Here is a 57671-nt window from a genome sequence, read left to right as displayed (position 1 = left end):
TCATCTCTTTAAACAAATCCGTTTGAAAGCGAATGGCGTCATTAAAAAACCAGCTGTTTAAGGTTTTGGCCGCATTATCACTTTTATACTGCTCAATCGTCAACATTCGACGAAACTTGGCAGCCTGTGGATCTTTCAGAAAAAACAGAAAAACGGCTTCACAGGCTTTTTTAAGCCAGATCAGATCATTGCGGCCATATTCCCGGGCGACACTTTCAATTTCTCCCTGGGGCAACCGGTAAAATGTCACGGTTTCTTCAAACTTCTGATTCATCCACTCCAGCAAGGTATCATAAATGGCCTGTTTACTGTCAAAATGCTTGTAAAGTGAGCTGTCTTTAATTCCCACCGCATGGGCGATTTCTTTGACTGTCACGCTCTGATATCCTTTTACGGCAAACAGATTCAGTGCTTCCTCCAATATTATTTCCCTGGTATTACGTTTTGTCATCACGTCTCCTTAATCATTCTGCAAAATAAAAGCTAGCGTTCATTAGCCATATTATAGCTAATGAACGCTAGCCTGTCAAGTTGTGTTTCGAAAATTTATTTTGATTAGGATATCTGCATCGTCTATTCCTGCCAGGATCGCTACTTAAAACCCATGGTTAATTTCAGGTATAATAAATGATTGATGTCCATTTTTTTGCATATTGACACCTGTATACTTCCTTAATATAATTCTATCATAATAAGAAGGCAGGTACTATTGTGTGAAAAATATTGTAATCGGGTGTAGCGTAATTCGCAAAGAAATCGAGAAATATTATGAAAACTCCGCAGATTTTGAGTTTGATTGGTTAGAAGATCATCTTCATAACATACCTGAAACACTTCATAAAAAAGTCCAGTCTGCCATTGATGCACATCGTGACGCTGATATTATTTATCTTTTGTATGGCCATTGCGGGCAAGCATTATGTGGTATTCAAGCACGTCAATGTCCCATTGTTATTCCTAAAGTTGAAGACTGTATTGAAGTTTTACTCTATCATAATCCAGAAGTTAACGAAATGCGACGCACTTCCTATTTTATTTCGCAGGGCTGGCTATGGGGTAATGAAAACCTTGGCTATGAATATGACCGAATAAAAGAAAAGCACGGAGAAAAACGTGCTTTACGTGTAGTAAAAGCCATGTACAAAAACTATCGTTATCTATTGTATGTCAATACTGGAATTGAAGAAAATCGTGTTCGCCATGATTGTTCTAACGTTGCTGAACGTTTAGGTTTACAACTACGAGAAACTCATGGTGATATCCATCTGCTCTTAAATATGTTAGATGGTGTAATTGATGATAGTTATCTAATTATCCCGCCGGAAGGTTATATTACAGTAGATATGTTTCGAAAATAAATCAATATTGTTATAAACGGGAGCGTTTCAAGTTTCGTGTATTTGCTAAAATTGATATAGAATAGACAATTTAATTAAGGGGCAAGGCCATTAAAAATGACTCTTTGGGGAGTGTTTCAAGTTTTGTGTATTTGCGAAAATTGATGTAGAATAGAGAATTTAATTAAGGGGCAAGGGCATTAAAATGACGCTTGCCCCTTACCTGTATTATAATCCGAATTGATTGCATGTCAATAAAAAGCAAGTCTGGATCTTACTCCAAAATGCCCTGATGTGATTATTGGTGATTAATCCAGCCGCTCAGAAAAAAAGATTTCCAACTGGGAGTGAATCTGGCCCCAATCTTTTCTTCGACCGGTCCACTTTTGGGTGATATCCATGGTGGCCAGATACAGCATTTTAAAGAGACCATCTCGGATTGAAATATTGTTTTTCTTTTCGTCACTTTCCTGAGCTGCCGGGTGAATCCCTCAATGGAATCGGTCGTATATATCCTCAATGGAATCGGTCGTATATATAATGATACATATTAGCCGCAACCACTTATGGGAAATACTATTACGTCGCAAGCGGCAAAGATCAAGAGATCTTATTTTAGCAGTGCTGCTCTACAATCACTTCGTAGTCTCTCTCACCGAGCAAGCGCCATTCTCTCAATCGATCCCTTACCCCTTCATTCTTTTCATTGCACTACTTCCATTTTTGAAAATACACAAAACTTGAGACGATTCAATATTTTAAACACTTCCTAAAAATTCAACTGGTGATTATTCTTTTTAAATAGGCTGCAATAATATCGCCAAAATGCTTCATTTCTCTGGTAAAGATAAAATCTTTGCCATAAATAAGCTTCTCGGCTTTCAGGTCTTTTTCATCACCTGTAAAAATACCCAACACCATTATCCCTCTTTGCCGGGCAATTCTGACTTCTTTGGCTGTATCATCGATACCAATCCCTCCAGAATAGGAAATTGCACCGCGAAATTCTTTACCACTATTCCTGGTTGGCAAATGAATGTCATTTGGTTTTCCATCACTTAAGACAATTAAAATCTTATTCTCCTCAGCCCGTGTATAAAGAGTATTACAAACACTCTTTATCGCAAGACCATCTCGATTGCATCCCTCACAGCTATATTCGAAAATATTTTCAGTCTGTTTTAAATCATCATCATAATCGCGGTACCGTTTAAGGATCGTATAATCAAAAAAACTGTAAAATCCATTAACGCGACAAGGAATTCCAGCGCCAACAATTGCCCGTACAATAATATACGCCTGGATTGCTACTGTTGCTTGTTTGAAAAACTGAGAATGACTACTATCAATCATCAAATCAACAACATACTTCCCATTATCATTGCTTTCCATTTTTTTAAATAGTCTTGTTGCCGGAACACGGCCCAACCGCCACAGCTTTTGGGCATTAATTCTCCCTGAATCACTGGAAATAGGGTATATTGATTGTTCTGCTCTTAACGTTTGTATCAATGTTTTTTTTAATCGATTTATTGTTGCTTCATAAATCTGTTGTTTCTTTTCATAAGCAGACCGGTTCTGTTCCAAACATTTTTGGGCCCGTTTTAACTGCATTTGGTTATTATTTTTACTACGTATTAACCCCTCTGTGAAATGAAGCTGGCAATCTCGATGAGGCCCTTTACATAATCGACTTTCGATTCTTCTGACAAGCACTCCTTTAAGATAGGATTCCCCACAATTCAATTCAGCTTGACGATTCAGAGCCTCAACAAATTCATTATCCTCGCTTCTGTATTCTGTCTGTCGTTCTCCGCTCATTGTCTTTTCAAGTTCTGCTACTTTACTGGATTCTTTATTTAACAACTCTGAATTTAAAACACTTTCAGATAAATTTTTTGTTTTAACCAACGGTCGGGGATGACTCTCTAAAATACTTTGCATATCAAATTGAACATGGTCATTTATCCTAAAAAATCTGATATATACTTCATCTATTTCTTCGATTAAATTTTGAAGTTCGTTTGTTTTGGCTATACTGATTAGTTCCAATGCTAATTCACGCATGATCGGTCTTACGCTTACACTGATGCCCGCAAGAACTGAAAACATTGAAAACTCGATTTCATCGGTTAAACAATCAGAAACCGGTGACTTTAGTTTATCAATAATCTCTAAACAGGCTTTTTTTTGTATATCGGGAATTCCTGGTCTCTCCACTGTTAACAAATTAATCGCCATTGCATCAATTGCTGGCAAAAGAATTGCCTGCAGCTTTTCTCTGGAAAACCCTGAACAACTCCGCCACTCAATGTATTGGTTGATTAGATGCCAGTCCACATACTTTCGACGGGCACCTGAGATGATTCCAAAATATAGCGCATTAAATTTTGAGCGATTTGCCTTTTCATTTTCGGGCATTTCGTCCTCATAATTGCCACAGATGGTCCACATCAAATTATTAACGCGATTGTCAAATTCAAAATCTTCGGTTTCCCTGCAATATTTAGCTATGACTCGTCCCTCCTTGCAAATGGAATATGAGTAGCCTCAAAAGCCTTTTAATAAAATACCAAAATTCCATTCTTAAAATTAAAAATATCAAGTCAAAACATATAACATCCTTGGATCTCCTGGCTCATAAGCTTTTCTTTCATAATTTCCATACAGCTTATTTACAATAACGTCTGCTTGATCACAGATTTTTTCAAAGGATTCAGTGGTATAGTTTTGTAATTCAATTGTCATTATCTGATCATCAAATATTGTATTATTTCGTTGATCATTTTTTTGAAAACGATACGTTACTTCAGTAATACAATCGCTTCGATGTAACTGTCCATGAAGTCTTGTTAAGACGATCCAAGGTTCTATTTCTTTTGACCAATCCACGACAAATTTTCCATCCGGAATTTCATAATCATAATAATCTGGGCGTAATGCTATATCTGTTAATGGTTTAATTTTCGCACCAAAGGGAAATAAGTCAATGATGATTTTTCCACCATAATTCAAGTGCTTGTGCATGTTTTTCAATGCTTTTATAGCATTTTCATAGCCAGTTATTAACTGAAAAGCCTCTCTGGGAACAACAATCAAATCAAATTTATCCTCAAAATCAAAAAAGCACATATCTGCAACTATCGCAGTAATATAATCCTTTTTTCGATGATTCTTTAGTCGCTCTGTAAATTGCTCTACCATCTCCGGTTCGATATCAGCAGCCGTTACTAAATGATTCGCATTAGCTATTTCAAATGCAATTCGCCCTGTACCACACGGAATCTCCATAATTTTATTAGTATTTTCATTAATCATGGATTTTATAAATGGGACATCTACTGTATCGACCAATTCAAATTGATAAAATTCACTTCGATCTTTATAACCTATTACTTTTTTCATTCTATTTCCTCATACTTTCTCAGTCAAAAATTCTTTTATACTCGTTTTTGTTAAATTTACATCTTCTTTTAATACATTTTTTTTTACAAAGACTACAGTTAACATAGTCTTTGTCTCCATTATAAAGAATGCTTGAGACGGTATTTAATGGTTTCATGAAATAGTCGTTTTTTAATATAACACCGATTTCACATGCATTATTTATCATTTCAAATAGAAAATAATTGTTTTCAACCGGCCAGTCCGGAAGGGAACCTGGACATAATTCAGCGATATCATTGTAACCAAAGTTATCAGAAATGTACTTTTTAATTTCATTTCGTGTTTCAATTAAAATTGCATATTTTATAATATCAACAATTGATGCTGGATATTTTCCTATTAAAACATCTAGTTCATCCCCTGCTGTAACAATGCTTAAAAACACTTTTTCCAAATGACATAATTTATCAAATAGTAATTTGCTTGTAAAAGCTTGCCCCATCAATGTAATGCATCCTTGTTCCACTTTTTCAACGTTACACCATTTTAAAATAGCCCGCGGTCTTATTATTTCTCCAGTATTCTCAATTATTTCAACAATTAAATCAAAAGTTTTTGAATCAGTTTTAAATCCTTTAAAAACTTCCATTTTGTCTATATTATATGATATCTTGACTGGATTCAATACGATTCTTTCCATATAAAACCACCTCCTCTTTGTTCTGATCAGATTTTATTAATATACAAATCAAAACAGTTAGTATAGACATCACAAGCATTAATTGATAGGCTAATGAAAAACTTCCAGTCATTTTTTTTATGTACCCGCCAGCATAATTACCTATCATCGAACCTACTCCTAATGACAAGTTTAGCAGCCCAAATAATTTTGCAGTTTTTTCTGGTGGTAAGACTCTAGTTACATATGTTGGGTGTAATCCAAAGATGCCATTGTAAGTTAATCCAAAAATAGCACAAGCAAATAGCGCCGCTGCTGCATTATGGACAAACACTACGGTCGCAATTGATAGAATCGAAATACTGTATGAGATAATCATTGCCCGTTTGGCTGTGTATTTGTCGGCTAAAACCCCTGCAACAAAACCACTAAAAATACCAATAAAGCCAAAAATACTCCATGCAATTCCTGATATTTGTTCATTTAAGCCCAAGTCTTCTTGCATTAAAGGTACGATGTAACTTTGGAATGGAATCAAATAGAGCCCAGATAGGATCAATAATCCAACTAATAAAACATAGTGTTTGAGATAATTCCCCGACTTATCATTCCTTAACACCAATTTTGCCGTTTTATATTCATTTTTTTGATTGGCTTTTTCTATCTGTAAATCGGGTGTGCTCTTTAATTTGTAGATCCAATAAACACCAATCGCCCCGAGAATCAGACTGATAATTCCAAATACAAACCAAACGGTTTGCCAGGTATCATTAGTCAGTATATAAGGAATCAAGAAACCATTTAGAATTAGTCCAAAAGATGTCCCACTTGAAATGATGCCAAGACTTTTTCCACGATTATCTTCTTGGATGTTCTTAGCCACAAACTCTACCATCGGTATCCATGATGTTGCCGCAAATATACCCTGAAGGGTTACAATAACTAGCAAGAGCCATGGATTATTAACGAATGCTAGCACAAAAACACTGAGCCCACATAAAATTACTGACGAAGATATCAAGAATCTAATACTTAAATAACCACACAAAATACCACCAAGTAAAGAAAATAGAAGGTAAGCACCTTGGTGGCAGGCATTTATTAACCCAATAAATTCATAGTCAATGTTTAAGCTACTGACGATATCCGGAGTAATCATCGAAAAAATATAACGTCCAAAAGCAAATGTTATGGTGATAAATCCAGTTAAACATATAACATATATTAATTCTCTTGTTCTATTCGACATGGTGTCCACCTACTCTTTCTTTCATACATCGCCATATGTCTGATTAATTCAGGATGCTCAAATTTTCCATTTCTACAAATTAATCCGGTTTCTAGCATACTTTTGTTTTCGATAACCCCATATAACTTTTTTGCATGTTCAATTAGAATTGGCATAACCAACTTTTCAGTTGATTCACTTGAGGTTATTGCGGACGCAGCGCAAATATTATCTATTTTGCAATGAAGAACACCAAATTTTTCAAAAACAGGTTCTTCGAGACTCGTATTCTGATCGAATGTTTGAATGTAGCCCGAACCATAACCTGCGGTTACATCTATGATAACGGATCCCTTTTTCATTGATTTTACCATTTTTTCTGTTATAATAGGTTCCGTATCGAATGTTGAAATAAGAATTGCGCCAATTACCAAATCTGCATCCTTAATTTCTTTAGCTAATTTTTCTGATGTGTTTACGTAACATTCGACTTCTGGTGACACAGTAGCCTGAAACTTACGTAGTTTAATCATGTTACGTCCAAAAACAACGACTTTTGCACCTAGTGAACTTGCAGTACGAACTGCAACATTGCCAGCGTCGCCATATCCAATAATCACAATTTTACATTGACTAGCACCAGGAATATTTGCTAGAAGTTTGCCACATCCCCCTTTATGTGCTAATAAATAATAAGCGCCAAAAAAAACTGCAAGTTTGCCAGCAACTTCTGCTGGAGCTATTGAAATAGGACTCATATGATCTGGAGTTGTTACAAATTCATATGCATATGCCGTCATCCCACTGTTCACAAGTGCCATTGACAAAGCATAATCACCTTCGGCGTGCAGAAAAGAAGCAAAATGCAATTCTGGTCGAAAATATTTATAATCTTCTTTTTCTGGCGCCTTATATTTTACAACAAAATCGGAAATTGTCCACGATTGTTCATGATTGACCATTTTTGCACCTGCTGCCTTATACGCCTTATCTTCAAGTCCGATTCCTTGACCTATACCTTTTTCAGCATATACAGTAAAACCTTCTTTTAGATAATCTTTAACCCTTTCAGGTGTTAAAATGGTTCGATATTCGTCAATGCAATTCTCTTTTACAAAGGATATAGATTTCATTTCTTTGCCTCTTTCATACTTTTGATGTTAGAATAATCTTTCTAAACTCACATTTGAAATTACTACAAAACTCACAATCGTGGTCTTTCTCTGCAATAGCAATATTTTTATCTGCTCCGTAAACATACCCCATCGTTTTTAGTGGTTTGTATACATAACCTTCGGTTAACCCAATCCCTATATTTAACTCGTTATCAGTAATCACTTTAAGAATGGTTGCCTGATTCTGTATTGGAATAACATAATCATCCGGACAATACCGTTCAGTTAAAGAGAATTTCCTTTTAATGTATATTTCTTCGCGAATAATATGATAAAAGTCATCTGAAGCATTGAATAAAAGTTGATCCGCTATTTGATCAATCATCATCCCTTTCAAAAAATTCTTTTGCTCAAAATAACTTGTACTAAAACAACTAATTTCAGCGCCCAGAGTAATCACAACATAAACGAGATGGCTGACTTCACTCAACCCTTTATGAATACGACCTCTATTAGTTGCTTTTTTTAGAACAAAAGACCCTTTAGCGATTGAATAACTCGGTATTTCTTGTTCTAGCTGCTCATACACCCTTTCAAACTCGTCATAGTGATTAGAATCTTTCGAAATATGCATTCGCTTAAAAACAGTATTTTTATCAAAACGTAATGGTATTTCATAAACCATAATCGACCTTCTTTCTTTGTACTCACCAATTTTCACTTATTATCTTTTCACAATTCAAATTTTTGGGAATATATCACTTGAGTCCCATGTAACAGGTATTCGTGTCCGAACTACATCCATTACAATTTCTTTTTCGTACTGATCAAAAGTTTTTCCAACTATTCCCATATTAATTGCATTTAAGGGTTTAAGTCCACGCCTAATCGTCTTTAGGCATGCAATTATTCCTCTTAAATCAACAGATTTTGTTGATATTTCAGAATTAATTGCTTTTTCTTGCAAATCCATAAATACACCAACAAACTGTGTTAATAAATCAGTGTTCGCATCCGGAAAATTCATATTGAGAATTTTTTGCAGCGTTTCTTTTCGAATTTGCGGAATCTGGATAGTCATAAATCGTGATACTAAAGCCTCATTTAAGTCTTTCGTTCCGGCATAGTCATAATTCATAGTTCCTATAAAACGTGTTGCCCTATGAAGATGTATTTTGTCATATCCAGGAACATCAATTACTTTTCGATAGTCTAATGCTGAATGTAGAACAACCATAGCATCATTTTTAGCCATATTAATCTCATCAAAAATTCCAAACCCTCCATTAGTTCCACATTCATAAACGGAACCTCTTCGCAACTTTACCTCATTTTCAATAAAGGTATCCGCGCCAATTAAACTAGCGCTGTCTGTGTTTACATGAAAAGAAGTATTCCATTGAGGTCTTCCAAATAATTGACAAATATTATCAGCCAGAACATTTTTACCAGAAGCTTTTTGACCAATCAATAGAATATTTTCACCTTCTAAAATTGCTGTGATACACATTTCCCAAATGTCTTTCCCTATAAATATTTCATTTGTCGTAGGAATACGATCTTTTAATTCTTCACTTAATATATGTTCTTTCTTAAAAAACAATACATCATCTAAAAGATTTTTTCGTATCCCTTGTTCAAGGAGATTTAGATTTATATCAAGTACCTTCATAAGTACTCCTCTCGATTCCAGTTCAATACATACAGATAATTTTATTAATCATAAATACTATTTGGCAATATGTTTGGTAAACCTATATCATGATTTTGTAAACCTCGTTGTGTTTCTGAAATAACATTTTTTTCTGGATGTAACTTCTGAATAAACGTATTGATAATTACTCTAGGGTCACATAGTGTGCCACATGTAAAAGCATCAATAAAAAGTGCATTGTGCTCCGGGTAAGTGTGTACTGATACATGTGATTCACTGAGCAATGCCAACAAAGTAACACCGTTAGGTTTAAATTTTTTTGTCATTATTCCTAAACATTTTGCTTTTGACTCTTCAATTCCCCGAGTCAAAATCTCTTCAAGTTGATCAATGCTGTCTAGATTTTCATATGAAACACCATATAGCTCGCCAAAAACATGAGTTCCAGTAAATGAAAACTCTTCAAAATTCACTAATTGCATATTTACTTCCATCACATAACCTCTCTCACTTTCTAAATTAGTGATTAAAATACAATATAAAAGATATTATATTTTTCGCTTATGCATAATTTACTAAGCAATAATTATGCCAATTTATCAACCTATATCATGGCAATTATTTTATCAACATACACAATTCAATACTACAATACTATATTTTTCATCTATTTTTACAAATACTTGCTATGTTTGTTTATCTTCATCAGATCATTTCACAACAGACCGCAAAATTAATTTCCATGCAAAAAATAATAACAATATTATTTTTCCCGATTTAAAGGCATTTTTTGAATCATCCAAATATTATTTTGCACTTAGATAGAGCATTCTAGTATGTAAATTGATTTTTTAAAAGTATTTGATCTATATCCATAACAGCATATAACATAATATCGTAAATTTACGAAAATATTACTTTTTAACTTAAAATTTATAAAACCCAATAGTACTAAAATCATCGTGTTTAAGACGCACAATTATAAAATAAATATATATTATTGAAACGTGAATAAGGAATTAAATTACTATTACTCAACTCAAGATAATATAATAGTCCATTTTTTATTATTTATAAACTTAAAACTATTTTTCTTTTTCAATTACTAAATAAGGGCGCAGAAATCACGAAAACAAAATGCATAAAGCTTGTCATTTCTACGTCTTTTAAAAAAAGTCTGCTGGATAGATGGTTTCTTCATGACCACTGGATTCTCATTATCCTTCGTCCAAACTACAAAGGCGATTAACACCTTAACGAATCCAAAATCTCTCCCAAAGTTTTCCCCGAACCGTGATTATTTTACTTGAGTTTACGTTCCCACCCTCAATGACGACATTTTAATGCAGCAGCACATTAAAAGGCCGAATAGATTTATTATTTAGACTCTACTTCAGTGATGTTGTTTTTTTAACATCATCTTACAATCCTTGTTACCAAGATTCCATCATCCGTTCATCTGCTACAGCCGTCGCTTCCAGGGTTCTGATACTTTTTAACCGGGCCACCACCAGCCCGGCGACAGCCAAGCCGATTCCGGTGATGATGATTAGCAGGGCATTCCCTCTGCCTACCCCATAACCGATAACCTGGCCAATGCTGATGGCCAGCTCGGTATTTCCCTGCATAAATGGTTCAAAGATCCCATCGGCTAAAATTCCCACCGCCAAAAATGAGAGAATATAACCCATCTGAGTAATCAGACCAATCAGACCAAAGGCTCGTCCCTGAACTGAATTGTCCAGGTTGGTGCGAATCAGCACCTCCGCGCCAATCTGGATGGCTGGCATAAAGACAAACATCATAAATCCAAACCCAGCGATCAACATCAGATTTTCGCTGATCCCGATCAGAGCAAAGAAAACACCACATCCAAACAATCCGATTGACAGCATCCGCAGATAAGATTTTGGTTGCTTGATCATGCTGATGCCAATGCTTCCAACCATCATTCCCATGGCAATGACAGTGCTCAGAATTCCCAGCTCCCGTTCACCAGCAATGGCCAGAATCAGTGGCTTGCTAAGCATCTGCACAAATCCCAGACAGAAGGTGGCAATTGTTATGACGATAATCATCGTGACGTTTCCCTTTTTTCTACGAACAGCAATGATACCAGCGCTCATTTCACTAAAAAACCCCGAACCGGTCACTGCGCTTTTTTTGCTGACCAACCCTTTTCTGACCAATGCGATAATCAGAACCGTCGTGAAAAAAGTCACCATATCGAGTATGATCAGGGTGCTTACCGTTGTCACTTGCAGCAATAAACCGGCAAGGACTGGAGAAATCAACAACTTGGCACTGCCAGCCAGCTGCACCATACCACCAGCCCGGACAAAGTCTTCTTCCGGCAAGAGATCGGTAATCGTGGCCTTAAAAGCCGGTTCAGTCAGAGCTGAGAAAATTGAGCTGATCCCCACGCCAATACAGATTACCATCAGAGAGGGCTGAGGACTTATCACCGCTGCCAGGCAAATCAGTAGCGCCAATCCAGATAGTAACTCACCCAAAATCATCATCAACCGCCGATCATAACGATCCGCCAATACCCCACCCGCTGGGGCAAGCAGGATCGCTGGTAAAAAGGCGCAACTGGCAATAATACCGGTTGCCCCCACTGATCCGGTTAGTTTTAAAATATAGATTGCCAGACCAAAATCAGTCAAGCCACTGCCGATGCTGGAGATGAATGATCCGGCCACCAGGATCATAAATTTTCTCATTGCGGGTTTATGCCTTGTTGTTTCTTTAATTGTCTTTTGTTGTTTCATTGCGGTTCCTCCTATTTTCTTTATTCGATTATTACTGCTAACCCCATATATCGACCATCGGTCGATATATGGGTAAAAAAATTTACAAATGTCGCCCGGTTTTAATTAGGCAAACATTTGTAAAAAGTCCTCCAGTTCCCCTGCTCTGGTTCCCAGCATTCTCTCCATATTGGCTAGAAATCCCTGGATCTTTTTCGGATAGTCTGCCATTTCCCAGTCCATAATATTACAGTCAAACAACATATGGCCCAATAGCAAAATCGACTCAATCGCTTCGCGGGGATAATCCAAGTGAAAAAGATCCGTGGCGATTCCTTCTGCTACTGCTACTTCCAACAATGGTGTCATCCGCTTAAGCATAGCTTTAGTGTATAGCTGTTCCAGCTTGGCATTCTCCACCTTGTGCATTTCGTCTCTGATCTCCTCTGATCCTTCAAACTCCGGAGATTGGGCCATAATCGCCATCATAATCCGCTTGATCAGCGGCACCGATTGATCGTTTAACATTCGTTCTGCCCGCTTGGCACCTTCATCGACAATATCCAGAATGATAGCCGCCAGCACCGCTTCCTTGGAAGCAAAATAATAATAAAAGGTGCCTTTGGCAATATCCACAATTTTTAAAATATCATTCACTGAGGTCTTTTCATAGCCCTTGGTGACAAAAAGATCCCTGGCCACCATCAGGATTTCCCGCTTACGAACCTCGCCTTCTTTTACTGTTTTCATTGAACCTCCCATTTGCCGACCGATAGTCGATATTAGTATCGTAAAGCAATTACTATCTGTTGTCAAGTATTTTTAAAACACACCGAAATGCCGTCATGGCATTTATCTAATAAATTAATCCCCTTACCTCCCTTGCAATATTTGATTTATCCATTATAATATTAAATAGAGTTAATATCTAAATATAAATGAATGTGAGAAGCAAATGAATAATCCAAAAAATGCCGCTAAAGAAATAGTTTCCCGGCAAAAATACCTGGGTGATCGGGGTTTATTGATCTTCCTGGTTTTTCTAAGCGCTTTTGCCCCGCTATCTACCGATCTATATCTGCCAGCGCTACCGACCATGACTGCCTATTTCAATGTTCCCGAATATCTGACAAATCTGACCCTGATTCTGTTCTTTATCTTTTTTAGCGCCGGTATTCTGGTTTGGGGGCCGCTCAGTGATAAATATGGCCGCCGCCCGATTCTACTGGTCGGAATCACTGGCTATGCCATTGCCAGCCTACTCTGTGCTGTTTCCGGCAGCATTTATCAGCTGATTTTTTTCCGGGTTTTGCAGGCCATCGGCGGCGGTTCTGCCAGTGCTGTGGCCACTGCCATTGTCAAAGATGTCTACCATGAACGACAGCGAGAGAAAACTCTGGCCTTGGTTCAATCGATGGTCATTATTGTCCCGGCTGTTGCCCCAGTTATCGGGGCTCTGTTACTGACCTTCACCTCCTGGCGGGGGGTCTTTATCATCCAGGCTCTACTGGGACTCATTATCCTCTTGGGTTCCATCATTTTTCAGGAATCAATCGCACATCGGGGATCCGGAAATATTCTCCATACTTTGGGGCGACTGGGGGTCGTTCTTAAAAACCCGGGTTTTACTTCCCTGCTGATTATTTTTTCCCTTTCCAGCATCTCCGGATTGGCCTTTATTTCATCATCTTCTTATATTTATCAAAATGATTTTGGAACCAGCAGCCAGGTTTACAGTTACTTTTTTGCCTTTAACGCCCTGGCGATGCTGTTGGGACCCTTGATTTATATCAAACTATCCAACCATTTCAAGCGCTTTTCGATCATTAATCTCTGTTTTGGCATTACCATCTTAAGCGGTCTGGCGATTATTCTGTTCGGTCAGAGCAACCCCTTTATCTTTGCCCTGGCTTTATTTCCCGCTACATTGGCCGGTAGTTGCTCCCGTCCCCCCAGTGCCTACCTGATGCTGGATCAACAGCCTGAGGATGCCGGTTCAGCCTCTTCACTGATGGGTTCTTTTGCCACCATCATGGGCAGCTTGGGGATGATTATCATTTCCTTTAACATGGATCATTTGATTCCCGTTATCGGCGGGCTCAACATTATTCTGGGCTTGCTTTCCGGCGGATTATGGCTGGCCGTGACTAAAACACCACTGCTTCGTAAAATCAGAGAGGCCTGATTGCTGTAAATTCTTTTGAATGAATAAAACTGCCTGATCCGCAAAACGTCGGGTCAGGCAGTTTTATTTTATGCGCCAATCAGTTTGCTGATTTGTGCTAATTTTTCATTAATATTTTTGTCCTGCTGCTGTTTGGGTTCTAAAAAATCAAAATTGCCAAGAATTTGATTGCCGGCGAGATGGGTCTTCATTTTCTCAAAACACTTGTCTGCACCACCGCCACGATGGGTGGCGATCAGAACAATCTTCTTTCCCGTGATATCATAATCTCTGAAAAAAGTATTCAGTGGCGGTGCCAGGGTATCGGCCCAAATCGGCGTGCCAATAATGACCGTCTCATACTTTGACAGATCGATGGCCGGATTGATAAGTTCCGGACACTCCCCAAATTTGGCGCCTTTCCCCCCAACCACATACTTGCTGATCTTCCCGGTGGGATACTCTTTCTGGGGTTTCAGTCGATGAAGATCAACCTCCGCATTTTTTCCAATTTGCTGAGCGATAAAATCCATATTCCCTTCCAGTGAATAATAAATAACAGCGGTTTTCATTTTTTTGCCCCTTTCATTTTTTAATCATTGTTTCATTCTTCCAATAAACTTTGGGTGACTTTCTTTTGTAATGCCTGAATTTCATTTTGCAATTCCGGATCGATTATCGCAAACTCAAACGTCGGCCGACCCAGATAAAACCCCTGAGCATAATCAATGCCCATCGCAATAACCGTGGCCAGATCATTTGAGGCTTCAATACCTTCGGCCACCACCTTGACGCCCTTGTTATGACAAAAATTGACCAGATTAGCAACCAAATTCTGTTTGTCCGCATTGTTGTTAATCCCCTGAATCATCTCCATATCAATCTTTATAATATCCGGCAACAGCGATAAAATCCGGATCTCATTGGAATAACCGCTACCAAAATCATCCAGAGCAATCGCCATCCCATTGTTTTTGATATAGTGTATTTTTTCAGATAAGAGCTCGATGTTGCGGCTATCTTCCTCGGTAATCTCGATGACAACCTGTTTGAAATGTTGACGATATTGCGTTTCAACAAACAGGTGATCTTCATCATTCAAACGCTGGCTGGGAATGCTGTTGATAAATATTTTGCGTTCTTCAAGTTCTTCGGTATGCTCGTCAAGGGTCTGAAACGCCATCAATATGATCATTCGTTCCAGTTGTGCCAGTTTTGACTGAGCCGCCGCTACGGCCAGAATCTCCCTGGGATTTTTGAAATTGTCAAGCAGCGGCCGCATCAATGCCTCATAACCCATAATTTCGCCACTTTTTAAATCGACGATGGGCTGAAAGGCAAAGCGTATCCGCCGCTCATCAAGCAAGCGATTGATGGCCTCGCGGTTTTCCAGCAGGTAGGACATCTGCTGATAATACTCCCGATTGAATTCAAACAAACGACCTTTTTCCTTGTGTTTGGCCTCATACATGGCAAAATCCGACCGTTTCAGTAAATCCAGAACGTTGCTGGCATCCTGTGGATACCAGGCCACCCCCGCCGAAAAACGAATCTGATTCTCATTACCATCCGGTGTGTTCAATAAAAAAGACTTCCCGTAAGGATAAAGGTTTTGAATTATCTGACGGAGCTCGTCCTGATTGCCGCAATCATGGAGGTAAATGGCAAACTCATCACCGGAAATCCGGGAAATAATGCCGTCATACTGTTCAAAATAGCGGAAAATTTCACTGGCCCGGATAATCAGACGATCCCCTACATCATGGCCAAAGGTGTCGTTAATATATTTGAGATTGTCCAGATCAATAAAAATCATCGCCCCAATTTCATTGGGTTTTTCTGCTATTCTCCTCGTCGCTTCCCGTTTCAAGGCGGTGTTGCTAAATAACCCTGTCAATGCATCATAATCCAGCTCATTGGTTAACCGTCGTTTTTCTTCAATGTCGTCGGTGACATCCTGGATCACCCCGACCAGCCCATTGGGCGACTTAGCTTCGAGAATCCGCAGCCACATCTGTTTTTCGGTATAGGCATCGTAATACTCATAGATATTTTCCTGCCCTGCCACCGGTTTTTTGGTCACCTGCTGATAGTAGCGGGACCAGTCATCCTGAGATACCACACTACCGGGATCCAGATGGAGCAGCCAATAGACAAAATCGGTGAGGATCACCTGGTTGTTTTCCAGCACTTCGTAACCGCCAATCGGCAACAAACTCAATTCCAGTATTTTAGAGGTGGTTTTAGAGACATTCATCAAGCGCTGGTTTAACAATTGCACGGCTGTCGTCAGGTCATCAACCTCCCGCATTCCCGTGGGTTTGAAATAAATCTCATCGTAGGGCGACAGTTCCCGGACGTATTTTGACAACCGCGAGATCTTCCGGGTAAAAAAGTAAACCAGTACAAAAACGGCCCCAAAAGCCAGGACGGTGGTCAGCAAAATGCTGTAAATCAGCTTCTCCCGCACGGATACCGAATTTTCCCGCAAAACATCTTTCGGCACCAGACAGGCCAGGGTCCAGTTCTGATCGGCAAAAGGAGAATTATCACTATATACTTTCAGTTTCTGAACGGAAGCAACCATTGTCCCCAGTGCCCCCAGCCGGGTTTCAAAAATCCCCTTATCCTGTCCTTTTGTAAGCTTCAATTGCTCGCCACTTTTTAAATAGGTTTCTGCCAAAACCCCACTGGGAATAAACCAGTCCAGATTCAGGGTCTGATCGATCATTTGGGTGATCACATAAAAACTGTTGTGATAAAGGAGGTCGGAATCCGGCAGATAATGCTGGCTAAAATAAGGCATATCAATTTCGATTCCCATCACTCCATAACCATTCCCATCTTCATCCAGAAGTGGCAAGGTATAGGTAACAACCTGCTGATTGTCTTTTAGCAGATCCCGGGGCGGCGCCCAATAACCATACCGCTCCATTTCAGCATTTTTAAACTGACTGCTGGCCCAGATTGGTTTCTCATAAAAATCGAAGACTCCGGCTGAATTTTCCCGACGCAGATCCAGATTCCAGCGGATGCTGGTAGCCATGGTGTATTGTTTGGATACCGCAATTGGGCCAATTTCCAGTAAATAGTTAGACGTCGCACCATTATCCGGAGTGCTGTTGCGAATATATACCGCCGAATGCGCCGCTGAATCGTCTTTATTCGAATTTGAACCATTCAAAACAAAGAAGGCCCCGGTCACCTGGTTTTCTTTCAGGATTGTTACCAGTGACTGACTTGCCAGCAAAGCCGTTTCATTATATGCCAAATCATTGAGATACAAATCAGCAGGAGTACTGCCCTGCTGCTGAGCTAACAAAATTAAGGCGGCATTGAGTTGTTCGGTCTCGCCGGTGACATTGGCAATCGTCTGACCCACCGATGCATCAAATGTTTTCTTCCGGGTTTCGGTGGTATTATTCAGCAATCGTACCGCTTCAGCATCCAGAATGAAAAAAACCTGAGATACCCACAGCGCCGATAGTAAGGCCAGGCTTTGAAAGGTGACAATCAGCGCTAATAATATATTTAACTGTCTTCGAAGGGTCCAGGTCTTTTTCATGTACGTTTCCTTATCAACTGTTTTATTAAGCTTGATTATTTTTCAACATAGGCTATTCCGGACTCATCAAGCTGGCTGCGAATAACGGTCAACCACTCTTCAAACCGGGCATTAAGATCCAGCGCTGCCAGTATTTCCGCTTCTGACATGCCCTGTTCCTTTAATACCACAGCATTTTGACGGCCAGCTTCACCCATTGCCGTCAATGATTTTTCCAGCGTCGTTCGCACCTCATAACTGCCTTTAAAAGGAAGTGACGCATAGGTTTCCCGTGCCATGATCTGATCCAGAGCGATCTCATAGACTTTTGCAATATTTTGATCAGCCGCTGTTCCAGCACTTAAAGTCTCCAGCGATGTTTTAAAGGCTTCATTCTCGTAAGCGCCAGCTTGCACTGGCAGGTACCCGGTAGTCATGGCAAAATCAATATTCTGCGCTTCTGCAGTAAACCATTTTAGAAAAACGGCCGCCCCTTCCTGCTTAGCTGGGGTCGAGTTGGTCACACTCATCCCTGCCCCCTGCTGGATTGCGTCGGGGCTACCACCGGTAAAGACTGGGTAGGACAGCGCCAGAAAATCGATGGGTTGCTGTGTATTGTCTTTTTCGATCCAGGTTGGGAAATAGGCAGCACCCGATGATGAACCAACGTAGGCTACCAGATCCCCGGCTTTAATATCATCTGACCGGAATTTGCCGACCGCGTTGAAGTAACCCAGGCTCATACCGCCGTAATAGGTATCAAAGATCTTTTTCATCACTTCCCGGTTTAACACGACCTGCTGATTTTTGCCATCGATGACTTCAACCCCCAATTGCTTGTTGCCGATGATGATATAATTTGCCACCGAATCAACGCCCATCAAGCTTTTGCCATCTCCGACTGTTTCGGGGGTCTGAGCATCTGTCCACTTATAATAGCTCTGAGCCGCTGCATAAACCCCTTCCCAGGTGCCAAGCTTACTGGCGTCCAGACCACTTTCTGCGGCAAATTCATTCCAGGCAGTTGCATTAACATAGAGCAGTTCGGTACTTTTGACAATCGGCAGAATCAGCAGCCGCTCGCCATCAAATTGGCCACTGTTTAAAAATTCTTCCACATACAGCCCCTTTTCGGCTTCAGAAAAGTAATCGTTTAAATCACACAATTTTCCCAACGCGTCTATTTCTAACGCCTTATCAGGATAACAGGAGAACAAATCCGGCATGGCTTCGGCATTGATCACGCCATTGGCGGCATCAGTAACTGCTTTTTCGAGTTCCATCACACTGCCTTTGGCCACCGCATTAACCACCACCCCTTTTTCGGAACCCACACTGGTGTTAAACGCATCCACCGCTTTTTCCAGGGCAATCTTATTATCTCCCACATAATAATGCCACAGGGTAATCGAAACCGGATTTTTAGGATCGAGCGCTGTTTTTTCCCCGGTTGAGCAGGCTGTCAGTGTGATCAACACACTTATAACCAAACAAACCAATTTAATTTTTCTTTTCATTTACTTCTGTTACTCCTTTAATTTATAAATCGCTAGATTTTTACGCTGTCAATAACACTGCCCTCATATACGAATATTCTTCTGATTTTAACTTTTTATTTCTGAGTTTTTTTTGTAATGCTATTTCAGAAAACTTCCGTTATTTACTGGTATTTTATCAGAGGTTTGACTCGATGAAAAGAACTATTGCAGAAATAAAAGACTACCTCAGTCTTTCGATATGAAAAAATTGCCAAAAACTAACACCGTTTTAAAACAACTCAAAATATAACCCATGGTGTTTTATAAATAACTTGAATCCGGGTTCTCAAACCTTTATACTTTAGTCATTTCAAATTTTATTGTGCTAAGGGGATAAAGATGACAAGAAACGTTTGGATTACCGGATTACTACTGTTTCTATTTGCTGTTTTATGTGGCTGTTCTGTCAAACCGGCTGCCGAAAATAAACCACCAGTGCTTACTGACGACCCGGATCAGCTCGTCGGCAAATGGGAATTGTTGGGCGATAACGGCTACTATGAAACCTATGAGTTTACAGCAGATCATCAGGTTATTATTGAAAACCGCACCCTCGGGAAATGGGTGAAGGTTGTTTATACGTACGAAGATGTCTCGGGGCTACTTGTCTTCACTCATGGACAGCGCTTTGAAAGTGATCAATTCATTGGCACGCTGGATAACCTTGGCATGATCAGTTATGATGTTGATGCCCACGCTTTGTTTATCTTTAATAATACCTATAATCGTGTTGATGCCTTTTCTCAATCACATTAAGCTTGTTTCCTTTTACGTCCACTACCCCAAAAAGACAAACGCCGATGCAGCATTTTTATCTGCAACATCGGCTTAGGCCTAAACTTTGGTTATGCTCTTTAGAATTTCTCCTGACAATATCTTTACTTCCAGATATCTTTTTCGGGAATAATTTTCATCAGACAGTTGTTATCACCCATTTTGATGCTTTTCAGAAGCTCCACCTCGACCTGACACTGGAATGCTTTTTCAAAAAGAACCTGGCTGTAACCGGTGGTGCATTGACACCAGGTATCCGTCTCCAGCCGGTCAACCCCTTCCAACATCGGGCAGGGGCAAAATAGAAACTGGAGATAGAGCTCCCCATTATCACTATAAAGCCCCGCCGCATTGGCTTTGGCCTGACTACCGAATTCTTCCAGACTCGCTGATTCGGCGAGCAGTTCGTTGAGCAGCGCCAAGCGCTCATCCATGCCGTAACCACACTGGCAATTTCTGCGAATCTGCACAACCGTGTCGCGATCAAACTGCTTTTCCAGCCGTTTCATTGTCGCTTTAACCCAGCTCGGGTTATTCTCCGATTCATCCGAACCAACTACGATTGCTTTAGCAACCGCCTCGTTGCTTTGATCTTTGACCGCCTGAAAAATAACCTGTTCCTGAATTTTTCTGATATCAAACATTTTAACATCCTCCGTTTTTGTTTTATCATCCGTTTGGCTTTTTGAAGCAGGCCGTTATTTGTTTATTTTCCAATAAAAAAAACAAACCTCTTTCAAATCGACCCCTGTCTCTTGACACTTATCATTATAAAAGAACGTCTGTCTTCTTACTTCTGAATTCTTGCGCTATTTAACGGGAATGCATAAATCCATGATCACCTGGCTGTGCGCTCGGTCAATTTGACGATAAATATTAAGACCATAGCGTTCATCCATTTCATAACCGCTGTCTGGCAGCCAGATATTATAAATGCCCTGAAGGGTTTCATAGATATCCTTGATCAGCCCATCAAAGCGGTAAACCGCAAATTTTCCAGCGCCGATCATCGTGCTGTTGGAACACTCACCGTTGGCATCGATAGTCATACACAAATCGTATAAACATTGGCCGACCCGGGTAATGGCCGGATCATCATAGTAGCGTTCAATGAGGAGGGTATCGGCATGAATCTCTTCATGATGTTTGGCCGTAAAAACTTTCCACTGGGCGCCCAGATCAAGGTAATTTCCCAGATACCGCTCATAAAGCACCCGGAATTCGGCTAGTTGCCGGATCTCAATCTTCTGATCATACCCTTCAAAGGCCTGAAATCGTGCCAGCTGATCGGGACGATAGGGGTGAGGGGCATTGCTGGTATTCACGGTTTTGCGAAATTCTGCCGGGGAACGATGATGGTGCTTTTTAAATGCGGAGCTGTAGTTTGACGAACTGTAGCCATAACTGCTTCCGATAGTGGTAATTGATTTATCTTTGCCGAGCTTCATTTCAATAGCGCTTTGTTCCATTTTTAAACGCTTGATAAAGGCATAGACCCCTTCACCAGTTTCGGCTTTGAAAATCCGGCATAAATAATACTTGGACAGATGACAATAATCCGCCACATCAGCGATGGTGATTTCTTCATTGAGGTTATCAATAATAAAATCAATGGCCTTGCTGACGCATTCATTTCTTAGCATTGTTTTGTTGTTATTCCCGAATTAAGGCATAGAGTTTCATATCCTCTATCTGACCATTTTTGACAGCATTCTTTCTGAGGATTCCCTCCACCTGAAAGCCAGCTTTTTCAAGAATGCGGCATGATCCCAGATTTCTAACAAACGGTTCCGCAAAAATCCGGATGATATCGGTTGTTTCAAAAATCAGTTCACAGATCTGTTTAACCGCCCGGGTTCCATGTCCCTGACCCCAGTCGGACTCGGCAATATAATAACCCAGCTCGGCAGTTCGAAAATGGATGTTTTCTTTGCGAAACACCCCAATGCTGCCTATGATCCGATTGCCATCGGTAACGGCATAAGCAAAGATTTGATCCTGATCGGCATCCAGCATGGCCTTTATATATCCTTTTGCATCGTCAATGGTATAGGGATAGGGTAAGCCGTCCCGTAGATTCGCCAGAATTTTCGGGTTGTTTAGCATCTCTGAAAGTGGCTCCGCATCTGTCATTTTCCATTTGCGTAGAGTTGTTTTCAATTATCTTTCCTCCTCATTCCAGCGGTAGCGTTTATTTTTTCGCAAAGTCTCAAGATCACACTGCAGACAGAGCCCATTATGACAGCAAATTGGTTCCCCACATTTAGGACATGCCCACCGCTTTGTTTCGCTTTTTAGAAACGCCGCCATTCCATTTTTCTGCAGCGCCTTCAGGTTTTCAATCATACTCATATGATATTTGGTCCGATAACGCTTATCAAGGCCCTTTAGGCGCTTACAGGGGAAATCACGACATTCATAACAAAAACGAACCTGCCCATTTTTTAAAAGCTCACAGCTGTCACCCATATGGGTGCAGTTTTCACCCCTTGGAATACAGCCGGGGCAGTATTTCCGATTAAAACCCTGTTTTTTTAAATCATACTTTTTCATTTGATAGGCGACACATAAGCTGCAATTCATACCGCAGGGGGCAATCAGGTTTTCTTCCATCACGAACACCTCTCATTATTCATCGCACAATTTTCTATAAAACATTGCCTTGTAAACATGAAATCATTTGAAGCAAACTAAATGCCAATGGCTATCAGCCGAATGGTATGGCAATTTTGGCATACATCGTCAATAAACTTAGGCCAACGATAACAACATATGGTGAATACTTAAACAATGGATCTTTAAGCAGTTCGACAAACATGATAAACAGTCCGACCAGGAAAGCAACCAGTCCAAAATTAAAAAAAACGGTCCTGATACTAATGATTTCCCACGGCAGCATGATAAAATTTATATAACCCGAATGTGAAAAACAGATCAATAAACAGGCCACTGCCACAAAGGCATTTGACAGTCTAATTGATGGCTCAATATTTTTTATTGTCCTCGATAATATGATCAAATACACGACGATAAGCATAGCGCCACATAATAGCAACAGATCATTCATCTTCAGCCTCCAGTTTTGTTTTTTTGTCACATCTTCGCTGTTTGGCTTTTACACATAAACAACGACTACCGATTGTTTATTTATTGTAACATGTTGTTTCTGAGCTGACAAACAAAACGTCCTTTTTGCTTTTTAAATCGATCAAAAAAAGAGCGTGTTACACTACGCTCTCTTATCACTGATAATTCAGAATCCCGTCATCTATTTAATCGAAGCTTCATAAATCGATTGGATCGATTCATCTAATACCTTGTCAAATTCTGCATCACTCTGACCAACATTGAGACCTTCGGTCAGAGCTCTTGAGAAACTGGCAATCAGTTTCGGATTTTTAGTCAGTTTGATGTTGGACTCTTCCCGGGAATACCCGCCGGATAAGGCAACCGTTCTAACGACATTCGGATGGGCAATTACCTCCTGATAAAAATTATCAACGTCGGGAATGGTCAGCTTAAACATGATCTGACAACTTGGATCCAGCGCTTTCAGATGTTCAAGAATTTCCTGCTTGAGAATCGCTTCCGCTTCTGCCTTGTTGGGAGTATGAATATCCACTTCCGGCTCCAGAATTGGAATAAAACCGGCCGCCACGATGGCTCGCCCGACTTCAAATTGTTGATCAACAATGGCTTTAATGCCGGTTGGATTGGCTTCTTTGATAACGGACCGCATTTTGGTTCCAAAGATATGCCGTTCTTTGGCCCGGGCCAGCAGGGCTTCAAGATCAGTAATCGGCTTCATTAACTGAACGCCATTTTCCAAATCCAGTAGACCTTTATCCACTTTTAATATCGGTACGATTCCTTTAACATCCCAAAGATAATCGGCACTATACTTGTCATCCACTTTTAAATCCATTGTTTTTTCAAACAGGATCGCTGCCAGAATTCGCTCTTTGGTAAAGGCAGAACTTTTCATTATTCGTGATCGCATTTCATGGACCATTTGAAACATCTGTGCTTCATCCGCATAAGCTTCTTTGGGAATGCCATAAATTGCCAGCGCTTTTGGTGTGCTGCCTCCGCTTTGATCCAGGGCGGCAATAAAACCGTTGTCATTTTTCATCCGTTCCAACTGTAACATATTCATCAATACACCTCCGCTTATTTTATGCTCAAATGTATTATACACCTTTCGAAGGCTTTTGGAACCACTTTTGAAATATTTTTTACAAAAGAATTTTTTAAGGGATTTATTTGATCCCGCAAGGACGCTTGTTTCTAGGGTTTTTGAAAGAAGCAATAAGTTGTTATTATTTAATCACCATTAAATATTTTCATTATAAGAATATATGTCGATTTTTTTGCACTATATAAACTGCTTCGACAAATGTTTTTGTGATGCTCATGCCCATAAATCCGTTTCTTCGGAAACCATCTGTTCAAAGTCAGACTCTTAGCATCCCACGAAAGCCTCTTACCCCATAATAAGAAGGTGCGCTGTTGTGATAGACAAAAACGTGATCATAACGACGATCGCCAAAAAGCGCACCACCATGTTTTCTGATCTCAACCGGTGTTTTTAGCCAGCTTGACGTTTTCGTATCAAAACTCCCCAGTTTCTGTAATTCCCGGTATTGTTCTTCAGTTAATAGCTCAATGTCCATGGCGGTTGCCATATCAATGGCGCTATTTTCCGGCTTATGTTCTTTCCGTGAATCCAATCCTTCACGGTCGTAACAAACATTTCTACGGCCTTTTGGACTTTCTTCAGAGCAATCATAAAAAATGTATTCCTTCGCATCCTGATCATAGCCGACTACATCCGGTTCACCGCCGGTTTCTTCCATTTCATTGAGTGACCAAAGCTTTTCTGGTTTAACTTCCAGTTTTTCCTGAATCTCAGCCCAAGTTAGACCTGGATGACGGTTCATATTTTTCTCAAAACGGAGACTCAAAAGGTTGAGTAGCTTTTCACGCTGTTCTGAGGGCAATTCTTTTATTACATTTTTCATCATGAAACCTCCTTCAAATTACTAATTTTTTCTATATGAAATACCATGTTGACATTCAGTTTTTTCTGTACCACTTTATAATTGATCGATCTTCCCGCACATAATATCATTTAATTTTTCACGCAGTTGTTGCTTATTCCAGTCCCACCAGCAAAGCGACTGCAGTCTTTTAATTGTTTCATCGTCGAATCGTTTTTTAATTAGCTTTGCGGGTACTCCACCAACGATTGTATAGGGCTCCACATCTTTTGTGACAACGGCTCTGGTTCCAATGATTGCGCCATCACCAATATGGACTCCCGACATTATAACGGCTTCATAGCCAATCCAGACATCATTTCCAATCACAATATCACCTTTTTTATCCCAGGCTTGGGTAACCGCTTTCTGTTCAAGGCCATATTCTTCCCAGAACAAAGGAAATGGATAAGTCGACAGCGATTTCAAGGTATGATTGGCACTGGTAAAAACAAACTTTGCACCGCAGGCAATAGAACAGAATTTACCAATAATCAATTGGTCCTGATTGATCGGGTAATGATATAACACATTATTTTTTTCAAAATCAATGGGATTATTTATAAAATCATTATAGATGGTATAATCACCAATCTTAATGTTGGGATTAGTAATAACAGCATTCAGATAAATGGTCTGAGTATCACCAGTCCGCGGATAGGTTTTTCCCGGAATAGACATTTCAAATCCTCCTAATCGTTTAATAGATTTACTTGTTTAATAAATTTTCAAATCTATTCCGGCCTTTACAATGCAACATTTCATTTCTTTCCCGCCTTTCCTATTCCATTTTAATTTAACTGAAGATGACCTTCAATCTTTTTTTCTAAAGCACTCTTCACTATTGTATCGAAGCACATGATGATAAGCGAAGCCCTCAGTTACAAGTGTGTATTCTGTCTAGGCTTATCCACATCACCCTCCTTATTTTTCCTTTGGTATTTTCTCAGATTTTGAACGTTTTATTTTGACCATTCTTGCTATCTTTTATCACTGATTGTTCTCACCCGTCGTTTTCATTGTGAATACAATGTGACGACGTTGCATAAAGCAACCAAAGCTGACATTTTTTGCACCATTGTGTTAACATCAATTGATGGATGTCGTTGCGGAAAACTGGTAGAATAAGCTCAGGTGGTGAAAATATGAAAAATATGATAAGTATGAATTTGCAGACCCTGCGAAAAACCCATCAGTACACGCAAGAAGATGTGGCTGAGAAGATCGCCGTTTCCCGACAATCCGTTGCTAAATGGGAAAACGGTGAAAGCTTACCGGATATGAATAAATGCATTGCCCTGGCAGCGCTTTATAACATTTCCCTTGATACCCTCGTCAACGGTATTGAAACAGTTGGCGTACCCCTACCGCCAAAAGGCAAACACGTTTTTGGCACGGTGATTGTCGGTGAACGGGGACAGATTGTCATCCCCAAAAAAGCCCGGGACATCTTCCAGATCAACCCCGGCGATAGTCTGATGATTTTAGGTGATGAAAATCAGGGCGGTCTGGCCCTGATTGATACCAATCAATTCATCAGTCAGTTTGAATTTGTCAAACAAAGTTTGAACAATGCCGATCAAACCGCGAAGGACAACGAAAGTGAAGATTAAAAAAATGCAACTAGCCCTGATTGTTCTGGTATTTGTGGTAATCGGCATTGCCGTTGCCCTTGGTTATTTTTTTTACAGCAACTTACATCCGAACGATGATCGCTATCTCAAACAAACCCTCGCCGCCGGCTTTACCGAGCAAACAGTCACGCTTGATAGTGGTTCGGTTATTAATTATGGTGAGGGCCCAGATAACGGCCTCGCTCTGCTGTTAATCCACGGTCAAGGCGTATCCTGGGAGGATTATGCGGCAGTTCTGCCTAAATTGTCGAAGAACTATCATGTCTTTGCAGTGGATTGCTTTGGCCACGGTCAATCCAGTCATGATCCGGCGCTTTATTCCTGCGCGGTAAATGGCCAAGCGCTAATCTGGTTTATGGATCATGTCATCGGTGAAAAATGCTTCGTATCCGGTCATTCTTCTGGCGGTATTCTGGCGGCCTGGCTAGGCGCCAACGCACCCACACGGGTTAGCGGCCTGGTTCTTGAAGATCCCCCGCTCTTTTCCGTCACGCCAGCGGAAATGCAAGAAGGTGCTGGCTGCTTCGCCTGGAAAGATACCTTTATGACCATTCACAGCTTTCTAAACCAAACAGAGGAAACCGATTTTGTTGTATACTATTTTAAAAATGGTTACATGACGTCCCTTTTTGGTGGTCTGAAAGAACGGGTGGTTCTAGCCGTCGAAACATTCCGCCAAGAGCACCCCGACCAGGGGCCCCGAATTTTCTGGATTCCCTATTCCTGGATGCGGTTAATGAACACCATTGATCATTATGATCTGGCCTTTGGAGAAGCCTTTTACGACGGTTCATGGATGCATGGGATCGATCAGGAAACCCTGCTAAAAGCGATTCCAAGTCCGACGATTTATCTCAAAGCCGAAACGAATTACGGTCAGGATGGCGTTTTGTATGCCGCCAATAGCGATGCCGATGCCGAAAAGGTTCAGGCTTGCCTCTCCAATTGCGAAACCATGACCATTAAGTCCGGCCATGACATCCACTATGAACATCCCGACTTTTTTATTTCTGCATTAAAAAAACTGCAGGACAAAACAAAATAATTTGCCCTCCTAACCAACCTGATGGCTGGCTTAAAAAATTCAGAACTTCTTGCTGCTTAAAAACCGGCGATTGTCATTGACAATCGCTATTTATGTTGTGTAAAATATAATTGTCTAAAATATTGTCTGTTTTGTATTTCAGGCAATGACGAACGTACTGCAAATGCTGCATTCCGTTTGTCAAACGCCTATGGATGGATCATTATTCGAAGGAGAATCATCATGAAGATTAAATTTCCAGTTGAAGAAACCGTAAAAAAACGCTATAGCGTCCGAAATTATCAGGAACGAGTCATTGAAGCGGATAAAATAAGCGCCATTGCAGCTTTTATTAAGACGTTGCATAATCCTTTTGGCCCAACTGTCACCTTTCACACCCTTGATATTAAAGCCAACCAAACCAGCCAAAAGCTTGGCACCTACGGGGTCATCAAGGGTGCTAGTCACTATATTGGTGCAACAATTACCCCGGAACCCATGGCACTGGAAGCGCTGGGGTATGAATTTGAAGCCCTGGTTCTTTATCTGGCTGATCAGGGTCTTGGCAGCTGCTGGTTAGGGGGCACCTTTGACCGCCGCAGTTTTTCTACGGCAATGCACATCGATGACGGTGAACTTTTTCCGATTATCAGCCCCTATGGCTACGCTGCCGAACACAAGCATTTTAAAGAAAAAGCAATGCGTAAACTAATCAAGGCCGATCAACGTAAAAACTGGCCGCAATTGTTTTTTAAGGATGATTTTCAGACCCCACTGACCGAAGCAACCGCTGGCGATCTGGCCTTTGCTCTGGAAATGGTCCGGTTAGGGCCATCGGCCTCCAATAAACAGCCCTGGCGGATTGTCTTACTCGATGGTAACTGTCATTTTTATGAGGCAAAAGAACCGGGCTATAGTAAGGCCTTTGCCTACGATATCCAGCGGGTTGACTTGGGCATTGCTGCGGCCCACTTTGATTTTGCCACCCAGGAAGGCAACATCAACGGGCATTTTGTCACCACTGCTGCGCCGGAACTGACCTTACCGCAGCACCTGGAATACGTCTTTTCGTGGATCAGGGAATAATGTGACCGCAGCAAACCTGTTTCAGCATCATCGGTTCAGCTCGATTTCACTGTGGTAAAAAGCCTTTTTCAGGGCCTCAACCCGTTTATCAAGACTTTGTCTGACAATTGCACTGTCTTCGGCGATTTCAAAGCCGTGGATGGTGCCTTTGGTCTGGTGCAATTCTGCCATAATTCCGTTTTCTTTTAGGGTCTCGGCAAAAAGAATGCCCTCATCCCTAAGACAATCAAACTCTGCCACTTCTACATAGGCTGGCGGTAAATTGACAAACGAAGCAGCTTCCATCGGCGATGCATAGCCCCGTTCCAATGAACAACCATCCTTTAAATAGAGTTTCCACATCTTTTCATTCTGCCTGGCATTCCATAGTGGCGTATCGATGTATTCTTTCATCGAATGGGTATTAAGCCGGGCATCCGTAACCGGATAAATCAGCATCTGAAAACAAAGCGCCGGCGCCCTTCGATCCCGGGCCATCAGACACAGACCGGCAGCCAGAGCGCCACCGGCACTGTCCCCGCCGACCCCTATTCGACTGGGATCGATGCCAATTTCGGCGGCATTCTGATAGACCCAGTGAAGGGCAGCATAGCAATCCTCCAGCGCAACCGGAAACGGATGCTGGGGTGCCAGCCGGTAATCCACAAAGACCACCTTGCAAGGAGTATGGCTGGCGTAGTCACAGATCAACCGCTTATGAAAAGCGGCCGATTTCAATACAAAGGCACCACCATGAAGATAAATCAGACAGGGCAGCCGCTCCTCTGACGCTTCCGGCTCATAAATAATCAGCTCCACCGGTTCATTTTGATAGCCACCAATTATTATCCGGGTTTCTCGAACCCCTGGCTCCGGCGGTCGTTTATTGAAACTTCGTTCAATCACCCCATTCATTAACGGCAACAATCTTTCGGGAATTGGTGTTTTGATTTTTTCATATTTTTTAAAATCCGGATGGATTGGGTATTTGGTCACGTTTTCTCCCCCTGGGTCAATACAGCGCTGCAAATTTCATCGCTTTTTCTTTTACCAACTGTCTTTGACAGTTCATTTTTCAGCTACTCACCGCTACTTGATTATCCCTTTTTAAATTGTCAACGGCCGATAAGCCGCCGGCAGTTCTTCTTCAGTCAGAAATTCAAAGCCCTCATCCCGCAAAATCGGCAGGAAAAAGGTGTAAGGAATCCGGGAAAATTCACAGGAATAGTTGCTGGCCCCAAACCACATACCCGCTTTGCCGCTTACGTTTAACCCTCTGGCAAACTTGGTATCATTTGAACAATCATGAACCACCAGATCCCAGTTTTCGGTATCGGCAATGGCCATCAATTTCAAGGTCAACTCACGACTCCAAATCGGCGAGATATAACCCCGGCGGGCAATATACATCAACTCACCCATATAGTTATCAATATTATTTGGATTCAGGTGCAGCTCGGCGCAATTGATAAAATCAAGTCCGGTTCCCAAAATGGCGGCTTTTTTCTGGAAAAAGGCGTCAAAAAATTCGGGGGTCATCGGAGTTTCGATCCCCACCTTGGCAATGTATTTTTTAGCCGCCGCAATCATTTCAATCACCTTATCGGAGCAGTTGGAGGCTCCCAAATTAAAGCGGATCTCATTTAAACCGGATGCCCCCAGTTCTTTTAAGGTTTCTTCAGTGGCCAGGGTTCCATTGGTATAAAGATGCTGATAAATACCGGCCTCACTGAATTTTTTAATTACCGGATAATACAATTCAATTTCCATAAATGGCTCTAAAAAGACGTAAGCAATCCCGGTGGGATGCTGTTGGATTGAGAGCAGCAGGTCAAGATCTTTTTCATAGAATTTAGTGCCGCCAATTTCCCACAAGCCTTCGCCCACTGGGGCAATATCGTCAAGTTCGCCGTAGTTATAACAAAATTTACATTCGATATTGCATTTATTGGTTTTGCGGATCGCACTTAAACCCGTCCCCAGCAGGCAGGAACGGCAGCCCTGAGGAAACTTGCTTTCCTCCCCAACATAAAGGGTTCGTTGCTCCAGAGATTTCAGGTTTTTTATGTCTTTTTTCAGTTTGGCGTTACGGTGATCAATGGCCGCCTCAATCTGGGCAAAGGTCGCATATACAATTTCCTGCTGATTAGCCATCAGTTCTTCATCTTCCGGCAACATCGCAAAAAATTCAAACCACATCAACGCATCTTTTTTTGATATTTTCAAACTATTCTCCTAATCATTGGCTTCTTCTTGTTTTTCAATGGTTCTGAGGGCATTGCGCAATGCATCCCGAACCGACTCTTCGATATGGTTGGGAATTACCATCACCGCATCAAGAGCATCGATCAAAATCCGGATCTTATCTTCCTTGCTCATTTTCATGTGATTGTTTCCTTTCTGTTTCCACAGCTTTTTTTCATTATCTCTATTCTATTGGTTTATCCTAAAAAAATCAACCCTTGAGCTTAACCCAGATAACTGCGTCATCCACACAGCTTTTTAGCGGTGTGGCAAATAGTCGATAAAACGCAACCCTGCCAGGGAAATTGCCTTTTTATCCCGAAAAGCCAGCCCAATATTGCGATATGCTGGAACATCCAGTATCTTTGCGACAATTCGATAGGGAACTCGCTTTAAAATCAATTCCGGTAGAATGCTGATCCCCAATCCACTCTCTACCATCGACATGATGGCGTAATCATCCCAGGTGGTAAAACGTACCTTTGGCGACAACCCACAACGCTCAAAGATTTCAGTCACCTCTGCTTTAGCGCCTTTTTCCAGTAACATAAAGGGATCATTGCACAACGCCGTCACCGGAAAACGCTCACATTCGACCAACGGATGGGTCTCCGGTAAGATCACCATGAGTTGATCCTGTTCTAAAAAGATCGTTTCCAACTCAGGATGCGTGGGCAGTCTTAGAAACCCACAATCCACCCGCCCATCCAGAATCCACTCTTCAATTTCGGTATAATCACCCAACAGCAGTTCATAGTCAATATTGGGATAGTCCTTTTGAAACGCTTTAATAATATTGGGTAGCCAGTGGGTTGCCACGCTGGAAAAGGTGCCAATCCGAATCAACCCCGATTCCAATCCGTTTATTGCCTCTATTTTTGTCTGTAGCTTCCAATATTCATCACATACACTTTTAGCATAAGGCAGCAATTGCTGTCCATCGGATGTGAGCCGCACTCCGGCCCGACTTCTTTCTAAAAGTGATACCCTCCACTCTTTTTCCAGATCATTAATCATCCGGCTAATCCCAGATTGGGAATAATGCAATATCTCAGCTGCCTTGGTAAAACTGCCATACTCCACCGTCCTGATAAAGGCCATGTATTTTAGAATATTTGTATCCATATGCATTTACTCTCATTCATCTGTTTTTATCATGCTAACTATGCAAAACATTCGCTTTTGCTCTTCTTTTATTTATGATATATTTTCACTATCAAAATTTCAAGAAATAAAGGAATAATACACAATGTTTTTTATAAGCGATATTTATTCATCATGCCCCCCAATATATTACTCCAACCAATGGTAGAAATCCCTAAATCTTATATGATATCATTCATGGCCGCAGTGCCGGAACCCTTTTTTAAATGGAGGTTTTACGCTATGACACAAGCTTACTTAAACTATCTTCTAGCCCTGCTACTGTTTGGAACAAACGGCATTGTTGCCAGTTTCATTTCCCTTTCCAGTTATGAAATTGTCTTCTTGCGCACCTTAATTGGCAGTTTACTCTTGGTCATTTTGTTTAAACGATCTGACCAGAAGTTTGATCTTAACCAGAACCGGTTGCATCTTTTTTATCTGGTTATTTCCGGCATCGCCATGGGTACAAGCTGGATGTTCCTTTATGAGGCGTATCAGCAGATTGGTGTCAGCATTGCCTCACTGGCCTACTATTGCGGCCCGGTGATTGTGATGATGCTCTCTCCTCTGCTGTTTGAGGAGCGGTTTACCCGTCCCAAAGTGATTGGCTTTGTGGTGGTTCTATGCGGGATACTACTCATTAATATTCAGGCGATCAGCGATGGCAAAACCACCTGGGGGCTTTTTTGTGGCGGAATGTCGGCAATCATGTATGCACTGATGGTAATCTTTAATAAAAAAGCGGTCAGCATCACCGGGATGCGCAACGCCACGCTGCAACTGCTGCTCAGTTTTTTAACTGTCGCCCTTTTTGTGGGTTTGCGCCAGGGCTTTCTTATTGACGTTACTCCTGCTAATTGGCCGTTTATCCTGATTCTGGGGCTGCTTAATACCGGCATCGGCTGTTATCTGTACTTTTCTTCAATTGATCATCTGCCGGTTCAGTCAGTCGCCATTCTGGGATACCTTGAACCGCTGTCTGCCGTTTTCTTCTCAGTTCTATTTTTGGGCGAAATTCTTGAGCCGATTCAGATGCTTGGTGCCATTTTGGTGATTGGCGGAGCTATCTTTGCCGAAGGGCGCTTCCGTTGTAGTCGCTGTATTGATTAATTCTGTTCTTTTCGGTTATATCACCACATTAAGGATAATCCCACGCCGACTTCCGCAACAGTGATCGTTTCATTTAATTTTGCTTTTACCGCAAAAGAAACACAATGGCAGGGATAAAGGCTTTTGACCTGATTCTCGGCAAAATATGCCTGGGTCTTAAACAATTGTTCATCCAGTTCAAAAAGATGAAAACCGCCAATCACCCCATTAATCCGCTGATCCTGACAGATTTCTTTGGCATACTCAATAATATTGCAGATACCACTGTGGGAACAGCCAGTGATAATAACTAGTCCCGTCTCACTCTGATAGACCAGCGCCGAATCATCCAAAACGGCATCCTCGCTCCATTGATCATTTTCACAGCTCATTCCGATTGACTGCTGTCCTTCAAAACCAAACCGCCGGGGAATTTCCCCCAGAAACAGAAGCTTCTCACTCAGCCAGGTAGGCTTATTTGTTAATGACAATTGGCAGCACTGATCGAGCTGCTGCCGTGATAGTGGTGAACCAATTGCTTCACCTTCATCCTGTTTTTGATTAAAACAAAGGAGATGGGCTACCAGCTTTGTGTTTTGGAGACTCATCTGATTTACCAGATATGCTAATCCACCGGTATGATCATTATGCCCATGGGACAATACAATGGTATCCAGCTGATTCAAATCAATTCCCAATTTTTTAGCATTGTGAATCAAAACGTCAGAATATCCGGTATCAAACAGAATTTTCTGCCCCTCCTCTTCAATATAAAAACTCAACGCCGGCTCGCCCAGAAAATACTGGTCGATATAAGTATAGTTATCAACTAATACTGTTAATTTCATCTCTTCTCCCGATTCAATTACATAAGCCCTCCCATTTGGGTTTGCTTTTATTTCTGCTGATCACCATACCACTATTGATGATGATCCGTTGCCTCACCGCTACCAGTGCAAAGGCCGCACCAGGTTTTTAGGTAGTTTTGTTTCTGTATTTCCGCTGGCTGCGTTAATCTGCATCTGGGTTAAAAACAGACTCTTGCTTAAATCCGTATTTTTGATGTTTGCGTCACGAAGATCTGCACCCAAAAAATTGCTTCCGCGCAGGCTGGCCCCTTCCAGATTGGCAGCAATCATCAACACCATGCTGAAATCACTGCCGTCAAAATTTTTCCCACTCAAATTCTTGCCAAGAAAATTCTTGGTCATCTTTTTATTTGCGGGCATCACCGCCACCTGGTGGCTGATCTGTTTAAGTATTCGATTAACCTTTTCCCGATAAGCCGCTACATCCGTGTTTAACATTGCATCCGCTGCCTTCGCGGTCAGCTGCTCATTCTCCACAATCAACGCCATGATCTCTGTTTGTTGCTTCTGATCAGAGCTTATCTCCCGGGCTTCCAGCAGGTACCAGGCCATTTGATGGAGCTGAAACACCACCGTAAAGGTCTGAAACAGTTCCTTTGCTTTTTGAGGATTGGTTTTCCAATTCCCATCTTCACCCATCTTTTGAGTCACTTTCTGACCGGCGCCAAAGCAGTCGTAGCCCAGACACCCTTTCATCTTTTGCTCTGCCAAACGGTCATGGATATCACAACGAAAATCTGAACGCAGATGCCGACAGGGCACCCCCGCTGCTTTATTCTCTGGGAATCCATCGGTTTTCATACAATATAGAGCGACACAACACAAGCCGCAGCATTTTTCGCAGTCAATGCGAAGGGCCTTCTGCAAATCGGCCACTTTATCCATCATTTCACTGTTTGTCATTCTCTCACCACCGGTTCATTGTTTCTATTATTTGATTCATCCTGACCAGACTATTAATCATTTTTGATACATCCATCCGATGCTATATTTTTGTCTATCTTGGTTCGATCTCAGTTCTCTGAATAATAAATAATCATACTAAGACTGGCCGTGGTTATCCCCATGTTTCGATAGGCATGAGGAACATCGGCTTTAAACCGAATTGAATCTCCTTTTTCCAGCCGAAAGGTTTCTGCCCCGACAGAAATCTCCACCGCCCCTTCAAAAACTGTGACGTATTCTTCGGTTCCCTGAATGTGGGGTTGGGCAGACATCTGCCCATTTTCAACAATTTCAATACGGTAGGTCTCAAACAACTTTTTTTCATCAAAAGGAAAAACAGGATAATTGATGTATTTTCCATCGTCTTCCACCAGTGGTGTAACCGATTGAGCCAGGATCACCATGGTCTCTTCCGATTGTAAATTTAATAAAGATGAAAAGGATGTTTTATAACCGTTGGCAATTTTCCACAGCACCGAAATCGTTGGATTCACATCCCCCTTTTCTATCTGGGCCAACATACTCCGGGAAACTCCGGTTTCCCGGGCTGCGGCATCCAGAGTCAGCTTCTTAGCTTCCCGTATCTCCTTGATATTTTTTCCAATAATTAAAGTGATGTCCAAAAAAACCTCCTATTGACAATATATTAAACTTAAAGTACAATATATTGAATTCTTGTATAGTGTACTTTAAGTTTAATATACCATCATATTCTTAGGAGGTCAATTCGATGTTCAGTTTTTTCAATTTTTTAACCTATGCAGTGGTAACGGCTGTCACACCAGGCCCCAATAACCTGATGTCCATGTCCATTGCCCGGCAATCAGGATTCAAACAGGCCCTCCCTTTCAATTTCGGTGTTTTCTTTGGATTTTCAGTGGTGATGTTAATATGCACCTTCTTTTTCACAATGCTTTCATCCATGCTTCCCATGATTAAAACCCCGATGGTGATCATCGGGGCTCTCTACATACTGTTTCTAGCTTATAAAACGTATCAAAGTTCATCTGAAATCAAGGAAAGTCTGACCAAAAGCAGCTTCGTCAGCGGTTTCTTGCTGCAGTTTATCAATCCTAAAATTTATCTCTATTGCCTGATCTCCATGGAAGTCTACATCCTCCCTTATTTTTCTCATGATTTTCCTATGCTGGTCTTTTTTTCTGGCGTGCTGTCGCTGATTGGCTTTTCCTTTACCCTGTGCTGGGCCTTCTTTGGCGCTCTCTTACAGACGCTTTTCTCAAAACATGCCCGGCTCACCAATACCATACTAGCCCTGCTTCTGGTTTATTGCGCTGCTTCTTTGTTTTTTGAGTAGTGAAGGCAGTTAGAATTTGTCAATGATGTCTATTCCTCCGTTTCTATAAAAACCATGGTGTCATAAATTTAACGCCTTCGGTATTCGTAATCAAAAATCGTCGCTGTACAACTGGTGAATTCCCGGATATTGTTTTTTAACCGGGGCATGCAACAAGACCGTAATTGCTTGTTGCGGACACTGGTTGACGCAGCGATAACAAAGGGTACATTGACCGTTTTGCAAAATCCCGCTGTCTACCTGCTTCAAATTTTGCATCGGGCAGATTTTTATACATTTACCGCAGACAGTACAGGCGGCACTAATTTTTACATCTTTTTCTGCTTTTTTCTCAAGCCTCACAAAGGAACGGCGCTGTAACAAGTACCCACTATATTGGGACAAAACATTAAAACCCCGTTTTTTAACAATGCCGCTGCTTAAATCCCTGCCGACCCGCTCTAGTTTTGCTTCTGCTTTACTAAGATAGCGGTTGATTTTTTTATTGTCCTGCACCGGAAAAATCGGCAGATTGCAAATGTTGTTGGGCATATTGAAATGCTCCGCATATAAAATTTCCACTGCAACACCATCCAGCAGATCGGTAAAGATCCGGGCTCCATCACCCGAGAACATCAGCTGCGTACAAAAAATTATCAGCTTTTTGCCCTCAAAACAGCTTTGATGGGCGATAATAAAATCCCGCAAAATACGTGGAACACAGGAACCATAGATCGGGTAGCAGACCGCGACGGTGTTTGTCGTTGTCAATACTTCACCAAAATCAATCACCTCTTCAATCGAAAAACAGGCGGCCTTCGTTTTCTCTGAAAAACGCTCGGCAATGTATCGGGAATTTCCGGTGCCTGAAAAATATATAGTAACCATTAACCCTCCTCGTCGGCTTTACTTTTCTATTCTGCCACAGCTAAAAAATTCGCTCAGCAGCGGATTTAACACCGCTGGCATTCGCAGCGGAAAATCATGTCGCCCCCCTTTTAAAAAAAGCGTCTGACACTTCTGATTGCGGTTACCCAGCTCAACAACCGACGTTTTAATCTCACTGAATTCTTTTTCACCACAAACTGCCAGCATGGGAATTTTCACCTTTGCATAATTTGCTTGTTCATCAAGAAAAATTCGATCCTTAAACCAGGCCACATACTGTTCGGGGGTAATTTTTTTGGTGTAGTCAACCAGAAAATCCTCCTGAACCTTGGACAAATGCCAATATTTTGCCTGCAGCCGCAGTAGTCCTGACAGCCTGGAGGTCCGTTGTGTCCAGATCCCCAGCCGCACAAAGCGATCAATGGATTTTTGGGTAGCGCACACCCAGGGACTTAAAAACACGGCCCGCTCAAAAAGCTCCTGATACTGTGATACCAAAGCCACGGCCAGTTCACCGCCCAACGAGTGACCAACGAGTATAACCGGTTTTTTATTTAAAGATCGGATTAAATCAACTAAGGCCGCAATTGTCTTTTGCGGTTCATAACGTTCTTCTACTTCCCGCCCCGATCCATAAAGATGGGGAACAACCAGATGATAGTCCTGTTTAAAAATATACTGGTTACTGAAGGTGTCGGTCAAGGCTGCCCCATGCAGAAATACAATGGTTGCTTTTTCACTGTTACCATATTCATCAAAATACAATTGCCTGCTCCTTTATTTAAACTAATCTCCTATTTACGATGCTATTTTCCCAATCACGCAAAAAAGCGGGTCAGGTAGCGACTGGACGCAACAGGCACCAGAATCGATGACCTGCACTATTCCAGCAAGCCGCTTGACAAATCCATCGACCGGCCACACCATAAAAACTGCCAAGCGGTTTGGCTATCGCTTCTTTAACCAGCCGCATTTTTTAAGATTATCATATCATGCTTTTTGATACAAGACCAGATCACGCTTTGTCATTGCCAGCCAAAACCAGCCGGTATTTCCAGCTACCGCTGGGATTGTCATATTTATTAATCGTAAATTAATATTATCAATTTAAAAATTAATTATTTTAATATTTATATTGACATATTTAATTATTCGCAGTATATTATAATCAAATAAATCAGAGGACTGGTGAAACTTATGAAGTACAAAGCTCCGGGAAAATGCCCTGTCTGCGGTGAAAAACTTTCGATAACCAAATTAAACTGCCCAAAATGTACCACCACCATCGAAGGTGATTTCCACCCCTGCGAATTCTGTCGCCTACCCGATGACGATCTGGAATTTATTAAGGTATTCATTAAGTGTCGGGGGAACATCAAGGATGTTGAAAAAGAACTGGGAATTTCCTATCCAACAGTTCGTGGTAAATTGGACACGGTGATTAAAGGTCTCGGCTACGAGGTACCATCGAAAGAATTGATTAAAGAGAAGGCGGCCATTACTGCGACCCGAAACGAAATTCTCGATCAACTGTCAAAAGGTGAGATTTCTTCAAAAGAAGCAACAGAACGTCTTAAAAATTTATGAAGAAAAGGGAGATTTAATGATGAGTGAACAACAACGTATCCTGGAAATGATTGAAAAAGGGCAGATTACCGCTGCCGAAGCGATGGAGCTGCTTGAAGCACTGAATACGGCGAACGAAGTAATCCCGGTACAGGCTGTTGTCGGCCTTAAACACGATTACAAATTTTTTAGAATCAAAGTGACCTCGGACAATAATACGGTTAATGTCAACGTCAATATCCCGATCCGGCTACTGACCACCATCGGTGAAATGGCCGACCGCATGACTGCCATGGTACCCCCGGATGCCCGCCAGGACATGGAAGCCAAAGGGATCGATTTTTCCAGCATTGACTTTGCCAAAATTATTGAAGAGGTCATTAATGGCACCCTTGACGAACCCAACATCATTGATGTTGAAGCCTGGGATGAAAGCAGTCAGTCGATGATCAAGGTACGGGTCTATGTCGACTAGGGGATTTCGCTGCTTATGGATTCGCCTTCAACTAAAGGACAAACGGTTCATAAAAATGCCCTTTCCCATCCAATTGTATATTTTAGAAGAATTACTCGACTGCTGTCTTGATCTTTTGTCGATTGCCTGTTTATTTATCCCCCAAAGATCCACTGGCGGTTCATCTTCCGATATCTCTGTCCACTTAATGAAAGAACTGGTGCTTGTTGTGATGGCGCTTTTACGGGCCTTAAACGATGATGAACCCTATGATCTGATTGATATCCGCACCGATGAAGTCCAGCTTTCAATCCGAGTCAAATAGTTATTGAGGAGGTTACGATGACAAAACTGTTTCTTAAATATCTGTCAATTATCCTGACTATTTATTTGCTGTCCCTGGTCTTCCCAACCATTTGGATCGGCAGCATTCCAGCGCTGCTGGCTATGGGCCTGGTACTGCTGATCGTCAATTTGATCATAAAGCCAATTCTTTTGCTGATCACGCTGCCTTTGAATCTGCTGACTCTGGGCTTATTCAGCCTGATTGTCAATGCCTGGACAATCATGATTGCCGACTCTTTTGTCGCTAATATCCATATCGATGGCTTTCTTTATTCACTCCTAACCGCTTTCATCATTGTTTGCTTTAATCAGGTATTCATTGGAATGTCGATAAAAAAAGCCAGTTATGCAAAATAAAAGAAAGGGTCTGATGCGATCACAAAGATGTTTGCAATCGCATCCGGCCCTTATTGCCCTACCCGATTCTGTTTATCAAAAGTACCACTCCGCTAAGAACGAATCACTCCGTGCTGCCGCCCTCACCGATGGCAATTTTCTTGGTAAAATAGGTATGTCTGATCTCTGCCGCCTGCAAAACCCAATTGTCGAGGCCAATTTTTTTTATCTGGCAGAGGTTATATAGCTTGATATTCTGGGGAAATTTTCCCGCCCCATCGGCCAGCGGCATCAGATAAAGACAGGGAAAATCGGTACAATTGAAGCAATAGTCAACACCCTTTTGTTTAACACAATCCAGAGTTTTGCAGCTTTTCCCCTGCATCTTCAAAAGCAGACAGATATTCCCATCCGTACAGCCAGCACAGGTTATTTTTTCGGCCGGTATCTTCGTTGTCCCTGACAGTCTTTCCTGGAATTCAGGGGTAACATTCTCTGCGTACATTTCACAATTAAAGCAATCAATCCCGCATGGTGCAACAATTTTTTCATTCATAAATCGATATCCTCCAAATAATTATTTTTGCAATTCTTTTGCTCTATATTAATTTAGATACCGGTTTTTAAAAAAGGTTACACAATATTTGCCGCAATTTTTTTTATTTTGTCAGAAATTTCTTTTTGATCATATTTTTGATCAACAGTATACAAGTAGTCGATTTTCTCCAGTAATGACAAATTCTTAAAATGGGTTTTCCGCAGTTCGTCGGTTTTTATCTGCTGATAGCCAGCCGGCAGCGGGAGGCTGTGGTCTTTCATGAACTTTATCCAGAGCTGGCATTTACATGGTTTTTCGGGGTCAATCAGGCTGCACCGCATTTCAAATAATTCCTGCAGTTGTTTTCTCCCTCTAAACAGGGTCACCTTGACGTTTTCAACTGACATATTAAGGATTTCGGCAATTTCTCTGTTTTTGAGACCAGTACAGGTTTTTAATAAAAAACAGACCCGCTGTTTTTTGGGCAGGCATTTTAAAAAAGCCTGCAGACATTTTTCTCGCAGTTCATCAATAACCAGATCATCGTCAAAATTATCGGTGTATTCGATGCTGTCAAAAAATTCTTGTTCGGTAACCCCTAAATCCTCAGTAATTTTAACTAGTGGCAGCTTGTTGATATAGTTGAAATGCTTGTAGCACTCATTGATGACAATCCGGTATAACCAGGTGAATAGTTTTGACTCGCTTCTGAACGTGCTTAGATTTTTATATGCCAGTAAAAACGAATTCTGCAGCACATCCTCGGTATCCTGATGATTGCCGATCATTCTGAATGCGCAGGAATATAGCTTATGATAATCCTGTATAATCAGGTTTTCCAGTTCCATTTGCAATTTAGCGTCATAAGAATTGTTACTCATCATCCTATTGTTTCCATCAGAAACAAACCTCCTGTTCTTTACCCCATCCATTACCTCTATTTTATTGCTTTATCAACAAAAAATCAATCCTGCTGGTTCAATCATATAATTAAGCTAAATAAAATAAACAGGTACCGGTTATCTTTAAAAAGCTCTGATTTTATTTTTTCCTTACTCATTCGGATTAATTGCTAAAAAAGTGGTAATTACCTTGTCGACAAACCGGTCTCGCTCGTTGATCCAGGGACTGTGACCAGAATGCTCAAACCAGATAATGTCCTTTTCAGGGGCTTGCAATACCTGTAGGTATTCTTCAACCAGCACCGTCGGCGCATTGACATCATGACGGCCCAAAAAGAAATAAACCGGCACCTCCAGTTTATTATAATCGGTTCTTAGATCGATCTCATAAAGCTGCTGATAAACGTTATTAAAGGTATTAATGATCCCGCGAACATAATTTATTTTATCCACAAGCCCATATTCAGAAGCACCAATATCGCGAAGGGTATTATATCCGGGATTATCAATGGCCGGATTACTTGCCATATAAGCACTCAGGTAGTTTAGATAGACTGCACTTTTCCAGGTAATATTATCGCCATAATAAGGAGGCATGCCATTCTTCTTCAGTTTCTCAATCACTTTTTCATCCCCCTTTTCATGGGCGATTTCCATGGCCTTCTGGTAATCCAGCCGTTCCGTTTCAGAAAAATCGATCATCTGGCCGGTCCCAATAAATGCGTGGTATGACTGGGGAAATGCTTTGATTAAAAAAATCCCCAGGGCGCTTCCCCATGACTCGCCCATGAGATAAATTTTTTCCTGTGCAAACCGCTCTTTCAAGTATTCAGTCAGCGCATAGCCGTCATCCATATAGGTTTGAACCGTAATCTTATCTATCTTTTCAGCACCATAAGATTTACCGGAACCGGGCTGATCCCAATTGACAACAACAAAGTATTTTTCCAGTTCTGAGAGTTCATGCCGCACCGCTGCCATCTGCGTCCCGCCGGGTCCACCTGCCAAAAACAGCAAAACCGGTTTGTTTTTATCCCAGCCTCTGATACTAATCCACTGTCGACGTCCATTTAACTCCACTTCTTTTAGCTCGGCGATACTGTTTTTTATGGTCTTGCCATTTTCATCCGTGATTGGTGGTGTCGAAGCGGTCAATTGCGTAAATACAACCAGCGCCAGATTAACAACACACACAGCAGCAAGGCATTGTGCAGCCCTTTTTAAGTGGGCAACTTGCTTTGTCTGGGGCTTTTTTCGCCAGCAGGCAACGAGTACCTGTAGTCCAAAAATCAGCATTGCTGCCAAAGCAGCGGCGGCCAAAAGCGTCAATATCAAAAATCCTGTTGTTTGTATCATTTTTTTCTCCTGATTTCGCTTCTTTTGATTGTCCTGACAAATAAAAAACAGCTTTACTTTCAGGACGACGCTATCATATCAGGTCGCTCTGTCATAAAGCTGTTTAGAATCATAAATTTACCTTAAATCTTCGGAATCCTAATCATAAATGCGCTGCCGTTGTTGTACTTAATGTCCAGCGTCAAATCACCTTGATGCGCCCGGGCAATTTTTTTTGCAATGGCAAGGCCCAGGCCACTTCCACCTGTTTTAGAATTGCGTGCGTCATCAACCCTCACAAAGGGTTTAAAAATATCTTCAACCAGATGATTAGGAATTCCGCAGCCATCATCGGCAAAACAAATAACGACATCAGCCTTTTCTTCCCGCAGCGACACCGATATGACGGTTCCCGGCCTATTGTAGCGCACTGCGTTATCGGTAAGATTTTGAAAAATCCGGCTAAAACGCGGTGGATCCAGTCTTACCGGGATGTTTTTTTCGGGGATATCAAATTCATATTGGAATCCCGCCTGTTCAAGCGGTGGGATCAGTGCTCCGCAAATCTGACGGAGATACTCACAAACTTCAATTTCTACCGGTTTGAGCAAAAACTGGGGGCTGTCCATCTGCGAAAGCTCAAACAGATCGGCAAGCAAAAGATTCGCTCTGTGACTATTTTGATAAATGGCCTGCAGATACTCCCTTCGTTCTTGCTCCGACAAATCCTTTTTCTTCATACAAAGCTCGGTATATCCCTGGATGCTGGCCAACGGATTCTTCAGATCATGTGAAATATCAAGGATCAGACGCCGTCTGTCATTTTCCGATTTTTTTCGCAAGGTCATTTCTTGCTCGATCCTGGCGGCCATGTCATTAAAGGTCTCTTGCAGATTGGCAAATTCATTCTTTAATTTTAAATCGACCCGGGCACTATAATCCCCTGCCCGTAAAAGCCGGGTTCCTTCGCTGAGCTGATGAAGCGGTTCGGTGATTTGCGCTGCCATGAAACGTGAGTACCCGGACGCCAATAAGGCTAAGATGGTCAGATAAATCAGACTGATGGCGGCAATCACTTTACTTGCCATTGCCATATCATCGGGAACCGCCGCCGGATTATGCACCACAGAAAAACTCAGGCGAATGGAAGTCGGAAATGTCACAATCAGCCAATACTCCCCCTGGGGCTGATAAACAATATCGTAGTGATAGGGTTGGTCAGAACTTTCCATCAGAAATGCCGTGAACTCCTCAGCACTTAGCTGACTTTTGCCAATGGTATCAAGCCCCTCTGAATAAACCACCTGGTAGTCCTTATTGACAACCTGCACCCCACCGCCATTCTTAACCACTGCCGATGCGTCGATCTGGGTATAATCCTCCTTAATGATGGCCCTTGCCGGATATCGCTCCTTGACAAGCCGCCCCTCGATCAATCCGCTTGCGAAAGACAAAAGTACCACTGCCAGAGTTGTAACCATTGTTGTCAGCAGAAATACAAACAGATAACTGGAAAGAAACTGATTTGAGATCTTTTTTATCATCGTTTTGGCCGTATATAGTGAAGTTTATAACCAATGCCCCGAATGGTTTTCAGATATTCCGGTTTTTGCGGATCATCCTCAATTTTATTACGCAGTCGACTGATATGAACCATCACGGTATTATCATTGTAGTAAAAGGCTTCATCCCAGATCGCATCGTAAAGCTGTTGCTTTGTAAAAACCCGCTCCGGATTTTCCATAAAATAGCGCAGTAATTTGTACTCCTTTGCGCCTAGTTCAATGGGATTTCCAGCTTTATGCACGCAACAGCTTTCCGTGTCGATCGTTAATTCCTCGTAAGTAAGTAATGCTACTGTAGGTGCCGAGGGCTCACGATACTCATTGCTTCGGCGTAGTTGGGCACTGACCCGGGCAAGCAGCTCAGCAATCGAAAAGGGTTTAGCCAGATAATCATCCGCTCCCAGTCCCAGTCCCAAAATCTTATCCATTTCATCCGTTCTGGCCGTCAGAAAGATCACCGGAATGGTGCTTGTTTCACGTATTTTTCGCAGCAGGTTAAAACCATCCAAAATTGGCATCATCACATCCAATATGGCCAGATCGATTGGTCGATTCTCAATCATCTCCATGGCCTGCTTCCCATTTTCTGCCGTAACAACCGTGTATCCATTTTCTTCAAGGCTAATTTTTAATAAGTTGCGAATATCATTCTCATCGTCAGCTACTAAAATCATCATTGACCAGCCCCTCCTCCATCTTTTACCCGACTGTTTGATTAAGCCAAATTGTCATCAAAGTTTCTGCAACAAGCCTACTGTATTGCAGTAGCGCCTAATTTATATGACGCCTGAAACCTGGGGACGTTTTGTTTATCCGAGGTTAACCACCTCAACCGAACTGCTGTGAGCCCTGATCAGCTCGATCAGATTCTCTGTTTTCAGCCACAGCGTCATTGTGTTTTCATTTGGATGAATCCCGATTAAACGATCGCAAAAACGTTCATCAATAAATACTTTAACTTTTTTGTCCCGGTCATTTAAAACCCCAAAGGGTGTTACCGAACCTTTCTGTAATCCCAGAATTTCATTTAAATCTTTTTCGGAGGCAAAGCTAAGCCGCCGTGAACCAATAGTCTGTTGTAGATTTTTAAGGTTAACCAGCTTTTCTTCACAAACAGAAATCAAATAAAAGTGCTTCTTCTTATCATCCCGGACAAACAAATTCTTCGCAATACAATCAGCATGAGGCAAATTTATTTTCTTCATTTCTTCGATTGTAAATACCGCCTCATGCTCAACGGATTCATAAAAAATTCCGGAATCATCCAATAATTTCAGTACATCTTGCTTATTAACAGACATTATAGATCACCTCCTCTATTTTCAAGACTGATGGTAAGCACCTCCAGCTCACCATCTTTTTTCAGTGACCGCTCCTCTTTTTTAGTCAGTATACCACTTAACCAGGGGAATCACAATTGACGCTTGAGTTTAAACGCAGATTCGTTATATAATGAAAACGATTCATTATGATAAGGAGATATGATCACAATGGCTAATAGACTATGTTCCAAAAAAACGTTTTTCCTGAAACTATCAACATTGTTCGTAACCGGGATTCTCATGGGAGGATTGCTACTGGGATGCAGCAACCCAAAAACAGAGAGCAAGTCCGAACCCCCTGCCACGCCAACTTACACCCTCATTACCCTGCCGGATGATGGCTATCAGAAGATTTATGATTTCATCGATTCCGCCAATAAGAGCATTGATATGACCATGTATGCATTGATCGATTCCAATGCTGAAGCGGCTTTGATTGCAGCGGCGCAACGGGGAGTCAATGTCCGGGTCCTGCTGAATTCCAATGCATCGGATGGTGGCACGGTGGGAATGAATCAGCCAGCCTATGATAATTTATCGGCTAACGGGGTTCACGTTGTCTATTCCTGGGACGGTGTTTTATGGCATCAAAAAAGCATCGTGGTGGACAATCAGAAAGTGGCTATCATGAACTGCAATCTGGTCGCCCAATATTATCCGATTCTCCGCGACTACGTGGTGATCACTGACAATCCGGCCACCGTGGCAGGGGTTTCCACCACCTTTGAGGCGGATTATACCAATAACACTGTCGCTCCTGTGGCTGGCGATGTTCCGGAAGGCTCTGAACTGGTCTGGTCCCCCGGCGCCGAGAAACACTTTACCGAGCTGATTGACTCTGCCCGACCCGGCACCACCCTCTATGTTGAAACCGAGCAACTTGATAGCACGGTTCTGGAGAACGCCCTCATCGATGCGGTCAAGCGGGGCGTAACGGTTAATTTTACCATGACCAATACCGGTGAGTTTACCGACGGCTTCAATACCCTGAAGGCTGGTGGTGTCAATGTCCATCTCTTTCCACAAAATGCGCCCATCTACATTCAATCCAAGGCCATTTCGGTGAATAATGAAACGGTCTATATTGGCAGCACCAATTTTACCACGACCAGTACCAATGCGGATCGAAATGTGGGCATTATCACCCAAAAGAAGGACATCGTCGATGGTCTGACCGCCACACTGATCCAAGACTTTGAAGGTGCCACTGCGTACTAAAAAATTACCAGAAAATCAATCCTGACGGTTACGCATGTTATTGCGTTGCGATTTTGTCAACGCTGATCATTGGCTTTCAATGACCAGATCGCCAGTAATAACGCCAACCCAAGAAAACCAGCCAGCACGAACAAACTGAAGCGCCATTGCAGATAATCCCGAAGGAGAGCACCCCGCAGACCGTTTAGAAACCATTGGAAGGGATTGAATCGGCTAAGCTGAATAACAATGGCCGGGGCCGCATCAAGGGAATAAAAAGCGTCACTGAGCAACAGCAGACTCATCGAAATAAGATTTGCGGTAATGCTGGTTTGCGCTTCGGTTCGGCAAAGACGGGAGACAAAAAAGCTGAGCAAAACATAGCCCATCCCTGCCACCAGACAGACCAGCCCGGTCATCAGTAGCGCTTCTGGGGAAAGGCCAATCTGAAAAGCCAAACTGCCAACCGTCAGAACCAACAGGCCGCAAATCAATGAAACCAGCGTACCCGCCCCGGAGGTACTGACAACAAAAGCAGATAAGGGCAACGGGGTAACTTTGAGCAGCTGAAAGACGCCCCGACGACGCTGTGCCAGCAGTGAAAATACAGTGGTCGTCAAACCATAAAACAAAATCCCCATGGCCATCATCGCCGTTGTGATGCGGATCGCATAGTCGGGTTGATGAACCAGATAGCCTAAAATGAGGGTCCCGGCAATCGGCACCGCAATCGACCAGAACAGTAAAAACGGTTCCCGCAGGGCCGATTTGAGGGACAGCATAAAAATAGTATTCATATTAAACACCTTCTCTTTCTAATTGATCGGCTGAACAGCCGGTGTTTGGGTTAATTTCAAATACAGTTCATCAAGATTGGCAACGCCGTTTTCGGTAATCAGTTGTTTCGGGGCTCCTTCGGCAATGATTTGACCATTGTTCATAAAAATAATGCGATCAGCCAGGGTTTCCACTTCTTCCATATCGTGAGAGGAAAACAAAACCGTCTGATTATTGTTGACCATCTGGCGAATCAGCTCCCGAATTTCATGACTAGCCCGGGGATCAAGTCCGGCGGTGGGTTCATCAAGAACGATCAACGTGGGCTGATGGACAGTCGTCACTGCCAGGGCCAGTCGTTTTTGCTGACCCAGTGACAATCGGATCGCCGGAGTATTTCCGGTATCCCCGAGTTGACAGGCTTCCAACCGGTTCTGCAACTCGGCCTCACTAAGCCTGATTCGATACAGAGCACTGAACAAAGCCAGATTCTCCCGGGCTGAATAGCCTTCAAAAAATGGCGTTGTTTGAAGCTGAACGGCCAGATGCTGTTGATAATCGGTTCGCCAATAGGTAATCGATCCCTGATCCGGCGACAGAATTCCCAAAAGCATGGCAATCGTCGTCGATTTGCCAACCCCATTGGGGCCAATCAGAGCTACAATCTCCCCTTGGCCGATAACCATATCCAAACCTTTAATCACCACTTTATCCTGAAATTTTTTTGTTAATCCCTTTGCTTCAATTAAATTCATGGTTTTCTCCTTACTTCTATTTGTATATTCAATGTTGAGTATGAGGGTATTTTTTTCTCCCTTAATCTTAAGGGAGAATTTTCAGTCCTTTGATTCCAGCAGCTTAATGGCATTTTCCACCAAATCCTGCTGTTGTTTGACAATCGCAAACATGCTGTCAAAAATCAGGGTGGTCATCGGTGGGATATTCTGATGCATGGCGATTTCTTTGAGTCTGAGACCGCTTTCCAGAGCTTCCTGCTCGGCCGTCAAATTGTTAAGCTGACGCTTTAAGGCCTTTAATGCCACCTCAACCGGCAACTTCTCAATAAATGACAATCCTGAATACAAACCGGATGGGTAATGAACCGAGGGGTGCCCCAGCGAATCGGCAATCAACTGCGTCAGGTGTGCACGGCCATCGTCAGTGATCCGATATACTGCTTTTTGGCGATTCCCGGTCTGTTCAATCCGTTCGATTTCGACCAGATTTTCTTTCTCCATTTTCTTTAAAGCGTGATAAATTGAACCGATCAAAACGCCCCCCCAACGTTCGGCATCAGAGATCCGCAGCATCTGCTGAATATCATAACCGGACATCGGCTGAACATCGAGAAGTCCTAAAACAAGGATCCTTGTCATATTAATCCCTCCAATACTCTACGTTGAGTATTATATATTGATCATTTAATTTTGTCAACCTGAAATTTGACATTAATCCAACATTCAGAGGAATTTTGTCTGAAAGCCTCTATTTCCCGACCACTACAATAAATTCGTTTGCTTTTTTTCTCTCCTGAATATGCAAAAATCGGGACATGGTTTTTCAAGCAAACTTGAATCCATGTCCCGCGCTTTATTGATTACGCTTCATTTTGAACGCTGATCAGGCTGCTGTTTCATAAAAAGCAGCACTACCGGTGTCAAAGGCGGTGCCTTTTTCCACGAGTACAATTTCAATTCCTTCCAGTCGGTATCCGTATCCAGCCGTACCGGACTCTGCGCCATTTGATGCCCAGCCCAGCCAGCCCAGATTCTCAACCTGAACCCGGTAATAAACATCGTATTTATCGGCTTGTGTCCCGGTTAACTGAATTTTAATGGCTTCCAATCTTAAACTCTGGCCTTCCGTCCCGGACACCGTTCCATCTGCGACATAATCCTGCCAACCAATATTCTGGACATGGGTGGCATATTCAATCCCCAAGCCATCAATCCCACTTTTAATGGTAATGCCTTCCAGTCTCAAGCTCTGGCCGACGGTTCCTGACAGAGCACCGTCAGATACTGCATTTTGCCAGCCGATATTCTGGACATGGGTGGCATAATTAACATTCCCGGTCGCCGCTAAATCGCCATCATAGGCTACCCCATTAACATACAGGGTATAACCATTTGTATCCAGGCCGCTGGCATCGCCGTCAAATTCGGTGATGTATGAATCCCCGGTGAGCTTCCAGGAACTGCCCTTTTCCAGAGTCACTTTCAAGGTTGCAGCGGTGGTTTTATCACTGTTAATTGAACCAGTAAACGTTGAACTATCCTGAAGGATCAAATCCAGGGTTGAGATGGCATCCACAGCGATATCCCCAGTCAGTGTCTGCTTTGAAGCGGTCAAGCTACATTTCCCACCGTTTGAACCGGCCGTTCCCCAACCCCGGCTGCCATCATTTCCAGCCACGGTTAAGAGATTACTATCAGCCGCCAGAGTCAGATCAACATTGCTTAATGCGATTTGGGACTCGGTATTGGTGACGTAGAACATATCACCGCTATTGGCTGTCAGCGAGCCATCGGTCATCTCAAAGCTGCTGTTTCCGACTTCGGCATCCCCGGACATGCTCTGATACAGCATCACGTTATGGATGTTATCCGCATCGGAATTCCCGGTGGAGCCGGTCATATTTCCGCTGACGGTACAGTTGTTCAATGTAACTGAGTTTAGCCCTTCCACCACAATGGCTTCGGATGTTTCAGCGTTCAGGGTGGCATCATTGACGGTGATATCCGCTGTACTGTAGACGGCTGGAGCGCCGGTGCTGCCGCTGGTGGTGTAGGTACCGCCATCAACAACCATGGTTCCGCCCCCCCGGTCACTTCGAATGGCGGCTTTAACAGTGGAATTAACAGTCAGGTTGCTGGCATAAAGATTTCCTCCACCAGCCACTTCGATGCCGCCGGCATTTCCACCGGTGACATTGATGGTGGTATCTTTGATGTTAATGGTGGCCCCGTTATAGGCAAAAACCCCGTTTGCTCCTTCGGCCGTTGCGGTCACACTACCCCCGGCAATATTCAGGATCGCATTGTCAAGAGCCAAAATGGCGGCATTGAGGCCGTAGAAACTGCTGGCATCACTGCTTGAAGCGGTGCCAGCAGTTTTTTCAACGGTCACCCCATTCAGATGGGCGGTGATGGCTCCTTCAGCCCGCAGGGCATTTTCATCATCGTTGGTTGAACTGTAGGTACCGCCACTTAAGCTTTCGCCATCGGCCAGCAGGTATGCCCCGGTGCCGGTGGAAACAGTGGCACCGCCACCACCTCCGGGAGCTGCGCCAGGAGACCCACTTCCCGACATAATTTCAATGGAGGCAATGGTATCGGTGCCCGTGGTATAGGTGATTTTAAGCACTGCTCCGACCACAATGTCGGCCGCCGTGGCTTTTGAGCTTGTAGCTGACGTTTCGGTCGCTGTGGCAGAGCCACCGGTGGTGCCTGCTTCCGGAGGCTGTCCCGGCGACGCCTTGGTAATTGCCATATCATCGGTCAGGGTAAACGTTGAACTTTCACCGGTCAGAGTGAGCATTTCAGGCATTTCTCCCGGCGTTTCTCCCGGTGTTCCGGTATTCTGATTCAGGGTTCCGATGGCGATGGTTACTTCTTTTCCATCCACCTTCGTTACCTTGCCGTAAATGACATCTTCTGAAGCGGCACTGGCTGGAAAGGCCGTCAATGCCAGACAGGCCGTCACAATTAAACTGGTTAATAAACGCTTTGACTTTTTCATTTTTATCTCCTTTATCGATGAATGAATTGTCTCTTTAGCATTTATTGTAATCAGTTAACGTGATGATCAGGTGATTAATCTGTCAAATTCAAGTGATTTTTTCGTAATACCGGTAGGATCTCATGATGGGGACCGGAGCGGGATGTTTGCTGTGAAAACCATATTGTATTCTGCTTTCATTCAGATATGTTGGGTTATTTCTCACTTATCTAATAGATTAACGGTGATTTCATCCAGCGCACCACCAAAATATTTGTCCAGCACCGCCTTAAACGTCGGATTTCCACCGACCAGATAAAACAGGGTCATCGATGATTTCAGCTTCAGATCATCGGGCCGACCAAACACCGCTCTGGCATCACTGGATTCAAACTTTAAGAGTTCACCGGAAATCTCCAACAGCCGCATCCCCAACAGTGGATGCGCCAGATATGCCTTGGCTTCCGCCCGATTCTCAATTCCGTAATACCGGGCAGTTTCACTCCGGCCCAGGCCTTTAAGCTGGGGAAAAATATACCACATCCAATGGCTGCGCTTGCGACCATTTTTAATTTCCATTAGTGCCTGTCCATAGCTTTCTTCCTGAGCTTTGACAAAACGTTCAATTGTATCCATCGGTCTTTCCTCTCTTTCATTATCCTTTGGCAGCTTTTATGATGATTTTATCATAATACGGGCATTAGCGACATCGATTTGATTTTATTTATCATTGCCTTTAAAAGGGAAAATGGCCTGATCCATACAGATTGATATGCAAGGATCAGCCACTATTATTTTCGCTGGCAGGAGGATCAAAAGCATCTGCCTTACGCCAGCTTTTTAGTTCCTAAATCAATAAAGACCCTGCTTCCATCTGGTTGCAGGGTCTTTACTGGCTATTTTCTTTTTTACATCCATCTCCCAGGTTTTATTCTTCCCGGAACTCAAAGCATCCCGTCTTTTAAAATATCATGGTCTTTTAGTACTTTTTCAATCACGGTTCCCTTTGTAAAATGAATGATTGGTTTTTTTATCAAATTCAGCGGCCCCGGCAATTCAATTTCCAGTGGTGATTTTCCATCCATCAGTTTTACACTGCTGTCGAGCAGCTCCCGAATATCATAGACACTGCCCCAAACTTCCGGCACCCCTCTGTCAACACCAAGCAAACCATAGACCGATTCCATGGCGGTTCTGACTGAATACTCGGTTGTAAAGACGGTATCTCTGGGGGTTTCGGCAAACTGACCCAGAAAAGCAAAATTAACGCAGCCATCCGGAATGACATCTGGTCGATCGCCTTTGGTTCTTGGCATGAAAAAGGCGGTAATATAAGGCATCATGGTTGGCACACAGATGGCACTGTTTTCAGCCAGTTCATCAATTTGATTGACTGGCACACCCAAATGATACAACCATTCTTTGGTAATTTCTTTGCCGGTACACTCTTTCATTGGTTTTTTTACATAATTTCCCGGTTCATCTGAGAATAGGCCATAGACCCATACACACACCTTGTTTTTATCCTGATCTTTAAACTGCCCCTGTCTGTTAATGGTCCAGCTGAGCAGCCAGGATGAATCCATGCAGCTGACAATCCCACCGGTGACAACTTTCCCGCTTTTCGGATCGCGCTTACAGATATTGGTGAGATATGGCATGATTTTATCGTCTAAGGTTGTGATTGTTGCTGATTCCCAATTTGTTTTCTTGATATCGGAGCAGAACTTTTCCGGATTTCCAAAGGCCGGATCCTGCTGGGCGATATTTTTCCATAAGCTCCAGCTGCCGCTGGTTCTCACTTCGGCGTCCCCATTTGGCGCATGATTCTGGTCGCCGTAAATGGTGCCCTCGGTACAGCTTCCGTTTGTCACAAAAACCAGATCATTTTCTGTCAGCACCAGCCCTTTTTCAACTCCATTTACCTTATATTCAATTGCTTTGGCGACCTTTTTATTTTCCGCAATCTCAAAGATGACATTGGTTACCTCGGTATTAAATTCAAAGTTAACGCCGGCTGCTTCCAGATATTTCTGCATCGGTAGAATTAATGATTCATACTGGTTGTATTTGGTAAATTTCAAGGCGCTAAAATCCGGTAATCCGGCAATGTGGTGAATAAATCGTTGAAAATAAAGTTTCATCTCCAGCGCACTGTGCCAGTTCTCAAAGGCAAACATCGTTCGCCAGTAAAGCCAGAACGTCGAATCGAAGACCTCTTCATCAAACACATCCTCAATGGTTTTGTCGTATAAATCTTCATCTTTGGTCATAAAGAGTTTCATGATTTGCATGCAGCCCTTCTGACTTAAGTTAAATTTCCCGTCGGTCTGGGCATCAACGCCCTGGTTTCTGGTAGCCCGACACAATGAATAATTGGGATCTTCTTTGTTTAACCAATAAAATTCATCCAACACCGAGGCGCCCGGTATTTCAAGCGACGGAATACTGCGAAACAGATCCCACAGACACTCAAAATGGTTTTCCATTTCCCGGCCCCCCCGCATCACATAGCCTCGGGTCGGATCTTCAATTCCATCACAGGCCCCACCGGCGATATCCATCGCCTCGAGAATATGAATGTGGGAGCCCGGCATTTGTCCATCCCGAACAAGAAAACAGGCGGTTGCCAGTGCCGCTAAGCCACTGCCGACAATATAGGCGTTTTTTTCTTCGACGCCTTCCGGTTTTCTGGGGGTTGCAAACGCTTCGTAATTACCATTGGTATAATAGATCCCCTTGCTGTTTTTTTCATGTTTGCCACGTTCGGTGTTACGATAATTGGAATCCTGGGAAATTTTCTTTTTCTCTTTATTTTCTTTCAGCTTGTTTTTGACCACCATTGCAGTGGCACCGACGCCAGCTACTGCCACTGTTGCCAATCCGACTTTCACTTTTTTATTTGCCATTAAATTATCCTGCCTTTCATCACGTTTAACGCTAAGTGATTCTTTCTTTATGGTAAAGCTTTTTTAATGATTTATCAATTTACAAAACAGGCAGAATGATAAAAAAACTGATCACTCGGCCTGTTTTGATAAAATATTCCTTATTCATGACGTTTGGCTGCAAAATTTAAAATTGAATTGGCAATATTGCCGCTGAGGGTTGTGCTCATTTTGTCAACAATGACATTCGGATCCTCGCTCATGCCCTTTTTAATCCAATCCAGCATTATTCCCACAAAACCGTATTTGTAAAACTCGGCAATAAAATTCATCTCTGCCTCGGTGATTGATGTATTTTCGGCCTGTTCTCTAACCACCCCTTCCAGCAGTCCATAGGTTAACTGATATAAATAATTTTCGATCTGCTCTCGGCTCACCGAACGATAAACATTCAAAATAAAGGGTTTGTTCTCTAAAACCGCTTCAAACAGCTGCAGCAAACCTTCCTGCCAGGTATAATAGGTTTTTTTCCCCTGCAAGGCTCTTTTGCCGTCTTCTTCACAGCTCCATTCCACTAAATCATAGATATCCTTAAAATGGTAGTAGAAAGCCATTCTGCTGATTCCGCAATCCGTTGCCAGATCGCTGATGGTAATCTTATCAAATGGTTTTATCAGTAATAGTTTTTTTAAAGATACTTCCAAATCTGCTTTTGTCGAATTTGACATAATCGCTCCCTTCTGTTTATAATTGTTTAAATCGCTCGCCATAATTAAATAAAAAAACTCCGACCAGAATAATTGTCCCACCAATCACTCTCGACTGCCCGGGGATTTCACCGGCAATTAAAAAACCCAATACACTGGTCAAAAATGGGGTTAGAAAGATATAATTACTGACCTAGCGGTCTTTTGGGCTACAGACACACAGAGCCTTCCTCCTGGCAACACAGGCAATGGCGCTGAAGAATAGGCCCGGAATCAGAACATTGACTCATTGCATTGGCAAATCGCAAACGCCAATTCGCTTTACATTTCTTTCGCTACCCCAGATACTCTTAGCTATGACCATTTTTTGTATTGAAAAATGCTATCTGCATATATAATAGCACATTGATAAGCCAGAGATAAAAATATGTTTCGAATTTGGGAAATCTGATACAACACAATAAAATTCTGAAAGAAAAAGTCATTGCCGTTGATAACAGCGCTTTGAATGAAAATAAAAAAGTCCAGAGTGCTTTAGAAATTTTCTGCCTGAACTTTGATCTGGAAAAACCAATGTGGTTTGACAATAACACAAAGAACTGCGTCAGATTTCCATGACAACTTTTCGGGAAGACCCATTTATCGAATCCATTTGGTTTGATTATTTAGAAATCGAGATGATCGACGATGGTAAAAAAGCTGTCAGCAACTTGACAGCTTTTTTATGTTGGATTGAGGGACTATCGTGTTTATCAGGTGCATTCTTTTAATGCCTGTTCAATCATCACGTTGCCAATGCTACTCCTGCGTTCTATCGCCCAATCCTGACTTTGGTTTGCTACCTGGTCGGTCGAATCAGCGATTCGGTAACTCATCCATTATGGCAACCGTTTTTACAGTTTCACCCTTAATCATTTTTAGGCTTCTTGTCGTCGGAGCTTCCCGCAGAAAGAGGGCGCAAACAAATCCAATTGCAGCAATGACGACGCAAAACAGAAAAACATCATGAATTGAATTGGCCAGAACGGTTTTTGCCTGCATATACGCATCGTCGAAATAGCTCAGGTACAACTCCGATACCTGGGATCGAATAGTTGCCACTGTTTTTGGATTTGTAATGACTTGGGTGTTTTTGAGCATTTCCTGTATTTCCTGGGGTAGTTGGGGCATCATCAGGCCTGAAAATCCATCACTCAGAGAATTTGTCATGATCACACCGTCGATGTAACTGAACCAATCTGTTCTCTTGGGGCAACGTTTTGCGCATTCACATTGGTAATGGGCATACTCATCCCCACACCAAAACCCAAAATTACCATAAAAAGAATGGCACTGGCATAAGAGGTTTTAACACCCATGGTGGAAAGGAGCAACGCCCCCACACCCATAATAAGAAACGCTGCTGCCGACAGTATTTTTGCTTTACCAACTCGTGAAACAAGCCGACCAGTGATATTACTTGACAGGAGCAAGCCCAGCATCATCGGTGTTATGACAGCTCCGGATGTTGTCGCCGACGAACCAATCACCCCCTGAACAAAGTATGGAAGATAGAGAACCGTTGAAAACATAATCGCCTGAGAAAAGAAGGCAATCATGAAGGATACATAAATCGCACGATCTTTGAAAAAATTCATTTCACCGATTCCAGCCGTTTCGTTTGTCATGCTTGTGTCATTATTCCAATTAATCTTGAGCGTAACCATGGATTCGAAATATAATGATACTGTCTATATCAATAGAACCAAATTTACCATCACCAATACCAATGACGATCGCAATATGGGGATTATCAATCAAAATACTGACATCGTCAGGAATCTGACCACCACACTGACGCAGGATTTTGAAGGTGCCACTGCTTACTGAAAATTACGATAAGGGCATGATAAAGATAGGCACCATACTGATCGATATCGCTCTTATCCGGCACAACCGTCACCACCAGCAGATCCTTGGCCACCGTCGGACGACCCTCTAGCACCCAAGTGGCAGCATTCCTCAAAAAATTAATCCCTTTGCATTATGGAATTGTCAATAATAGTTCAGTCAAAACACGCAAGGAATTTTCCAAGCCCCTATAGAATAGCCAGCCCTCATCGTCGGTAACAATCATCAAAACTTTGAATGCTATGCAGCGAGTTGATGATTGTCGAAAAAAAGCCCCCGATAAACCAGCGGTGGATAGCCATTATTTGTACTGTAAATTCGTCGTCGATTGTAATAATGGATATAGCGGTAAACAATCGTTTTGACTTCAACCATGGGCATACTTTTGGTATTAATTTTATAGAGCTTCTCTTTTTTCAGCGTTGCGAAAAAACTTTCCATCCGGGCATTATCATAGCAGCGGCCGGTGCCACTCATACTCTGGATGGCATTTGCTTTTTTTAATACCTTTCGAAAGCGTTGGCTGGTAAACTGCGTGCCCCGATCGGAATGAAGAATCATTCCTTCGGCACCATCATCTCTGCAGGCGTTCTGAAACGCTTCAACACAAAGGTCTGCCCGCATGTTGTCATCCATCCTGAAGCCCCGGATACTGCCGTCATAGCAATCAAAAATGGGTGCCAGATAAAGTTTTCCATCTTTACAGGGGATTTCTGTAA

Annotated in this window: 60 protein-coding genes and 1 pseudogene (1 of these 61 running past the window's edge); 14 read left to right on the top strand and 47 right to left on the bottom strand. The window is 42.3% G+C overall.

Features of this window, described 5'->3' with window-relative positions; translation table 11 throughout:
* Positions 1-451, bottom strand: the 5' portion of a protein-coding gene (locus ACWI_RS07145) for a TetR/AcrR family transcriptional regulator (protein WP_070370745.1). 185 nt of this gene lie to the left of the window's left edge; 451 of the gene's 636 nt are visible here — the first part of the coding sequence; the start codon lies at positions 449-451; its stop codon lies beyond the left edge, outside the window.
* Positions 452-713: 262 nt separating this feature from the next.
* Between ACWI_RS07145 and ACWI_RS07140 the strand changes: the two genes are divergently transcribed.
* On the top strand, positions 714-1358 hold the full coding sequence (locus tag ACWI_RS07140) for a DUF1638 domain-containing protein (RefSeq protein WP_070370744.1): 645 nt from the start codon (positions 714-716) through the stop codon (positions 1356-1358).
* 287 nt (positions 1359-1645) lie between these two features.
* Here ACWI_RS07140 and ACWI_RS19255 read toward each other — a convergent pair.
* The 11 genes and pseudogenes from ACWI_RS19255 to ACWI_RS07090 form a co-directional block, all read right to left on the bottom strand.
* Positions 1646-1854 (bottom strand): annotated as a pseudogene (locus ACWI_RS19255) (IS256 family transposase); the annotation flags it as partial.
* 260 nt (positions 1855-2114) lie between these two features.
* Positions 2115-3758, bottom strand: a complete 1644-nt coding sequence (locus ACWI_RS07135; RefSeq protein WP_070370743.1) for a vWA domain-containing protein — start codon at positions 3756-3758, stop codon at positions 2115-2117.
* A gap of 180 nt (positions 3759-3938) precedes the next feature.
* Entirely contained in the window at positions 3939-4742 is an 804-nt protein-coding gene (locus ACWI_RS07130; RefSeq protein WP_070370742.1) for a class I SAM-dependent methyltransferase, read from the bottom strand.
* Between the two features lie 19 nt (positions 4743-4761).
* A complete protein-coding gene (locus tag ACWI_RS07125) occupies positions 4762-5424 on the bottom strand; it encodes a hypothetical protein (protein ID WP_070370741.1) in 663 nt (220 codons plus the stop codon).
* The gene (locus ACWI_RS07120; RefSeq protein ID WP_070370740.1) at positions 5384-6652 is read right to left on the bottom strand and encodes an MFS transporter; all 1269 of its coding nucleotides are present in this window, start codon (positions 6650-6652) and stop codon (positions 5384-5386) included. The genes ACWI_RS07125 and ACWI_RS07120 overlap by 41 nt, the downstream gene beginning before the upstream one ends.
* Positions 6628-7764, bottom strand: a complete 1137-nt coding sequence (locus tag ACWI_RS07115) for an NAD(P)-dependent oxidoreductase (RefSeq protein WP_026395126.1) — start codon at positions 7762-7764, stop codon at positions 6628-6630. The genes ACWI_RS07120 and ACWI_RS07115 overlap by 25 nt, the downstream gene beginning before the upstream one ends.
* Positions 7765-7777: 13 nt before the next feature.
* Positions 7778-8431: a 5-methyltetrahydrofolate--homocysteine methyltransferase gene (locus ACWI_RS07110; protein WP_070370739.1), complete on the bottom strand. Its 654-nt coding sequence runs from the start codon at positions 8429-8431 to the stop codon at positions 7778-7780.
* Between the two features lie 54 nt (positions 8432-8485).
* The gene (locus tag ACWI_RS07105; RefSeq protein WP_070370738.1) at positions 8486-9418 is read right to left on the bottom strand and encodes an AAA family ATPase; all 933 of its coding nucleotides are present in this window, start codon (positions 9416-9418) and stop codon (positions 8486-8488) included.
* A 44-nt stretch (positions 9419-9462) separates the two neighbouring features.
* Positions 9463-9894, bottom strand: coding sequence for an adenosylmethionine decarboxylase (speD, locus tag ACWI_RS07100; RefSeq protein WP_084633556.1), 432 nt, complete (start codon positions 9892-9894; stop codon positions 9463-9465).
* Positions 9895-10833: 939 nt separating this feature from the next.
* Positions 10834-12174, bottom strand: coding sequence for an MFS transporter (locus ACWI_RS07095; RefSeq protein WP_084633555.1), 1341 nt, complete (start codon positions 12172-12174; stop codon positions 10834-10836).
* A 105-nt stretch (positions 12175-12279) separates the two neighbouring features.
* Complete coding sequence (locus ACWI_RS07090; protein ID WP_070370737.1) at positions 12280-12903, bottom strand: TetR/AcrR family transcriptional regulator; 624 nt, start codon at positions 12901-12903, stop codon at positions 12280-12282.
* Positions 12904-13108: 205 nt separating this feature from the next.
* Here ACWI_RS07090 and ACWI_RS07085 point away from each other — a divergent pair, with 205 nt between their 5' ends.
* Entirely contained in the window at positions 13109-14338 is a 1230-nt protein-coding gene (locus ACWI_RS07085; protein WP_070370736.1) for a multidrug effflux MFS transporter, read from the top strand.
* A 68-nt stretch (positions 14339-14406) separates the two neighbouring features.
* On the opposite strand, the gene ACWI_RS07080 is transcribed toward ACWI_RS07085, so the two are convergent.
* From ACWI_RS07080 to ACWI_RS07070, 3 genes are read right to left on the bottom strand one after another with little or no spacing between them, the layout of a single operon-like run.
* Positions 14407-14889: a flavodoxin family protein gene (locus tag ACWI_RS07080; RefSeq protein WP_070370735.1), complete on the bottom strand. Its 483-nt coding sequence runs from the start codon at positions 14887-14889 to the stop codon at positions 14407-14409.
* A gap of 32 nt (positions 14890-14921) precedes the next feature.
* Positions 14922-17882, bottom strand: coding sequence for a bifunctional diguanylate cyclase/phosphodiesterase (locus tag ACWI_RS07075; protein WP_070370734.1), 2961 nt, complete (start codon positions 17880-17882; stop codon positions 14922-14924).
* Between the two features lie 35 nt (positions 17883-17917).
* On the bottom strand, positions 17918-19378 hold the full coding sequence (locus ACWI_RS07070) for an extracellular solute-binding protein (RefSeq protein WP_070370733.1): 1461 nt from the start codon (positions 19376-19378) through the stop codon (positions 17918-17920).
* A 360-nt stretch (positions 19379-19738) separates the two neighbouring features.
* On the opposite strand from ACWI_RS07070, the gene ACWI_RS07065 reads away from it, so the two are divergent.
* Positions 19739-20155, top strand: a complete 417-nt coding sequence (locus tag ACWI_RS07065; protein WP_070370732.1) for a hypothetical protein — start codon at positions 19739-19741, stop codon at positions 20153-20155.
* A 122-nt stretch (positions 20156-20277) separates the two neighbouring features.
* Here ACWI_RS07065 and ACWI_RS07060 read toward each other — a convergent pair whose 3' ends face one another.
* The 7 genes from ACWI_RS07060 to ACWI_RS07025 form a co-directional block, all read right to left on the bottom strand.
* Positions 20278-20817, bottom strand: a complete 540-nt coding sequence (locus tag ACWI_RS07060) for a DUF6144 family protein (RefSeq protein ID WP_070370731.1) — start codon at positions 20815-20817, stop codon at positions 20278-20280.
* 165 nt (positions 20818-20982) lie between these two features.
* A complete protein-coding gene (locus ACWI_RS07055; RefSeq protein ID WP_070370730.1) occupies positions 20983-21816 on the bottom strand; it encodes an AraC family transcriptional regulator in 834 nt (277 codons plus the stop codon).
* 10 nt (positions 21817-21826) lie between these two features.
* Entirely contained in the window at positions 21827-22333 is a 507-nt protein-coding gene (locus ACWI_RS07050) for a GNAT family N-acetyltransferase (RefSeq protein ID WP_070370729.1), read from the bottom strand.
* Positions 22334-22786 (bottom strand): DUF3795 domain-containing protein, encoded by a 453-nt coding sequence (locus ACWI_RS07045; RefSeq protein WP_070370728.1) that lies wholly within the window; start codon positions 22784-22786, stop codon positions 22334-22336. It lies immediately after the preceding gene.
* A gap of 655 nt (positions 22787-23441) precedes the next feature.
* Positions 23442-24329 (bottom strand): fructose bisphosphate aldolase, encoded by an 888-nt coding sequence (locus ACWI_RS07035; protein WP_070370726.1) that lies wholly within the window; start codon positions 24327-24329, stop codon positions 23442-23444.
* A 298-nt stretch (positions 24330-24627) separates the two neighbouring features.
* Entirely contained in the window at positions 24628-25194 is a 567-nt protein-coding gene (locus ACWI_RS07030; protein ID WP_084633554.1) for a DUF4256 domain-containing protein, read from the bottom strand.
* Between the two features lie 75 nt (positions 25195-25269).
* On the bottom strand, positions 25270-25893 hold the full coding sequence (locus tag ACWI_RS07025) for a CatB-related O-acetyltransferase (protein ID WP_070370724.1): 624 nt from the start codon (positions 25891-25893) through the stop codon (positions 25270-25272).
* Positions 25894-26357: 464 nt separating this feature from the next.
* Here ACWI_RS07025 and ACWI_RS07020 point away from each other — a divergent pair, with 464 nt between their 5' ends.
* The 3 genes from ACWI_RS07020 (at position 26358) to ACWI_RS07010 (ending at position 28956) form a co-directional block, all read left to right on the top strand.
* A complete protein-coding gene (locus ACWI_RS07020) occupies positions 26358-26825 on the top strand; it encodes a helix-turn-helix domain-containing protein (RefSeq protein ID WP_070370723.1) in 468 nt (155 codons plus the stop codon).
* Positions 26815-27891 (top strand): alpha/beta fold hydrolase, encoded by a 1077-nt coding sequence (locus tag ACWI_RS07015; RefSeq protein ID WP_242871589.1) that lies wholly within the window; start codon positions 26815-26817, stop codon positions 27889-27891. The genes ACWI_RS07020 and ACWI_RS07015 overlap by 11 nt, the downstream gene beginning before the upstream one ends.
* A gap of 222 nt (positions 27892-28113) precedes the next feature.
* Positions 28114-28956, top strand: coding sequence for a nitroreductase family protein (locus tag ACWI_RS07010; RefSeq protein ID WP_070370722.1), 843 nt, complete (start codon positions 28114-28116; stop codon positions 28954-28956).
* 27 nt (positions 28957-28983) lie between these two features.
* Here ACWI_RS07010 and ACWI_RS07005 read toward each other — a convergent pair whose 3' ends face one another.
* From ACWI_RS07005 to ACWI_RS06995, 4 genes are all read right to left on the bottom strand, one after another.
* Entirely contained in the window at positions 28984-29931 is a 948-nt protein-coding gene (locus ACWI_RS07005) for an alpha/beta hydrolase (RefSeq protein ID WP_070370721.1), read from the bottom strand.
* Positions 29932-30042: 111 nt separating this feature from the next.
* Complete coding sequence (locus ACWI_RS07000; RefSeq protein ID WP_070370720.1) at positions 30043-31161, bottom strand: radical SAM protein; 1119 nt, start codon at positions 31159-31161, stop codon at positions 30043-30045.
* Between the two features lie 9 nt (positions 31162-31170).
* Positions 31171-31320 (bottom strand): hypothetical protein, encoded by a 150-nt coding sequence (locus ACWI_RS19000; protein ID WP_175440916.1) that lies wholly within the window; start codon positions 31318-31320, stop codon positions 31171-31173.
* Between the two features lie 117 nt (positions 31321-31437).
* A complete protein-coding gene (locus ACWI_RS06995; protein WP_070371025.1) occupies positions 31438-32304 on the bottom strand; it encodes a LysR family transcriptional regulator in 867 nt (288 codons plus the stop codon).
* 261 nt (positions 32305-32565) lie between these two features.
* Here ACWI_RS06995 and ACWI_RS06990 point away from each other — a divergent pair, with 261 nt between their 5' ends.
* Positions 32566-33435: a DMT family transporter gene (locus ACWI_RS06990; RefSeq protein WP_070370719.1), complete on the top strand. Its 870-nt coding sequence runs from the start codon at positions 32566-32568 to the stop codon at positions 33433-33435.
* 20 nt (positions 33436-33455) lie between these two features.
* Here the strand turns inward: ACWI_RS06990 and ACWI_RS06985 are convergent, their stop codons facing one another.
* The 3 genes from ACWI_RS06985 to ACWI_RS06975 form a co-directional block, all read right to left on the bottom strand.
* Positions 33456-34262: an MBL fold metallo-hydrolase gene (locus tag ACWI_RS06985; protein ID WP_070370718.1), complete on the bottom strand. Its 807-nt coding sequence runs from the start codon at positions 34260-34262 to the stop codon at positions 33456-33458.
* Between the two features lie 99 nt (positions 34263-34361).
* The gene (locus tag ACWI_RS06980) at positions 34362-35186 is read right to left on the bottom strand and encodes a pentapeptide repeat-containing protein (RefSeq protein ID WP_084633553.1); all 825 of its coding nucleotides are present in this window, start codon (positions 35184-35186) and stop codon (positions 34362-34364) included.
* A 110-nt stretch (positions 35187-35296) separates the two neighbouring features.
* Positions 35297-35851: a helix-turn-helix domain-containing protein gene (locus ACWI_RS06975; protein ID WP_070370717.1), complete on the bottom strand. Its 555-nt coding sequence runs from the start codon at positions 35849-35851 to the stop codon at positions 35297-35299.
* A 107-nt stretch (positions 35852-35958) separates the two neighbouring features.
* Between ACWI_RS06975 and ACWI_RS06970 the strand changes: the two genes are divergently transcribed.
* Entirely contained in the window at positions 35959-36543 is a 585-nt protein-coding gene (locus ACWI_RS06970; RefSeq protein WP_070370716.1) for a LysE family transporter, read from the top strand.
* 90 nt (positions 36544-36633) lie between these two features.
* Here the strand turns inward: ACWI_RS06970 and ACWI_RS06965 are convergent, their stop codons facing one another.
* Together ACWI_RS06965 and ACWI_RS06960 are read right to left on the bottom strand one after the other, a co-directional pair.
* Positions 36634-37410 carry an EFR1 family ferrodoxin gene (locus tag ACWI_RS06965; protein WP_070370715.1) on the bottom strand — a complete coding sequence of 259 codons (777 nt, stop codon included), beginning with the start codon at positions 37408-37410 and terminating at the stop codon, positions 36634-36636.
* Positions 37411-37428: 18 nt separating this feature from the next.
* Positions 37429-38175, bottom strand: a complete 747-nt coding sequence (locus ACWI_RS06960; RefSeq protein WP_070370714.1) for an alpha/beta fold hydrolase — start codon at positions 38173-38175, stop codon at positions 37429-37431.
* A 432-nt stretch (positions 38176-38607) separates the two neighbouring features.
* Here ACWI_RS06960 and ACWI_RS06955 point away from each other — a divergent pair, with 432 nt between their 5' ends.
* The 4 genes from ACWI_RS06955 to ACWI_RS06940 are packed head-to-tail and all read left to right on the top strand — an operon-like array spanning position 38608 to position 40132.
* The gene (locus ACWI_RS06955; RefSeq protein WP_070370713.1) at positions 38608-38997 is read left to right on the top strand and encodes a DUF2089 domain-containing protein; all 390 of its coding nucleotides are present in this window, start codon (positions 38608-38610) and stop codon (positions 38995-38997) included.
* A gap of 16 nt (positions 38998-39013) precedes the next feature.
* On the top strand, positions 39014-39451 hold the full coding sequence (locus ACWI_RS06950; protein WP_242871588.1) for an SHOCT-like domain-containing protein: 438 nt from the start codon (positions 39014-39016) through the stop codon (positions 39449-39451).
* Between the two features lie 55 nt (positions 39452-39506).
* A complete protein-coding gene (locus ACWI_RS06945) occupies positions 39507-39755 on the top strand; it encodes a hypothetical protein (RefSeq protein ID WP_070370711.1) in 249 nt (82 codons plus the stop codon).
* A 17-nt stretch (positions 39756-39772) separates the two neighbouring features.
* Entirely contained in the window at positions 39773-40132 is a 360-nt protein-coding gene (locus ACWI_RS06940; RefSeq protein WP_070370710.1) for a phage holin family protein, read from the top strand.
* A gap of 103 nt (positions 40133-40235) precedes the next feature.
* Here the strand turns inward: ACWI_RS06940 and ACWI_RS06935 are convergent, their stop codons facing one another.
* From ACWI_RS06935 to ACWI_RS06910, 6 genes are all read right to left on the bottom strand, one after another.
* Entirely contained in the window at positions 40236-40667 is a 432-nt protein-coding gene (locus tag ACWI_RS06935; protein WP_070370709.1) for a DUF3795 domain-containing protein, read from the bottom strand.
* Between the two features lie 77 nt (positions 40668-40744).
* On the bottom strand, positions 40745-41533 hold the full coding sequence (locus ACWI_RS06930; RefSeq protein ID WP_175440915.1) for an RNA polymerase sigma factor: 789 nt from the start codon (positions 41531-41533) through the stop codon (positions 40745-40747).
* A gap of 168 nt (positions 41534-41701) precedes the next feature.
* Positions 41702-42907 (bottom strand): alpha/beta fold hydrolase, encoded by a 1206-nt coding sequence (locus ACWI_RS06925; protein ID WP_070370707.1) that lies wholly within the window; start codon positions 42905-42907, stop codon positions 41702-41704.
* 122 nt (positions 42908-43029) lie between these two features.
* Positions 43030-44430: a sensor histidine kinase gene (locus ACWI_RS06920; RefSeq protein ID WP_070370706.1), complete on the bottom strand. Its 1401-nt coding sequence runs from the start codon at positions 44428-44430 to the stop codon at positions 43030-43032.
* Positions 44427-45128, bottom strand: a complete 702-nt coding sequence (locus ACWI_RS06915; RefSeq protein ID WP_070370705.1) for a response regulator transcription factor — start codon at positions 45126-45128, stop codon at positions 44427-44429. The genes ACWI_RS06920 and ACWI_RS06915 overlap by 4 nt, the downstream gene beginning before the upstream one ends.
* Positions 45129-45260: 132 nt before the next feature.
* Positions 45261-45752, bottom strand: a complete 492-nt coding sequence (locus tag ACWI_RS06910) for a prolyl-tRNA synthetase associated domain-containing protein (protein WP_070370704.1) — start codon at positions 45750-45752, stop codon at positions 45261-45263.
* Positions 45753-45941: 189 nt separating this feature from the next.
* Between ACWI_RS06910 and ACWI_RS06905 the strand changes: the two genes are divergently transcribed.
* The gene (locus ACWI_RS06905; RefSeq protein WP_070370703.1) at positions 45942-46991 is read left to right on the top strand and encodes a phospholipase D-like domain-containing protein; all 1050 of its coding nucleotides are present in this window, start codon (positions 45942-45944) and stop codon (positions 46989-46991) included.
* A 56-nt stretch (positions 46992-47047) separates the two neighbouring features.
* Here the strand turns inward: ACWI_RS06905 and ACWI_RS06900 are convergent, their stop codons facing one another.
* The 9 genes from ACWI_RS06900 to ACWI_RS06855 form a co-directional block, all read right to left on the bottom strand.
* Positions 47048-47767, bottom strand: coding sequence for an ABC transporter permease (locus tag ACWI_RS06900; protein ID WP_070370702.1), 720 nt, complete (start codon positions 47765-47767; stop codon positions 47048-47050).
* 18 nt (positions 47768-47785) lie between these two features.
* The gene (locus ACWI_RS06895; RefSeq protein ID WP_070370701.1) at positions 47786-48502 is read right to left on the bottom strand and encodes an ABC transporter ATP-binding protein; all 717 of its coding nucleotides are present in this window, start codon (positions 48500-48502) and stop codon (positions 47786-47788) included.
* A gap of 81 nt (positions 48503-48583) precedes the next feature.
* Positions 48584-49123: a PadR family transcriptional regulator gene (locus ACWI_RS06890; RefSeq protein WP_070370700.1), complete on the bottom strand. Its 540-nt coding sequence runs from the start codon at positions 49121-49123 to the stop codon at positions 48584-48586.
* A gap of 244 nt (positions 49124-49367) precedes the next feature.
* Positions 49368-51488, bottom strand: coding sequence for a hypothetical protein (locus ACWI_RS19250; protein ID WP_070370699.1), 2121 nt, complete (start codon positions 51486-51488; stop codon positions 49368-49370).
* Positions 51489-51689: 201 nt separating this feature from the next.
* Positions 51690-52103: a DUF1810 domain-containing protein gene (locus ACWI_RS06880; RefSeq protein ID WP_070370698.1), complete on the bottom strand. Its 414-nt coding sequence runs from the start codon at positions 52101-52103 to the stop codon at positions 51690-51692.
* A gap of 308 nt (positions 52104-52411) precedes the next feature.
* Positions 52412-54376 carry an oleate hydratase gene (locus ACWI_RS06875; protein WP_070370697.1) on the bottom strand — a complete coding sequence of 655 codons (1965 nt, stop codon included), beginning with the start codon at positions 54374-54376 and terminating at the stop codon, positions 52412-52414.
* A 140-nt stretch (positions 54377-54516) separates the two neighbouring features.
* Positions 54517-55083, bottom strand: coding sequence for a TetR/AcrR family transcriptional regulator (locus ACWI_RS06870; protein ID WP_070371023.1), 567 nt, complete (start codon positions 55081-55083; stop codon positions 54517-54519).
* 834 nt (positions 55084-55917) lie between these two features.
* Positions 55918-56271, bottom strand: coding sequence for a hypothetical protein (locus tag ACWI_RS06860; RefSeq protein ID WP_070370695.1), 354 nt, complete (start codon positions 56269-56271; stop codon positions 55918-55920).
* A gap of 2 nt (positions 56272-56273) precedes the next feature.
* On the bottom strand, positions 56274-56729 hold the full coding sequence (locus ACWI_RS06855) for an MFS transporter (RefSeq protein WP_070370694.1): 456 nt from the start codon (positions 56727-56729) through the stop codon (positions 56274-56276).
* Positions 56730-56766: 37 nt separating this feature from the next.
* Here ACWI_RS06855 and ACWI_RS18990 point away from each other — a divergent pair, with 37 nt between their 5' ends.
* Positions 56767-56931 carry a hypothetical protein gene (locus ACWI_RS18990; RefSeq protein ID WP_175440914.1) on the top strand — a complete coding sequence of 55 codons (165 nt, stop codon included), beginning with the start codon at positions 56767-56769 and terminating at the stop codon, positions 56929-56931.
* 261 nt (positions 56932-57192) lie between these two features.
* Here ACWI_RS18990 and ACWI_RS06850 read toward each other — a convergent pair.
* Positions 57193-57671 (bottom strand): DDE-type integrase/transposase/recombinase (locus ACWI_RS06850; RefSeq protein WP_139142298.1); only part of this gene is annotated, 479 nt, incomplete at its 5' end.

Origin of the sequence: Acetobacterium wieringae, from assembly GCF_001766835.1 — a bacterium.
In the GTDB taxonomy this organism is placed as follows: domain Bacteria; phylum Bacillota; class Clostridia; order Eubacteriales; family Eubacteriaceae; genus Acetobacterium; species Acetobacterium wieringae.
This window is presented reverse-complemented; position numbering and strand designations above follow the sequence as displayed.

What these genes read in the sequence shown, in the direction of transcription:
- ACWI_RS19250 (WP_070370699.1), bottom strand. Translation starts at nt 51,488, where the DNA reads ATGAAAAAGTCAAAGCGTTTATTAACCAGTTTAATTGTGACGGCCTGT.
- ACWI_RS07110 (WP_070370739.1), bottom strand. Translation starts at nt 8,431, where the DNA reads ATGGTTTATGAAATACCATTACGTTTTGATAAAAATACTGTTTTTAAG.
- ACWI_RS06940 (WP_070370710.1), top strand. Translation starts at nt 39,773, where the DNA reads ATGACAAAACTGTTTCTTAAATATCTGTCAATTATCCTGACTATTTAT.
- ACWI_RS07055 (WP_070370730.1), bottom strand. Translation starts at nt 21,816, where the DNA reads ATGCTAAGAAATGAATGCGTCAGCAAGGCCATTGATTTTATTATTGAT.
- ACWI_RS18990 (WP_175440914.1), top strand. Translation starts at nt 56,767, where the DNA reads ATGGATTCGAAATATAATGATACTGTCTATATCAATAGAACCAAATTT.
- ACWI_RS06875 (WP_070370697.1), bottom strand. Translation starts at nt 54,376, where the DNA reads ATGGCAAATAAAAAAGTGAAAGTCGGATTGGCAACAGTGGCAGTAGCT.
- ACWI_RS07065 (WP_070370732.1), top strand. Translation starts at nt 19,739, where the DNA reads ATGACAAGAAACGTTTGGATTACCGGATTACTACTGTTTCTATTTGCT.
- ACWI_RS07115 (WP_026395126.1), bottom strand. Translation starts at nt 7,764, where the DNA reads ATGAAATCTATATCCTTTGTAAAAGAGAATTGCATTGACGAATATCGA.
- ACWI_RS07125 (WP_070370741.1), bottom strand. Translation starts at nt 5,424, where the DNA reads ATGGAAAGAATCGTATTGAATCCAGTCAAGATATCATATAATATAGAC.
- ACWI_RS06870 (WP_070371023.1), bottom strand. Translation starts at nt 55,083, where the DNA reads ATGTCAAATTCGACAAAAGCAGATTTGGAAGTATCTTTAAAAAAACTA.
- ACWI_RS19000 (WP_175440916.1), bottom strand. Translation starts at nt 31,320, where the DNA reads ATGAAAATGAGCAAGGAAGATAAGATCCGGATTTTGATCGATGCTCTT.
- ACWI_RS06920 (WP_070370706.1), bottom strand. Translation starts at nt 44,430, where the DNA reads ATGATAAAAAAGATCTCAAATCAGTTTCTTTCCAGTTATCTGTTTGTA.
- ACWI_RS07130 (WP_070370742.1), bottom strand. Translation starts at nt 4,742, where the DNA reads ATGAAAAAAGTAATAGGTTATAAAGATCGAAGTGAATTTTATCAATTT.
- ACWI_RS07080 (WP_070370735.1), bottom strand. Translation starts at nt 14,889, where the DNA reads ATGAAAACCGCTGTTATTTATTATTCACTGGAAGGGAATATGGATTTT.
- ACWI_RS06985 (WP_070370718.1), bottom strand. Translation starts at nt 34,262, where the DNA reads ATGAAATTAACAGTATTAGTTGATAACTATACTTATATCGACCAGTAT.
- ACWI_RS07060 (WP_070370731.1), bottom strand. Translation starts at nt 20,817, where the DNA reads ATGTTTGATATCAGAAAAATTCAGGAACAGGTTATTTTTCAGGCGGTC.
- ACWI_RS06860 (WP_070370695.1), bottom strand. Translation starts at nt 56,271, where the DNA reads ATGACAAATTCTCTGAGTGATGGATTTTCAGGCCTGATGATGCCCCAA.
- ACWI_RS07020 (WP_070370723.1), top strand. Translation starts at nt 26,358, where the DNA reads ATGAAAAATATGATAAGTATGAATTTGCAGACCCTGCGAAAAACCCAT.
- ACWI_RS07030 (WP_084633554.1), bottom strand. Translation starts at nt 25,194, where the DNA reads ATGAAAAATGTAATAAAAGAATTGCCCTCAGAACAGCGTGAAAAGCTA.
- ACWI_RS06890 (WP_070370700.1), bottom strand. Translation starts at nt 49,123, where the DNA reads ATGACAAGGATCCTTGTTTTAGGACTTCTCGATGTTCAGCCGATGTCC.
- ACWI_RS07085 (WP_070370736.1), top strand. Translation starts at nt 13,109, where the DNA reads ATGAATAATCCAAAAAATGCCGCTAAAGAAATAGTTTCCCGGCAAAAA.
- ACWI_RS06965 (WP_070370715.1), bottom strand. Translation starts at nt 37,410, where the DNA reads ATGGTTACTATATATTTTTCAGGCACCGGAAATTCCCGATACATTGCC.
- ACWI_RS07045 (WP_070370728.1), bottom strand. Translation starts at nt 22,786, where the DNA reads ATGGAAGAAAACCTGATTGCCCCCTGCGGTATGAATTGCAGCTTATGT.
- ACWI_RS06915 (WP_070370705.1), bottom strand. Translation starts at nt 45,128, where the DNA reads ATGATGATTTTAGTAGCTGACGATGAGAATGATATTCGCAACTTATTA.
- ACWI_RS06935 (WP_070370709.1), bottom strand. Translation starts at nt 40,667, where the DNA reads ATGAATGAAAAAATTGTTGCACCATGCGGGATTGATTGCTTTAATTGT.
- ACWI_RS06990 (WP_070370719.1), top strand. Translation starts at nt 32,566, where the DNA reads ATGACACAAGCTTACTTAAACTATCTTCTAGCCCTGCTACTGTTTGGA.
- ACWI_RS07025 (WP_070370724.1), bottom strand. Translation starts at nt 25,893, where the DNA reads ATGTCTATTCCGGGAAAAACCTATCCGCGGACTGGTGATACTCAGACC.
- ACWI_RS07010 (WP_070370722.1), top strand. Translation starts at nt 28,114, where the DNA reads ATGAAGATTAAATTTCCAGTTGAAGAAACCGTAAAAAAACGCTATAGC.
- ACWI_RS07120 (WP_070370740.1), bottom strand. Translation starts at nt 6,652, where the DNA reads ATGTCGAATAGAACAAGAGAATTAATATATGTTATATGTTTAACTGGA.
- ACWI_RS06855 (WP_070370694.1), bottom strand. Translation starts at nt 56,729, where the DNA reads ATGACAAACGAAACGGCTGGAATCGGTGAAATGAATTTTTTCAAAGAT.
- ACWI_RS06955 (WP_070370713.1), top strand. Translation starts at nt 38,608, where the DNA reads ATGAAGTACAAAGCTCCGGGAAAATGCCCTGTCTGCGGTGAAAAACTT.
- ACWI_RS07095 (WP_084633555.1), bottom strand. Translation starts at nt 12,174, where the DNA reads ATGAAACAACAAAAGACAATTAAAGAAACAACAAGGCATAAACCCGCA.
- ACWI_RS06880 (WP_070370698.1), bottom strand. Translation starts at nt 52,103, where the DNA reads ATGGATACAATTGAACGTTTTGTCAAAGCTCAGGAAGAAAGCTATGGA.
- ACWI_RS06950 (WP_242871588.1), top strand. Translation starts at nt 39,014, where the DNA reads ATGATGAGTGAACAACAACGTATCCTGGAAATGATTGAAAAAGGGCAG.
- ACWI_RS07135 (WP_070370743.1), bottom strand. Translation starts at nt 3,758, where the DNA reads ATGCCCGAAAATGAAAAGGCAAATCGCTCAAAATTTAATGCGCTATAT.
- ACWI_RS07070 (WP_070370733.1), bottom strand. Translation starts at nt 19,378, where the DNA reads ATGAAAAGAAAAATTAAATTGGTTTGTTTGGTTATAAGTGTGTTGATC.
- ACWI_RS06905 (WP_070370703.1), top strand. Translation starts at nt 45,942, where the DNA reads ATGGCTAATAGACTATGTTCCAAAAAAACGTTTTTCCTGAAACTATCA.
- ACWI_RS06925 (WP_070370707.1), bottom strand. Translation starts at nt 42,907, where the DNA reads ATGATACAAACAACAGGATTTTTGATATTGACGCTTTTGGCCGCCGCT.
- ACWI_RS06945 (WP_070370711.1), top strand. Translation starts at nt 39,507, where the DNA reads ATGCCCTTTCCCATCCAATTGTATATTTTAGAAGAATTACTCGACTGC.
- speD (WP_084633556.1), bottom strand. Translation starts at nt 9,894, where the DNA reads ATGGAAGTAAATATGCAATTAGTGAATTTTGAAGAGTTTTCATTTACT.
- ACWI_RS06910 (WP_070370704.1), bottom strand. Translation starts at nt 45,752, where the DNA reads ATGTCTGTTAATAAGCAAGATGTACTGAAATTATTGGATGATTCCGGA.
- ACWI_RS06980 (WP_084633553.1), bottom strand. Translation starts at nt 35,186, where the DNA reads ATGACAAACAGTGAAATGATGGATAAAGTGGCCGATTTGCAGAAGGCC.
- ACWI_RS06995 (WP_070371025.1), bottom strand. Translation starts at nt 32,304, where the DNA reads ATGGATACAAATATTCTAAAATACATGGCCTTTATCAGGACGGTGGAG.
- ACWI_RS07090 (WP_070370737.1), bottom strand. Translation starts at nt 12,903, where the DNA reads ATGAAAACAGTAAAAGAAGGCGAGGTTCGTAAGCGGGAAATCCTGATG.
- ACWI_RS07105 (WP_070370738.1), bottom strand. Translation starts at nt 9,418, where the DNA reads ATGAAGGTACTTGATATAAATCTAAATCTCCTTGAACAAGGGATACGA.
- ACWI_RS07035 (WP_070370726.1), bottom strand. Translation starts at nt 24,329, where the DNA reads ATGAATATGTTACAGTTGGAACGGATGAAAAATGACAACGGTTTTATT.
- ACWI_RS06900 (WP_070370702.1), bottom strand. Translation starts at nt 47,767, where the DNA reads ATGAATACTATTTTTATGCTGTCCCTCAAATCGGCCCTGCGGGAACCG.
- ACWI_RS06930 (WP_175440915.1), bottom strand. Translation starts at nt 41,533, where the DNA reads ATGATGAGTAACAATTCTTATGACGCTAAATTGCAAATGGAACTGGAA.
- ACWI_RS07075 (WP_070370734.1), bottom strand. Translation starts at nt 17,882, where the DNA reads ATGAAAAAGACCTGGACCCTTCGAAGACAGTTAAATATATTATTAGCG.
- ACWI_RS06895 (WP_070370701.1), bottom strand. Translation starts at nt 48,502, where the DNA reads ATGAATTTAATTGAAGCAAAGGGATTAACAAAAAAATTTCAGGATAAA.
- ACWI_RS06970 (WP_070370716.1), top strand. Translation starts at nt 35,959, where the DNA reads ATGTTCAGTTTTTTCAATTTTTTAACCTATGCAGTGGTAACGGCTGTC.